The sequence below is a fragment of the Methylobacterium sp. R2-1 genome (genome assembly GCF_014191355.1).
Lineage (GTDB): Bacteria > Pseudomonadota > Alphaproteobacteria > Rhizobiales > Beijerinckiaceae > Methylobacterium.
Map to the genome: position 1 here is coordinate 170,315 of NZ_JACHWM010000010.1, position 57,077 is coordinate 227,391.

Here is a 57,077-nt window from a genome sequence, read left to right on the forward strand (position 1 = left end):
CGCCAGATCGATCATCCGCACCGGCTGGGCGCCGAGCACGAAGGGATAGTAGCGCTCGCACTCGGCATAGAGCTGTGCCTCCAGCGCGATGTCGCAGACCCGCTGCAGGCTGTCGGGCGCCTTCGCTGCGATGCCGCCCTGGAGCAGGCGGGCGGTGACAAGGTTCTTCGAGAATTCGAGACCGCGCCGGATCGTCGTCGCGCCGGAGCCGCCCCCATCGTAGTTCTTTGGGGACCATGAATCACCAGTTCCGCCGATCGGCGGCAGGGTCACCGCGGAGTCCATCACCAGGGTATTGGGCTGGAGCCCCGCATTCAGCGCGGCGAGATAGGTCAAGGGCTTCAGGGTCGAGCCCGGCTGGCGCACGGTCTGCGTCACCCGGTTGAGCTGGCTCAAGGGGTAGGAGAATCCCCCGCTCATCGCCAAAATCTTGCCGGTGCGGTTCTCCAGCACGATGGCGGCGCCCTGCACGGTGGGGCGCACCCGCAGGTCGGCGCGGGGGCTGCCCTTGCCCTCGCGCAGTCGCACCCTGACCGCGTCGTAGAGCTGGAGTTTTCCACGTGCCGGTCCGGGCTCCAGGCTCGCGACCCGGCCGTCGGGAAGGCCGACCCGCGTGCCGTTCTTGCCGGTCTGAAGCACCACCGCGAGCGGCCAGCGCACGTCGTAGAGCTGCGGCCGGGCGGAGACGAGCGCGCGCTGCCAAGCTGGTTGCACGGCGGGCTTGGCCGGTGCCTTCGCCGCAGCCGCCTTCCGGGCACCCTTCTTCGTCTCAGGGGGAGGCGAAGGCTCGGCCGCGGGCTCCGGCGCGGGCGCGGCGGCTTCGATCCGCTTCACGGCCTCGGCGAGGTTCAGCTCCGGCCCTTCGAAGCGGGCGCGGCCGGTGCCGCGCTCGTAGGTCGCGAGTCCCTCCTGCAGCGCGCCCTCCAGCGCGCTCTGCAGGCCGGCATTCACCGTGGCGCGCACGGTGTAGCTCGCGTTGGTGAGCGACTCGAGCCCGGCGAAGGTGCGCGCCTCGCGGGCCACGTGATCGACGAGGTAGAAGCCGGATTCTTGGCGTGTAGCGTCCGGCGGCTTGATGCCGAGGTCGGAGGCCATCGCCGTCGTCATCTGCGCCTCGGTGATCGTGCCCTCTTCCTTCATTCGGCTGAGCACGTAGGCGCGGCGCTCCCGCGCCCGCTCGGGGTACTTGTCGGGGCTGTAGTAGTTCGGGCCCTTCGGCAGGCCGGCGAGCAGGGCGGCCTCGGGCAGCGTGAGCGCGCCCACCGACTTCCCGAACCAGGAGCGTGTGGCCATCTCGATGCCGTAGGCGCCGCGGCCGAGATAGATCCCGTTGAGGTAGAGCCCGAGGATTTGCGGCTTGGTTTGGAGCCGTTCCAGGCGCGAGGCGACGATCATCTCACGGATCTTGCGCTCGTAGGTGACGTCGTCGCCGACCGAGAGGTTCTTCACCACCTGCTGCGTGATCGTGGAGCCGCCGGCGGGCCGCCCCGGCGAGGCGAGGTTGCCGATGAAGGCGCGGATCACCCCGCGCTCGTCGATACCGTGATGCTGATAGAAGCGTTTGTCCTCGGCTGCGACGAAGGCCTTTTGCACGAGGTCCGGCACCGCGCTGATCGGCACCACGAGGCGCCGACCGCGGGCCTCGAAGGTCTCGGAGAACGGCTTGCCCGCCCCGTCGAGGATCACGCTGGCGCTGGGAAGCTTGATGTCGCGCAGGGCCTCGGCCGAGGGCAGGTCCTTCACGGCGTTGTTGTAGAAGGCGATCACCGCCCCCGCCTCGAAGGGAGAATTGGCCGGGCTCTCGCCCTTGCAGAACTGCTTGTAGCTCGTGTTCAGCTCAGTGATGTCGAGCCCGTGCAGGATCTTGGGCGCGTTGTCGCCGGCCACCGCGCTCGGATCCTCCATGGCGGTGGAGATCAACTCGTCGAGGTTGATATCCTCGATGTCGAAGGACTTGCGCATGTGGGCGCAGCCGTCGCGCAGGATCGCCACGACCTCCGGGCCGTCTTTGGCAGGGTCGAACTGGGTCCGCACTGCGTCGGGCCGCGTCGTGACCTGAGACAGGGTCAGCGCGGTCGCGAACAGCTTGATCAGGATGGCGTTCATCGCGCGTGTGAGGACCCTGGCCGGCACGCGACGGACAGCGTGTCGGCACCGATAGAGCCGTGCACAACGCGGCTGATTTATGGACGCGCTCGCGCGGACGCGACGGGACGGGGATGCGCCGCGGGCGGGTGCGGACGGCGGGCCCGACGACGAAAAGAGGCGACCGCGTCGTGCGATCGCCCCCGAAGCCTGCCGTCGCGGCCGGCCCTCACATTCAGCCTGCCTCAGCGCAGGAGCTGGAGGATACCCTGCTGCGCCTGATTGGCGAGCGACAGCGCCGAGATGCCCAGCGACTGGCGGGTCGAGAGCGCCTGCGAGTTGGCTGCCTCCTCGTTGAGGTCGGCGTTGGTCAGGTTCGACGCGCCGGTATCGAGGATGTTGACGAGCCGCTTGGTGAAGTCCTGCCGGTTCTGCACGACGGAGAGGTTCGAGCCGAAGGTCGAACTCGCCGTGCGCAGGGTGTCGGAGGCGCCGGTGAGGCCGGCGAGCGTGCCCTTGATGTCGGCGTCGAGCAGGAAGTTGCCCTTGCCATCCGCGGTCGCACCGGAATTGCCGGTGATGGGATCGAGATCGAGGCCATCCGCCGTCAGATCCTGGCCCTGGACGTCGAGGTTGGCCGTGTCCCGCTCGTTGAAGGCGATGTGCAGCTTGTTCGACGGATCGCCGTTGCTGATCAGGTTCACGCCGTTGAAGCTCGAATCCTTGGCGAGCTGCGTGATCTGGATCAGCAGGCTGTTGTACTGTTCAGCCAGCTTGTTGCGTGTCTCTACGCCAGAAGTGGTCAGATTGGAGCTGGCGCTCGCTACGTCGTTACCGGTACCGTACTTGGCTGTCGAGGCGGTCCCCGTCCCGGCGGCGAAGCCCAATGCGGTCTGGCCGCCCGTCGTGGCGAACTCGACCGCCGAGCTCGCATTCAGCACGATCTTCTTGCCGGTCGTGTCCTTCGAGAACATCGTCGAACCGGCCTGCGTATTGAGTGCGGTGATGGCCGCATCGATCGTGGAGCTGGTGGCGATGGTCGCCGTCTTGCTCGTGCCGTTGACGTAGAAGACGACAGTGGTCGCGGCAGAGGTGTTGGCGGCGAAATCGTTGGCCGCAGTGCCGGTCGTCGTGATCTGCGTCGACAGCGCTTGGTTGGCGGTGGATTTCGCCGAATCGATCAGCTTCTGGATCGAGGTGATGCCCTGGTTGGCCGCCTGGATCGTCTGGATGCCGTTCGAGATCGAGTCGAGCAGCGAATTGAGATCGCCCGAACGGCTGTTGAAGGACTGCGCAGTGAAGAAGTTGACCGGATTGTCGAGGGCGGACGAAACCTTCAGTCCCGTCGCCAGCCGGTTCTGGGTAGTGGCCGTCAGCGCCGAGGTGTCCTGCAGCGAGAGCAGGTTCTGACGGGTGGCGGCGGAAAGCGTGACGCTGGAAGACATGGGTAACAACCCCGTTCAGATCGATACTGATCCGGCATTACGGTTAATTCACCATGTCTCGGGTTTCTTTAGCGTTAACGACCCCTTCCCGACGCGAGATTTCTTGATCCCGGAACGAAAAACGGTCGGAGCGTGAGCCCCGACCGTGCTTTTCCTTGGCGTTCCGCCTGCTGCCTGCAGATCAGCGCAGGAGCTGGAGGATGCTCTGCTGTGCCTGGTTGGCGAGCGAGAGTGCCGAGATGCCCAGCGACTGGCGGGTCGAGAGCGCCTGAGAGTTGGCGGCCTCCAGGTTGAGGTCGGCGTTGGTCAGGTTCGCCGCGCCGGTATCGAGCACGTTGATCAGGTTCTTCGAGAAGCTCTGCCGGTTCTGCACGACGGAGAGGTTCGAGCCGAAGGTCGAGCTTGCCGTGCGCAGGGTGTCGGAACCCGCCGTCAGGCTGGTCAGCGTTCCCTTAATGTCGTCATCGAGCAGGAAGTTGCCCTTGCCATCCGCGGTCGCACCGGAATTGCCGGTGATCGAGTCGAGGTCGAGGCCGTCGGCCGTCAGGTCCTGGCCCTGAACGTCGAGGTTCGACGTATCCTTCTCGTTGAAGGCGATGTGCAGCTTGTTCGACGGATCGCCGTTGCTGATCAGGTTGGTGCCGTTGAAGCTCGAATCCTTGGCGAGCTGCGTGATCTGGGTCAGCAGGCTGTTGTACTGCTCGGCCAGCTTCTTGCGGGTGTCTACGCCCGCGATGGTCAGGTTAGAGCCCGAAGTCACGACATCATTGCCACTGCCGTACTTAGCGGTCGTGGCGGCGCTGGTTGAACCGGCAGCGAAGCCGAGCGCCGTCTGACCGGCCGTGGAGGCGAACTCGACCGCTGCGCTGGCGTTCAGCACGATCTTCTTGCCGGTCGTATCCTTCGAGAACATCGTCGAGCCGGCCTGCGTGTTGAGCGTGGAGATGGCCGTGTCGATCGTGTCGGTGCTGGCGATGCTCGCCGTCTTGCTCGTGCCGTTGACGAAGAAGGTCACGCTGGTGGTGGCGGTAGGAGCAGTGAAGTCGGTGCCCGCGGTGCCGGTCGTCGTGATCTGCGTCGACAGCGCCTGATTGGCGGTGGATTTCGCCGAGTCGATCAGCTTCTGGATCGAGGTGATGCCCTGGTTGGCAGCCTGGATCGCCTGGACGCCGTTCGAGATACCGTCGAGCAGGCCGCCCAGATCGGTCGAGCGGTTCGACAGGTTCTGCGCGGTGAAGAAGTTGACGGGGCTATCGAGGGCGGAGGAAACCTTGAGGCCGGTGGCGAGGCGGTTCTGGGTGGTCGCCGTCAGCGACGAGGTGTCCTGCAGCGAGAGCAGGTTCTGACGGGTGGCGGACGAAAGCGTGATGCCGGAGGACATGGGGGCGATCCTTGTGGGTCTTGATGCCGCCCTTTTGGCGACACACGGACCCTCCACCCCGCGCCTTGCCGAGACCTTAATCCGACCACCGGATTCATGGGCTTTCGCCCATCAAACGCAAGCAGAGCGAAAAGCCCTGCGATCATGGTTAAGAGAAATTCGCGGCCTTTGCTTCGTTTTGCCCACGCAAGGATTTATTCACCATGGCTCTGCGCATCGAACTGAAGCCTCAGGAGCGGCTGATCATCAACGGCGCGTTGATCCGCAACGGCGACCGGCGATCGACCTTCGTGATCGAGAACCAGTGCAAGTTCCTGCGCGAGAGCGAAATCATCACCGAGACCGAGGCCGACACCGCCGCCAAGCGGCTCTGCGTCACGCTCCAGTTCATCTACCTCGCCGATAACCCGCCGGAGGCCGAGGATCTGTTCGTGCGCCAAGCCACGGAGATCATGAAGGCGTCGCCGAGCATGGCGACCTACATCCTCGCGATCCAGGACGAACTCTCGGCGCAGCAATATCACCGCGCGATCAAGCGCGGGCGTGAGCTGATCGCCTACGAGCGCCAGCTCCTCGACCATCTGGAGGCGAGCCTCGATGCGGGCGCGCCGCAGGGCTGAGCAGCGCTCTTCGCGACGGCTTTTCAGACGATGCCGCTCTTCTCGTAGGGCCAGGGCTTGCCGAGATGGGCGGCAACTCGGGCCGCGTCGGAGCCGACCGCCTCGACCGCCGCCTGCACCTGCTCGACCGAGACCTCGAACCGGCGTGCCCAGTAGGCACGGTCGCGCGGCGCGTCGAGCACCACCTGGGCGGGATCGCCGCTCGCTGCGTGCCCCTCGGCATGTCCCTCGTCGGACGCTTCCTGCACCATCTTCCGGTCCCTTCCGATCGCGCCCGCAACGGCAAGCGGGTCAACACGGACAAACCGGCGAGTGGGGCGGGATGGTTCCGGAAGCCGGGCCCTTCGGTTCACGCCTCGCGCGGGGCCACCGGCCCGGACCGCAGGCGCGGTGGGGAGGCCGGGGCGGGCGCGATGTGGAAGGCGGCCGGGCGCCGGAACAGGAAATCCAGGCGCGTGCCGCGCACCAGCCGCTCGAAGGCGAGCGGCACCGTGACCGCGGCGGCGGTGACGACGAGGCTCGCGAGCCCCACCTCGAGGGCGAGATCGGGCTGAACCCCGTTGAACTTGACGATCAGGGTGCGGGTGAGCGCCATCGGCAGGAAGAAGCCGAGATAGATCACGATGGAGCGCTCGCCGCAGGCGCGCAGGGCGGCGGTCACCGGCCCGCCCGCGCGGGTCATCAGCGCGGCGAAGGCGACGATGGCAAGTGCACCGACCGTGCCGAGCCCGAGGCTGACCACCGGCAGGCGCGCAAGCGTCGGCAATCCCTCGATGCCCGTGGGCGTGAACACGAACACCGCCTCCATCACCGCCCACACGGCAAGACCCGCGAGCGCCAAGCCCGCGCGCTCGCGCACCCGGTCGGCGAAGCGGAAGATCCACTCGGCGAAGAGGTAGCCGCCCAGGAAGTAAACGTAGCGCTCGCAGAACTCGTCCAGGAGTTCGGGCAGGCCGCTCGTCGGCAGGATCTGCAGCAGGGCTGCCGCGACGAGCAGCAGGGCCGGCGGCACCCGGCGGTGGAGCAGCTTCGTCATCACCGAGAACACGGCGAGCAGGTAGACGAACCACAGCGTCGAGTAGGGCACCACGAGCGCCTCGGCGAAGTGCCAGCCGAAGGCGGCGAGCTGCGCCGATAGGCCCTCCGCACCGGCGACGATCGACCCGGCCTTGAACAGCGACTGGATCACCACCCAGAGCGCGTAGAAATAAGCGAAGTGGACCACGCGCCGATCCGCGAACAGACGCCAATCGCGATCGATCACCCGTCCGAGGAAGAGCCCCGAGAGCAGGAAGAAGTCGGGGATCCGGAACGGCCTGGCGAATTCGACGACCTCGTGCAGGAAGCCTTCGCCGCCCAGGGCCTCGCCGGTGCCGAGCGTCGAATGCATCATCACGACGAGGATGATGCACAGGCCCTTGGCGACATCGACCCAAGCGAGCCGGGCGGCTTCCTCGGGAAGCGGGCGTAGGGGGCGGGTTGCCGCTTTGGACGCTGCGGTCATGGCGGGCGGGCCTCGTGCGGACGGGATCGAGCCTCGACTTTGGCACCCGAGGGTTAAGCGCCCGCGAGCGTCGCCCGGCGTTCGCGCCGCGCGGTTAACAGCTCGGCAAGACGGCCGGAACATTTCCCAATATTGGCCGTCGGCTCGCCTGAAACAGGCGGTACGCCGGGATGACGCCGCGCTCGCCTTGATCGTGCGAGACGTTGCTCTCGCCTCAAGAGCTTTCGGACGCTGCCGCGCACGAAGTCCGTTCACCATTCGGTTACGTCGGCGCTGGAACGCGCTATCGCGAGGCTCGACAAGGAATTGGCACAGGTGGCCGCGTCGGCCGTGGCCGCGAACCGCCCTCCCCTGGCCTCATCAAGCCGATCGGGTCTCGCTCCTATCGCCGCAGACTCCCATCGCCGCGTCGTGCCCGGGTCATGCGCGTGGGAGCGTGGAAGTCGTCGGGCTTACCGCGCACCCACTCCAGGAAGCGGGCGATCTCGGGATCGTCGCGCAGGGCTTCGACCTCGGCCAGCCTGCGGGCGATCTCGGCCTCGCTGTAGCGCGCATGGATCGCCGAGTGGCAGATCTGATGGAGCCGGACGGTCGCTCCGTGGGTGCCGCCCTTCAGCTTCGGCGTGAGGTGGTGCAGGCTCTGGCGGGCATGCGCCGGAATCGGGCGCTCGCAGAGCGGACAGACCGGCATGCCCGCCGGCTTCGGTCCGTGCGTCTCCGGATCCGCGTCGCGCCAACGACGGGAGCGCCGCCCCACCACCCCGTCTCTCCGTTCAACGCTCCGGCTTCTCCGGGCGCCAAAGAAACGGCCGGAGTGACTGCGCGGCTCCCGCCTTTGCCCTGCGTCACGTGCGCCTCCGACGCTCCACCGGCTCGAAGCCCCAAGGATCACACCGCGTCCTGCCCCAGAGGTCCTGCCGCGCCTGCGCCTTGTTGCGGCGAAGGGGGCAGGTTACCCCTGAGGGCACGGTGCACCACAGGCCAGCGGCACCAGGGGCGAGCGGCATGAAGCGGACGACCATCGACTCCAAGCTCACCGTCGCGCATCAGCCGAGCCTCGCGGAGATCGAGGCGCTGGGGGCTGAGGGTGTGAGCCTCCTCATCAACAACCGCCCCGATGGCGAGGAGCCGGGCCAACCCGGCGCGGCGGCCGAGCGCGCGGCAGCGGAGGCGGCGGGCCTGCGCTACCTCGACCTGCCGGTGACGGGCCCCACCCTCAGCCGCGAGGCGGTGGAGCGCTTCCACGCGGCGGTCGAGGCGGCGCCGGGCCCGGTCGTCGCCCATTGCCGCAGCGGCACGCGCTCGCTGACGCTCTGGGCAATCGGCGAAGTGCTCGCCGGACGCCTCCGGCGCGACGAGGTGGCGGCCTACGGCGCCCGCCACGGCTACGACCTCACCGGCGCCGAGCGCTGGCTCGATGCGAATGCGGGCTGAGCGGAACGGCCGCTACTGCCCCGGCACGGTGAGGATCAGCGGCCCGTTGCGGGTGGCGACGACGGTGTGCTCGTATTGCACCGTGAGGGCGTTCGGCCGGCTGTAGAGCGTCCAGGGATCGTCGCCGTCCTCGGCGAAGTCGGCGCCCAGCGACAGGAACGGCTCGACCGTCAGCACCATGCCGTCCTGCATGATCCGGCGCTCGGACGGATCGGGCCAAGTCGCGATCTCGGTCGGCTCCTCGTGCAGCGACAGGCCGACCCCGTGGCTCGCGAGGTTGCGCACCAGCGTGTAGCCGTTCTTTTGGGCGAAGGTGCCCACCGCCCGGCCGATGCCCGAGAGAGGCTTGCCGGCGCCGACCTGACGCAGGCCCGTCCACATCGCCCGGCGCCCATCCTTGCACAGCCGCTCGACCGCGCGCGTCACCGGCGGCACGGCGAAGGAGGCGCCCGTATCGGAGAAGTAGCCGTCCTTCTCGGCCGACACGTCGATATTGACCAAGTCGCCCGGTTCGATCCGGCGCTCGCCCGGGATGCCGTGGGCGATCTCCTCGTTGATGCTGATGCAGGTCGCGCCGGGGAAGGCGTAGACCGTCTCCGGCGCCGAGCGCGCGCCGGCCGCCTCCAGGAAGGCCCGTCCGACGCGATCGAGCTCGCGCGTGGTCATGCCGGGCTCGATCGCCCTCCCCATGACCGCCAGCGTGTCGGCCACGATGCGCCCGATCCGCTTCAGGCCAGCCAACTCGTCGTCGTTCGACACCGTCATGTCGCGTCCCCTCGCACGGCCGGAGCGGCTCTGGCCGGGCGCTTGTGCCATCTTTGCCGAGCTTGGCGAAACCGCGGCGCGGCCAGCGTCTCGGTGCGGCTACCTGTGCCGCCGTCGCGCCGCCGTGCTTCACCTTCTTCAGGATGAGCGCCAGCGGCACGAGTCAGGCGGTGAGCACGGCCAGCACCCAGAACACGTCGATATAGGCCCAGCAGGCGACCTGCGTCGCGAGTTGCCGGCCGATCCAGGCGATCGCTTGGTTCTGCGCGTCGGGGCCGGCGAAGCCGTGCTACTCGAAGCAGCACGTCGCCTGGGATAGGGCCTGCTGGTAGGCCGGCCTGCGCGGCCCGCACCGTCGTGTAGCCGAGGTTGAGCCGGGCTTGATCGCGCTGGGCCTCGGCCTGGGCACGCTGCGCCTCGGTGCTGGCGCGCTCGGCCTGGAGCAAGTCGATCTGCTTCTGGGCGGCGACCACGTTCGCTCGGGCGCTGGCCGGCGAGGCTTGGCGCTGTTCCAGGGTCGAGGTCGAGGATTGCGACGGCTGGATCGAGGCCTGCGCCGCCTGAACTCGTAGGGATGCAGGTGGATCAACCAGTAGAGCCAGTAGAGATAGCCGGCAACGCCCAGGGCCAGCACGGCCACATCGCCGAGGACGAACCACCGGGGGTGTCGCCGCAGGACGCCCAGGCGGCTGTCGTCGTCCTCCTGGTCCGGCCCGTAGGAAGCTTGGCCCTCATCGCCGGATCTGCCTCGATCGGGGCCGCCCCCACGGGCCTGAGTCGGACGATTGAATCCATCGCCCGGCTTGGCCTGCCGCTGATCGTCAAGCATCGAGGGAAAGCGCCGAAAGAGGACCGATCCAACGGAGCCAAGCCTCGGGTGTACCCGCCTCGGCTGCAGAAGACCCGAACGGGATTGAAGTTCCATCCCGCGCGCCGCGAGCGTGGCGACAACCAGCGACCTAGGAGGGCACGCAACAGCGCCGGCACAACTTCAGACACAACTTCTGGAACGTAAGGTTCTGGAACGTGAGGCGCGACGCTGCGTTGCGGCAGAGATGGGGTGTTCGCTTGCGGGCGAGGCGGCCCGGCTGCACCATCGGCCGGCCCGTGCTCGGTGCCCGTCCTCGGCGCCGATAACCTGACGCCCGAACTTGGCGCCCGAACTTGGCGGAGGAGTGTGGTCGATGGCTGGATCATCCAACGTGTCCGGGGCGACGAGTCCGTCCGGCGTGCCACCGACCGGACCCGCGCACCTCGATGCGATGAGCGCCGTGCTGGCCCGCAACTGGTGGCTCGTGGCCCTGCGCGGCCTCCTCGCCATCCTGTTCGGAGTCATCGCCTTCGTGGCGCCGGGCGCCTTCGTGCTCTCGCTGGTGCTTTTCTTCTCGGCCTACATGCTGGTCGACGGCATCTTCGGCATCGTTGCCGCGGTGCGGGCGGCGCAGCGCCACGAGCGCTGGGGCTTCCTGTTGCTCGAAGGCCTGCTCGACATCGTGGTGGGCGTCGCGGCCTTCCTCGTGCCGGCGGCGGCGGTCTGGGCCTTCGTGCTGCTCGTCGCGGCCTGGGCCCTCCTCTCCGGCGGACTGATGATCGCGGCGGCCTTCCGCCTCCACCCGCATTACGGACGCTGGTGGCTGGGCCTCGGCGGCATCGTCTCGGTGCTGTTCGGGATCGTGCTCCTGATCAATCCCGGCATGTCGGCGCTGGTGCTGACGTGGTGGCTCGGCGCCTACGCCTTGGCCTTCGGCGTGATGCTGTTGATCCTCGGCTTCCGACTGCGCTCCCGACACGCGGCGACGGGGCGTCCTTGACCCCTCCCGCCACCGTGCCCGACCCACGATCGGGCATGCCTCGGGCTGCCCTCAGTGTCTCTCACAGCCGGCACACAGCGCAGGGGAGCTCGGAAACGGTCAGGCCATCATCGCCCGCGCGGTGTCGGCGTCGGCAAGCGGGCGTCCGAGCAGGCATGCGCCCTCGGCGACGCGGCGGATCTGGGCGGCGTTGCTCTCGGCCGAGCGGCCGTCAGGGGCGAGCAGACTGTTCTCGAAGCCGACGCGCACATGGCCGCCCAGACCCGCCGCGACGAGAGCGCAGGCATTTTCGCGAGGGCCGAAGGCGCAGATCGCCCAGAGCGGCGGCCCCTCGCCGGCCACGGCGAGGAAGGGCAGCAGGTCGGCGGGCCGCGAGACCTGACCGGGGGTGTAGCGGCCCAGCACGAAGAGCGGGAAATCCCCGCCCTCCCCGAATACGCCGCGGCGTTTGAGCGCGACGTAGCGGGTCACTTCGGCGGCCTCGTAGAGGATGATCTGGAGGAGGACGTGCTCGCGCCGCGCCCACGAAAAGAACTCGGCCGCTGCGGGCTCGGCCCCCGCGTCCGGCACGATCTCGCGTAGCGCCAGCGACACCGCTTCGGGGCGCGTCGCGCGCACCACCGCCATCTGCTCCGGCGCCTCGTAGCGTCCCGCGGCTTCCGAGGTGATCTGCACCACGAGGCGCTCACCCACCTCGGCGCGGATCGCCGCGGTGACCGCACGGTAGGCCTCGGCGTCGAGCAGGTGGCGGCCCTGCACATCGCGGACATGGACGTGGATCAGGGCGGCACCAGCCTCCGCGATCTCGGCGGCGGTGCGGGCGATCTCGCTTTCCGTGATCGGCAGAGCCGGATGGTCGGCCTTGGTGCGGGTGGCGCCGTTGGGGGCGTTGGCGAGGATGAGCGGCGGCCAGCCGGCGTCTTGCGTCACAGGTTCGGTCTCTTGTTCGAGAGGAAATCTACTCGCCCGCGCTCAGGCCCAGACGCCGCATGCGATCGGAGAGCGTCTTGCGCGGCAGGCCCAGTGCGCGAGCGGCCTCGGCGATGCGCTGGCCGGAGGCCTTGAGCGCGTCCTCGATGACGAGGCGCTCCACCCGATCGAGCAGGGCGTCGAGCCCCGGGGCCGCGTCGGCGCCGCCGGCCAGATCTGGGCTGAGGAAGCCGAGAACGGCCCGCTCGGCGGCGTTCTTGAGTTCGCGCACGTTGCCCGGCCAATCGGCCAGCATCAGCGAGCGGCGCAAGGAGGGCGGCACCTCGATCACCGGGCGCTGGTACTTCACCGCCGCCTGGACGAGGAACAGCTCGAACAGGAGCGGGATATCCTCGCGCCGCTCGCGCAGGGGCGGCAGGGTCAGCGTCACCACGTTGAGGCGAAAGTACAGGTCGCGGCGGAAATGGCCGGCGTCCGAGAGCGCGTCGAGATCCTCCTTGGTGGCGGCGACCACCCGCAGGTCCACCGGCACGCTGGTGTTGGAGCCGAGCCGCTCCACGCGCCGCTCCTGGAGCACGCGCAGGAGCTTCACCTGCAGCGCCAGCGGCATGCTCTCGACCTCGTCGAGGAACAGCGTGCCGCCGCTGGCATGCTCGACCTTGCCGATGCGGCGCTTGCCCGCTCCCGTGAAGGCGCCGGCCTCGTGGCCGAACATCTCGCTCTCGAACATGCTCTCGGGGATGGCGCCGCAATTGATCGCCACGAAGGGCTTGGCCGCCCGCGCCCCGCCCTCGTGCAGGGCGCGGGCGACCTGCTCCTTGCCGGCTCCGGTCTCGCCGAGCACGAGCACGTCGGCGGCGGCGGAGCTGAGCGCGGCGACGTCCTCGCGCAGGCGGCGCATCGCCGGCGAGGGGCCGACGAGGCAGCGCTCCACCGCCCCCTCGCGCGCGTCGCCGCGGCCGAGGGCGTCGCGCAGGCGACGGTTCTCCATCACCAGCGCCCGCTTCTCCAGGGCGCGCCGGACCACCTCAACGAAGGCATCGTTGACGAAGGGTTTTTCGATGAAGTGATAGGCACCCTCGCGCATGGCGGCGACGGCCATGGCGATGTCGCCGTGGCCGGTGACCAGCACCACCGGCAGCTCGGCGTCGCGGCGGCGGATGTCGGCGAGCAGGGCGAGCCCGTCGCTGCCCGGCAGGCGCACGTCGCTGACAACCACCCCGGAAAAATCGCGGCCGATCGCCGGCAGGGCTGCCTCGGCGCTTCCGAAGGCCTCGACGGCGAAGCCGGCGAGCTGGAGCGCCTGCTCCATGGCGAGGCGGACCATCTCCTCGTCGTCGATCAGCACGACCCGCGGGGCGGAGGTCGGCTCGGCTTCAGGAAGCATGGTGTCTCCTCCGGCGCATCCTCTCCGGAAGCGTCCCGGCCGTCTCCTCTACCTTCTCCCCCGCCACGTCCATCACGAGATCGAAGGCGAGGCCGCCGCCGGCCATCGGCCGGGGCTGGAGCGTCGCGCCGAATTCGCGGGCGATGGCGAGCGAGATCGGCAGGCCGAGGCCGAGCCCCTCCCCCGCCGGCTTGGTGGTGAAGAACGGATCGAAGATGCGGTTGAGCTCCGCCGCGTCGAGGCCCGGCCCGTTATCCTCGACGCTGAGCACGACGTGTCCCTCTCCGGCCCAGGCGCGCACCGCGACCTCCGCGCCCGGGCGGCCCTTGACCGCGTCGAGGGCGTTGCCGACGAGGTTGATCAGCACCTGCGACAGGCGGATCGGCTCGAACACCACCCACTGCGCCGCCGGATCGAGATCGGTCGTGACCCGCGCCCCCGCGTCGCGGATGCGGGAGGACAGGATCGCGAGGCTCTCCGAGACGGCCATGCCGACATCGACCGCGACGCGCTCGGTCCCCGAGCGGCGGGAGAAGCTGCGCAATTGGCCGGTGATCTTGCCGAGCCGGTCCACCAGGGAGACGATGCGGGTCAGGTTGGCGGCAACCTCCGCCTCCCGCCCCTGCCGCAGGAAGGCTGAGGCATTGTCGGCCAAGCCCCGCAGGGCGGCGAGCGGCTGGTTCAGCTCGTGGGTGATGCCGGCCGCCATCTGCCCGAGCGTAGCCATCTTGGCGGCCTGGACCAGTTCGCCCTGCATCTCCCGGAGGTCGCTCTCGGCGCGGCTGCGCTCCTCGATCTCGCCTGCGAGCCTGAGATTCGCGGCGCTCAGATCGGCGGTGCGGGCCGCAACCTTAGCCTCCAGCTCGCGCTGCGCCGCGCGGTTCTCGCGCACGCGCCGCAGGTGCTGGCTCCCGTAGAGACCGATCAGGCCAAGCACGACCAATGCCAGGATCGCGCCGATCCGCGCGCTGCGCCCGGCAAGAGCCACCGGCGCGGCGTCGGCGAAGAGCAGCAGGGTCCAGCCATAGGCCGGCAAAGCCTGCTGCTCGAACAGCGCGCGGCCCTGCGGCGCCGCCTCCGACCGGCTGACCAGCGGCACCCCGCCCACCCGTTCCGTCCGGCCGAGATCGATCTGGGCGTAGTCGTCGCGCCCGTACTGGCGCGTCCGCTCCATGCGCGCGCGGGCGGCGGTCTCGAGCGGCTTCGTCGCGCGGAACTTGAGGGCGGGATCGGAGGCGAGGAAGACGATGCCGTTCTCGTCGGCCACAAGCACGCGGTCGGTGCCTTCGCGCCAGATCGTCTCCATCGAATCGAGGCTGACCTTGGTCGCCACCACGCCGCGCACCGCGCCGTCGATGACCACGGGGGCGCTGATGAAGTAGCCGGGCACGCCGGTGAGCGTGCCGATGGCGTAGAACCGCCCGACCCGCCCGCCGCGCGCTTCCGTGAAGTAGGGCCGGTAGGAAAAATCCTGGCCGACATAGGTCTGGGGCGTGTCCCAGTTCGAGGCGGCGATGGTCAGGCCGGAGGGGATCAGCAGGTAGACGACACCGGCTCCCGCCTCGCCGCTCAGGGTCTTGAGATAGGCGTTGACGGTGGCGACCTGCGCCGGATCGTTCGGCGCGGCCAGCAACGCCCGCACCCGTGGGTCGAGCGCCGCCGCCGCGGGCAAGAAACCGAAGCGCTCGATGGCGCCCTCCAGGCTCTGCGCGTAGATCTCCGCCCGCTGGCGGGCATCGCCGGCGAGGCTCTCCGCCACGCGGGCCTCCGTCACGTCACCCGCTTTCAGAACGGCGAAGACGGCGGCGACTGCCAGCGCGGCGAGGACGAGGGCACGCGCGACCGCGGCGCGAGGGAAGGGCATGGTGATTCGGTTCGTGCCGACCTGCTCAAACGGGTCTCAGGGAAGGCCGATCCCATTCCCCCTCCTCATCCTGAGATGTGGGAGCGAAGCGGAGACCGCGAAGGGTGTTCGAGGGATCGCGCGGGATCTGGAGGATCCGTCAAAGCCCGCTGACGCGGGCACCTCAGGATGAGGAGTTGAACGGGATTACGGCGGTGGAAAGAAGCCGCCAACGCGGCGGCCCCGTCCGAAAGGACTCAATCCGTCGTCAGCCCCTTCATCTCCACCTGCTCGAAGCGGTGCTGCTCGGCAGTGACGAGGGCGGAGAGGTCGCGCTTCAGGGCGTTGAAGGCGGCCGAGGCGCTGTCGCGCGGGCGCGGCAGCTCGACCCGAATGTCGCGCTTGATCGTGCCCGGACGGTAGGTCAGCACCACGATGCGGTCGGCCAGATAGATCGATTCCTCGATCGAGTGGGTGACGAACACGATGGTCTTGCCCGTCGCCGCCCAGATGCGGAGAAGCTCGTCCTGAAGCGACCGGCGGGTCAGGGCGTCGAGCGCACCGAAGGGCTCGTCCATCAGCATCACCGGGCTGTCCAGCGCCAGCACGCGGGCGATGGCCACCCGCTGGCGCATGCCACCGGACAGGTCCTTGGGGAAGCGGTCGCGGAACTCGGCGAGCTTGAGCATGTCGAGGAGTTCGGCCACCCGCGCGTCGATCGCGGCGCGGCCCATGCCCTTGATCTCGAGACCGAAGGCGATGTTCTGCGCCACGCTCATCCAGGGAAACAGCGCGTATTCCTGGAACACCATGCCCCGGTCGGGACCGGGCTCGGCAACCGTGCGGCCCTCAACGGTGATACCGCCGCGGGTCGGGTGGGAGAAGCCGGCGATGGCGTTGAGCAGGGTCGACTTCCCGCAGCCGGAGGGGCCGAGGAGGCAGACGAACTCGCCGCGGTTGATGGTGAGGTCGATGTCCTTCAGGGCGACGACCTCGCCGCCGGGGACGGGGAAGACCTTGTCAACGCCGGTGACGACGATGTGCGAAGAGGCGTGAGACGGGGCGGCGGCCAGAGACGGGGCGGCCGGCCCGGTGACCGGGACGGCGTCCTGCGTGACGGCGTCGATGGGATGCGGCTGCACGGACATGGGGGACCTCACGATTCCAGGCCGCGATGCCAGCGGAGCAGGTGGTTGTTCAGGCGGCTCACGCCCATGTCGATCAGCAGGCCGAGGGCGCCGATAGTCAGCATCCCGGCGATGATCTTGTCGGACCAGAAATACTCGCGTGCCTCCAGGATGCGGAAGCCGAGACCGTTATTGACCGCGATCATTTCGGCCACGATCACCACGATGAAGGCAGTGCCGATGCCGATGCGAGCCCCCGACAGGATGTAGGGGGTGGCCGCCGGCAGGATGACCCGCCGGAAGATCGTCATCCGGCGGGCCCCTAAGCTGCGGGCGGCGCGGATGTAGATGCCGTCCACGTGCCGCACGCCCGCGATGGTGTTCATCAGCACGGGAAAGAACGCGCCGATGGCGATGAGGAACACGGCCGGCGCGTTGCCGAGCCCGAACCACAGGATCGAGAGCGGGATATAGGCGATCGGCGGAATCGGCCGCAGCACCTGCATCAACGGGTTGATGTGGCGGTAGATCAGGTCGCTCGTCCCCATGAACAGGCCGAGCGGCAGGGCCAGCCCGGCGCCTACGAGGAAGCCGACGACGACGCGGTAGAGCGAGGCGAGCGCGTCGTGCAGCATCTCACCGGAGAACAGCCACGCGAACCAGGAGCCATGCGCCGGGTCATAGGCTTCGAGCGGCGCGAGATAGGCCCACCAGCGCACCGCGACCGCGGCGGGCGAGGGCAGCACCATCGGGTTGACGAGCCCGGCCATGCAGGCGAGCTGCCAGATCACGAGGACGGCGATGGGAACCGCGAGGCCCTCGGTCAGAGGCTTGAGACGGGAGGCGTTCATCGGAGCCCCTCCTCAGTTCGTGCCGACGGCCGCCTTGGCCGCCTCCAGCAGGTCGAGCTTCACCCAATCGACGGCCTTGGCGGGCTTCGACATCTTGCCGATGCCGTGCTCGGCCATCACGTCGGTCGTCTTCTGGATGTGGTCGGCGCTCATCTCCAGGGTGTAGGGCGAGTTGGCGAGCGCATCCTGGAACTCAGGTCCCGTGAGCTGGCCCTTGAACACGTCCTGCGTGACGAAGGTCTCCGCGGCCTTCGGATCGTCCATGAACGTCTTCTGGGCCTTGACGAAGCACTCCATGAACTTGGCCGCGGCCGGCTTCTTCTCGTTGTAGAATTTTTCCGTCATCACCAGCGTGCGGATCGGCGAGCCGACCGGGGTGTCGTAGGGCTTGATCACCTCGACGCCGAAGCCCCGGGCGATGGCCTGGGCCGATTGCGGCTCGGTCTGCATGATCGCGTCGACCTGCTTCTGCAGCAGCGCCTGGTTCAGGTCCGGATAGCCGAGATAGATCAGGTTGACGTCGCGGGCCTTGAGGCCGTGCTTGGCCATCTCGGCGCCGAGCAGCACCTCCTGGATCGAGCCGCGGGTGACGCCGACCTTCTTGCCCTTGAGGTCGGCCGCCGACTTGATGCCGGATTCCGGGGTCGCCAGCAGCCGGGCTCCGCCCTTGGCGAAGCCGCCGACGATGTAGACGGGCGCGCCGTTGCCGCGGGCCGAAATCACCGCCTCGGAGGCGGTGGCGCCGACATCGAGTTCGCCGGCGAGCATCGCCTGCATGATGTCCGGGCCCTTGGCGAAGATCTTGAGATCGACGGTGATGCCGCAGTTCTTGGCGATCTCCTTGACGTAGGAGACGCCGGCGAAGTGGGCGAGCTTGAGGTTGCCGACGCGGACCACCTCCTGCGCGGAGAGCGGGAGCGGCGCGAGCAAGGCAGCGCTCGCGGCGGCGAGCACGGCGAAACGGCGACGCGTGAGATGAAGGCGTTCGAGCAAGGGGCTTCTCCCGGATGGCCCGGCTCTGCGGCCGGTGCGGATGGCCCCATCGCCTTTGCAGAGCGCATGCCAGGCATGCAGGACGCGCCCGCCTTCCTACAATCGATTGTAGCGAAAGAGTTTTTAACGATCGGCCGGACCATGACCAGCTCGGAAGGTGGCGGTTTTCCGCCGCTTCGACCGATGGGCCGGCGAAGAATCGCCGCCGGCCCGGGCTCATGATGGAAGGAATCACGGGGGCCGTGCCCGCCGAAACGACGCCGTCAGTCGAGCGGCACGAGGACGATCGCATCCCCTTCGAGCCGGGCCTGCACCGTCTGGCCCCAGCGTGTTCCGCCGAGATCGTCGGCGGTCTTGTAAAGACCGTCGATGGCGATGAGTTCCGGCTCGAATTTTCGGGTGAGGATGCGCGCGCCGGGATCGCCTACCGCGCCGGCGATCGCCCGGCCGCGCAGGGCGCCGTAGACGTGGATCGAGCCGCCCGCGATCACCTCCGCGCCGGAGGCGACCGAGCCGAGCACGGTCACGTCGCCTTCGAGGTGCTGGATCACCTGCCCCGAGCGCACCGGTGCGTCGAGGACGAAGGAGCGCGGCCGGGGCGGGCTCGCGGGCACGACCAGTGCCGGGGCGGAAGCCTGGGCCGCAGGCGCCTCGGCGAGAGCGGCTGACGCGGTACCGGGTTCAGGGGGAGTGATGTCCTCGACCGGCTTGCCGCCCACCAGCGGCGGCGGGAAGCCGGGACCGAGCGAGGTCGGGCCGATCCCCTCGATGCCGAGGATGGTGATCGAACGCCGGTTCAGCTCCTCGCAGAGATGGGCGAGGTCCGAGCGCTCGAAGCGCAGGCCGGTCACGTCGAGGATGATCGCCCGCACCGAGAAGAAGGCGGGCGCGCGCTGCTTCAGGGCGTCGAGTTCGGCGAGCCACTGGTCGACCGGCGGCACGGGGGCCAGCACCATCGCCAGGAAGGAGCGGCCGCGGAAGCGGATCGGGGGACGGTCGGTCACGGGCGGGTTCGCGCTAAGGGGATCATGCCGGACAGCTTATGGCAGATCGCGGGCCACGCCGCATGCAAGCGCGCCCTCCTCAACAACAAAGGCGTCCGGCCCGCTCGGAATGCTGCGCGCCGCCCGCCCGAATCCGACGCTCCCGGACGAGGCTCGGTCGTGCGTCCCGTGGGATGGCGGCATCACCCGGGCCCGACGCGGACGGCTCCGACACGGCCGACCCGGAGTGAGAGCGGAAAGGACACGCGCTTGGCCGCACTCGGATCCCCCCACGCCGCGGCCAAAGCCGCGTGGAAGGTCTCGATCGGGCCGCGGCCGACGACCTTCGCCGCCGCCCGCACCGCCGACCACGTTTCGATGTAGCCGATCAGGTCCGCCAGTTGCCAATCCACCGTGATGCTGAGCCTGGGCGCGTCCAAGACCGCGAAGGGGAAGGGCAGAGAACGGTACCCGTCCTCGACATGTCGGCGCTCCGGCGGCCAGAACGGGCCGATCACCGCGTCGTAGAAGTGCCGGACGACGCGGTCGGCGGCCGCGTCCGCGACATCGTCCGCGACATGCAGCACGCCGTAGGTGATCAGGGCCAGCACCGCCCCGGGCCGGGCGACGCGGCGCACCTCGCCGTAGAACGAATCGAGGTCGAGCCAATGCGCGGCCTGCGCGACGGTGACGAGGTCGACGCTCGCATCCGGCAGGCCGGACCGTTCGGCCGGAGTTGCACGGTATCGCACGCGGTCATGCGGCGTCGCCGCCGCGATCTGCCCGGCGCTCGCATCGGTGGCGACCACCTGCGCGAATCGCTCGGCCAGACGCGTCGAGAGCTGACCGGTCCCGCAGCCCACATCCAGCGCGAGGTCGCGTCCCGGCGCCGCATCCGTCAGAAAATCCACGAGGGCCGCGGGGTAGGTCGGCCGGTGCGCGGCGTAACCGGCGCTGTTGGCCGAGAAGTGATCCTTGAACGCGCTCATGCGAATGGTCCTCTTCTCCGCCCTGGCCGAGCCCTGAAGCACCAGACATGTCCCTCCGTCGGGGGTGACCTTGTTCTGGGGCGGTCAGCCCGCACTTGCCGGATCGACCGCCAGCTTATATTGCGACGCGATACCGCCCGAATCCGTACACTGGCGTCACGACCGTCGAAGCACGGCCCGCGACACGCCGCTTTATGGCCGGGCTCCACGTTTCCGAACGTTTTCGAGACCCCGATGAAGCTGCGCAACATCGCCATCATCGCCCACGTCGACCACGGCAAGACGACGCTGGTCGACAAGCTGCTCCAGCAGTCCGGCACCTTCCGCGAGAATCAGCGGGTCGAGGAGCGGGCAATGGACTCGAACGACCTCGAGAAGGAGCGCGGCATCACCATCCTGGCCAAGGCGACCTCGGTCGTCTGGCAGGACACCCGCGTCAACATCGTCGACACTCCCGGCCACGCCGATTTCGGCGGCGAGGTCGAGCGCATCCTGTCGATGGTCGACGGTGTGATCGTGCTGGTCGATGCGGCCGAGGGCCCGATGCCGCAGACCAAGTTCGTGGTCGGCAAGGCGCTCAAGATCGGCCTCCGGCCCATCGTCGCCATCAACAAGGTCGACCGGCCGGACGCGCGCATCAACGAGGTCGTCAACGAGGTGTTCGACCTGTTCGCGGCGCTCGACGCCACCGACGAGCAGCTCGACTTCCCGATCCTCTACGGCTCGGGCCGCAACGGCTGGATGGCCGATTCGCCGGAGGCTTCGCCGGAGGTCGGCCTCGCGCCGCTGTTCGACCTCGTGCTCAAGCACGTGCCGCAGGCCCGCGTCGAAGAGGGTCCGTTCCGGATGCTCGGCACGCTGCTGGAAGCCAATCCGTTCCTCGGCCGCATCATCACCGGGCGCATCGCCTCGGGCACGGTGAAGCCGAACCAGTCGATCAAGGTTCTCGACCGCACCGGCAAGGTCGTGGAGACCGGCCGCGTCTCGAAGATCCTCGCCTTCCGCGGCCTGGAGCGCACGCCGATCGACGTCGGCGAGGCCGGCGACATCGTCTCCATTGCCGGTCTGGTGAAGGGCACCGTCGCCGACACCTTCTGCGACCCGCAGGTCGAGACGCCGATCCAGGCCCAGCCGATCGATCCGCCGACCGTCACCATGTCCTTCATCGTCAACGATTCGCCGCTCGCCGGCACCGAGGGCGACAAGGTCACGAGCCGCATGATCCGCGACCGCCTGTTCAAGGAGGCCGAGGGCAACGTCACGCTCAAGATCGAGGAAGCCGCCGACAAGGATTCGTTCTACGTCTCCGGCCGCGGCGAGCTGCAACTCTCGATCCTGATCGAGACCATGCGCCGCGAGGGCTTCGAGGTGGCCGTGTCGCGTCCGCGCGTCGTCCTGGAGAAGGACGAGAACGGCGACGTGCTGGAGCCGGTCGAGGAGGTCGTGATCGACGTCGACGAGGAGTATTCGGGCGTCGTCGTGCAGAAGATGTCCGAGCGCAAGGCCGAGATGATCGAGATGCGGCCCTCAGGCGGCAACCGGCTCCGGCTCGTCTTCCACGCTCCGACCCGCGGCCTCATCGGCTACCAGGGCGAGCTGATGACCGACACTCGCGGCACCGCGATCATGAACCGCCTGTTCAAGGCCTACGAGCCCTTCAAGGGCGAGATCGCCGGCCGCCGTAACGGCGTGCTGATCTCGAACGACAAGGGTGAGGCCGTGGCCTACGCCATGTGGAACCTCGAGGACCGCGGCCCGATGATGATCGAGCCCGGCGCCAAGGTCTATCAGGGCATGATCGTCGGCGAGCACAACCGCGAGAACGACCTCGAGGTGAACGTTCTCAAGGGCAAGAAGCTCACCAACATCCGCACCACCTCGAAGGATGAGGCCGTGCGCCTGACGCCGCCGATCCGGATGACGCTGGAGAAGTCGCTGGCCTGGATCCAGGACGACGAGCTGATGGAAGTCACGCCGAAGTCGATCCGCCTGCGCAAGATCCATCTCGATCCGAACGACCGCAAGCGATTCGAGCGTTCGAAGGAAGCGCTGACGGGCTAAAAGACCCGCTTCGTCAGCCGAAACGAAAAGGCCCCGATGCGTTGAGCGCATCGGGGCCTTTTTCATTCGACGCCACTGGAGTGCCTCACGAAACTCCCGGCCAACCGATGTGATGTGGAGTTCGTCGCTCGCCTCAAGCCGCCCGGATCGTTTCGAGGAAGTGGCGGACCTGGCCGTTGAGATGCTCGGACTGGCGCGACAGTTCGGAGGCCGAAGTCAGCACCTGGCTCGCCGCCGCGCCAGTCTCCTCGGCCGCCGCCGCGACGCTGGCGACGTTGCCCGTTACCGCGCCGGTGCCGGCGGACGCCTCGGAGACGTTACGCACGATCTCCTAGGTCGCCGCCCCCTGCTCCTCGACTGCTGCGGCGATGCTGCCAGCGAGCCCATCGATCTCGCGGATGCGGGCCGCGATGTCGCCGATTGCTGAGACAGCCTGTCCGGTGATGGTCTGGACCTGCCCGATCTGGCCGGAAATCTCCTCCGTTGCCCGCGCGGTCTGGGTGGCGAGCTCCTTCACTTCCGCCGCGACCACTGCGAAGCCGCGGCCCGCTTCGCCGGCACGCGCCGCCTCGATCGTGGCATTGAGCGCCAGAAGGTTGGTCTGGCCGGCGATGGTGGAGATCAGGCCCACCACGTCGCCGATCTTGGCAGCCGCGACGCTCAGATCCTGCACCAGCTGGGCAGTTCCCTCGGCCTCGACCACGGCCTTCTGCGCCAGCGTGGTCGAGCCGGTGACCTGCCGGGCGATCTCCTGCACCGAGGCGCCGAGTTCCTCGGCCGCCGCGGCGACCGTGCCGACATTCGCCGCCGCCTCTTCCGCTGCAACCGCGGCGGCGTTCGACTGGGAGGCCGTCTGCGAGGCGGTGCCTTCCATGCTCCGGGCGGTCGCCTGCAACTCGGTGGTGGCGGCGGAGACGGTGCCGACGATGCCGCTCACCGCCCGCTCGAAGCTGTCGGCCATCGCGCGCATCGCCGCCTTGCGCTGTGCCTCGGCACCGGCCCGCGCCAGGGCCGTCTCCTCCTCCTGGGCCCGGGTGCGGATCAGGTCGTCCTTGAACACCTGAACCGCGCTCGCCATGGCCCCGACCTCCTCGCGGCGCTCACGGAAGGGGATCTCGACGCTCGCATCGCCTTGCGCGAGGCGGCTCATCAGGTCGGTCATCCGGCGGATCGGGCGTGCGACGAAACCGTTCAGCAGCAGAATGCCGAGGCCGGCGACCAGCAGCAACGCCGCCAGGCCCGCGCCCACTGCGAAGCGGGACGCGGTCGCTGCCTCCTCCGAAATCCGGCCGCGCGTGACCAGCAGGGCCGACTCGGCCTCGGCCATCGCGGCGGCGACCTCGCGAACCGTGTCCATGACCTTCTTGCCGCCACCCGACGCCTCGATCCGGCGCGCCTGTTCCCGGGTCGCCTCCTCGCGCATCAGCGCGATCTCACGCTCGGCGACGCCGCGGGTCCATTGGCTGGCGGCCGTATCGAGGGCATCGAGGCGGCGCAGTTGCTCGGCGTTGTCGGCGACGAGCGTGCGCAGCCGCCCCAGCGCCTCGCTATAGGTCTTGGTTCCAGCGTGGAATGGCCCGAGGAAAGCGGGGTCCGCCGAGACGAGGTAGCCGCGCAGGGCCGTTTCCCGGTCCACCATGCTGGCCGTCAATCGGTTGAGATCCAGCAGAACTTGGTAGGTGTGGTCGCGCCAGCGGTTGGTTTCCTCGATCGTGCTGAGGCTACGCCAACTGATGAACGTGGAATCGCAGACGGCGAGGATGACGAGTGCGAAGACGGCGCCGAGCTTGGCGACGATGGAGAGGTTGGCAATGGCACGCATAACGCTGATCCAATGGGACAAACGCTGCCCTGCGGCAGATAAACAAATGATCGCTTTTGCGCACCTGAGGGCTCGTTAATCCTGGCTCGTATGAGAAGATTTGTCCGCTTCTGTCGCGATGTCGCGGGGCCTGATTGCCTGATTCGCGCCGATCACAGGATCCGGCGATCCGACACACACAGGCCGACTTAAGGAATGTTTCCGACGGCACATTCCGGCCAAGCGGCTGTCAGGGTGAGGTTTTTTCGTACAGGGAGGGTGTAGCGGAAACATATTGCCCGGCAATTCTTGCCCGGTACGCTTAAAAATTAACCCCCCGGTAACCATCCAAGCGGTCAATGGGCGCGTCGGTAAGGAAACGTCAACGCCCGTGACCAGCCCCGCTCCCACCCGCCCCTCACTGCCCCTGCGAGGCCGCGTGTTCCGCGCCGTTTCGCTGGCGCCGGAAGCCCCCCTCGCCGATTGGCTCGTCCTGCTGGACGCTGCCCTGAAGCGATCGGCCACGCTGTTCGACGACAAGGCCGTGATCCTCGACGTCGCCGGCCTCAAGCCCGCACCGTCCGAGTTGGAGAGCCTGATCGCCGAGCTGTCGGCGCGCAAGCTTCGCATTCTCGGCATCGAGGGTGCGGACGCCTCGCTGCCCTCGAACCTCCCGCCGCGGCTCGCCGACGGACGTCCCGTCGGCGACGTCTTCGAAGCGCCGGCCTTCGAGGAAGAGAAGCCGGGCGTGTCGTCCCTCACCATCGAGGGCTCGGTGCGCTCAGGCCAAAGCATCGTCCACCGCGAAGGGGACGTGACCGTGATGGGCTCGGTGTCCTCGGGCGCCGAAATCCTCGCGGGCGGCTCCATCCACGTCTACGGCGCCCTGCGCGGGCGGGCCATCGCGGGCGCCGCCCGCAACCCCCGCGCACGCATCTACTGCCGCAAGTTCGAGCCCGAGCTTCTCGGCATCGACCGCCTCGTCCGCACGGCCGAGGACATGGGCACTCACCTGCGCGGCCAAGCGGTCCAGATCTGGTCCGACGGCGGCGCGATCAAGATTGCAGCCTTGGGTTAAGGGGAAACGAGAATGGCCAAGGTTCTTTGTGTCACGTCCGGTAAGGGCGGCGTCGGCAAGACCACCACGACGGCAGCGCTCGGTGCGGCGCTGGCGCAGGCCGGCGAGAAGGTCTGCGTGGTCGATTTCGACGTCGGCCTGCGCAACCTCGACCTGATCATGGGCGCCGAGCGTCGTGTCGTCTACGACCTGATCAACGTCACCAACGGCGACGCCAAGCTGCCGCAGGCGCTGATCCGCGATAAGCGCCTCGAAAACCTCTCCCTGCTGCCCGCCTCGCAGACCCGCGACAAGGACGCGCTCACCGACGAGGGCGTCGAGCGGGTGATGGGCGAGCTTCGCGAGAAGTTCGACTGGATTGTCTGCGACAGCCCCGCCGGCATCGAGCGCGGCGCCCAGCTCGCCATGCGCCACGCGGATGTCGCCGTGGTGGTCACGAACCCCGAGGTCTCCTCGGTGCGCGACTCGGACCGGATCATCGGTCTGCTCGACTCCAAGACCGTGCGCGCCGAGCGCGGCGACACGATCGAGAAGCACCTGATCCTGACCCGTTTCGACCCGGCCCGCGCCGACCGTGGCGACATGCTCAAGGTCGACGACGTTCTCGAGATCCTCTCGATCCCGCTGCTCGCCATCATCCCGGAGAGCCTCGAAGTCCTGCGCGCCTCGAATGTCGGCTGCCCGGTGACGCTCAACAACCCGCTCTGCGCGCCCTCTCGCGCCTACATCGACGCCGTGCGCCGCCTGAAGGGCGAGACCGTGCCGATGGCAATCCCGTCCGACCGCAAATCCCTGATCAACAAGCTGTTCACACGGAGGGCCGCATGAGTGTCCTGACCTTCCTCAAGCCGCGCGGCTCCGGTTCGGTCGCCCGCGAACGCCTTCAGCTCATCCTCGCGCACGAGCGCGTGGAGAACGGACGGCCCGACCTGATCATCACGTTGCGCGAAGAGATCCTGAACGTGATCGCCAAGCACGTCACGGTCGAGCGCGACAAGGTGCAGATCAAGCTGGAGCGCGGCGAGGGCGTCTCGACGCTCGGCGTCGACATCGAGTTCCCCGTCGATGCGGTTCTCAAGCCGAAGGCAAAGGCGAAGCGCGCCATCGCCTGAACTTGGATCTCGAAGCCTCACGAAGCTCGCGGCATCGGCTCGATGTCGCGGGCTTTTTTCGTCCCGCTGCGATCCCAGGTCCAAGTCGCGAAGCGCGGAAGGACCGGCCCACCGTTGCCCGAGGGCAACAGATATCGTCTTTAAGGACCCGTCCAAATGGGTCGCAATAGAACCATCGGCCCTTCGGCGATCGATTCCGACAAGGCCTTCAACGGCTTGTTTTGATCTGGGCCAATACTCTAGAACACATACAAACTACTCCCCCAGACTTGCTCAATGCGAATTTTGCGCTTCCGGTAGCCGTCAGAAACGGTGCCGTCGCGCGCGTTCGTAGGTCTCGGGGTTCGTGGGATGTCGGCGGGGTTGATCGAGGCTCTGCATCGGTGTGAGGGCGTCAGGTTGCAGCGCTTCCTGATGCGCCTGCTGGGCAATCCGTCCGACGCGGCCGATGCGGCTCAGGAGACCTATCTGCGCCTCGTGAAGGCACTCGGCCGAGAGGAGATCGAGCAGCCCCGCGTCTTCCTGTTCTTCGTGGCGCGCAATGTCGCGCTCAACCTCGGGGCGCGGCGCCGTCTCGAGACGGGGCTGTTTTCCTCCCTGACGGATTTGAACTCGGCAGAGGTGGCGGACGGGCAGGCGCGGCCCGAGCAGCAAGTCATCGCGCGCCAGCAATTGCGCCTCGTCGCGGCCGCCATCGACCGGCTGCCGCCGCGCTGCCGTGAGGTGTTCCTGCTCAGCACCCTCGACGGCCTGCCCAACGGCGTCATCGCGGCCCGGCTGGGGATCAGCCGCAACATGGTCGAGAAGCACCTGATGAAGGCGTTTCTCCATACCCGCCGCACCTGCCGCGATTATTTCTGAATCGACGTCAGGGTTTTCCGGCCTCGCCGGTCTCTATGAGAGGGATGGCGTGCCTGCCCGGCACGGGCATGCGAGACGAACGGCGGGAAGAGCGGCAAGAAGACCCGGATGAACGAGCGCGAGCCCCCGGACGCATCGGAGGAGACAGAAGACGATCCGGTCTACGAGGAGGCTGCCCTCTGGGTCGCACGCCTCTCCTCAGCGGACGCGACGGAGGCCGACCGCACTGCGTTCGAGGCGTGGCGCGCGGCCGATCCCGCCCACGCCGAAGCCTTCGCCGAGATGGATGCGTGGCGCCGCACGATGAAGCGGGCGCCCGATCCGCGGCAGCGCCGCGTGCCGAAGGGCCTCACCGCGCTTGCCGCCGCCATCGGTCTGGCCGGCCTGCTGGGCGATCCGCTCGGCTGGGTGGACCGGATGCGGGCCGATGCCTGGACCGATCGCGGCCGCATCGAGATGACCACCCTCCCCGATGGAAGCCGGGTCGATCTCAACACCGACACGGCCCTGGCGCTGCGGTTCACGCCAGGCGAGCGCGGCGTCGCGCTGCTGCGCGGCGAGGCGGTGTTCGATGTCGTGCCCGATGCCGGGCGCCCCTTCATCGTGCGCGGGAACGGAGTGAGAGCCCGCGCGGTCGGGACGCGTTTCTTCGTCCGAGTCGATGGGTCTGCCGTCCCCGTCGGGGTGGCCGAGGGCCGCGTCGATGTCGCGACCGAAGCCGGCGAGACCCGGCTCCAGGCCGGTGAGGTCGCGGTTCGGGGTGAGGACGGCCAGCCCGTCGCCCGGACGAGCGACGTGGCGCGGGCGCTCGCATGGCGCGAGGGGAAGCTGACCGTCTCGGGTCAGCCGCTCTCCCATATCTTGAACGAGCTGGAACGCTACCGGCGCGGCCGCATCCTGCTGGTGGATTACTCGCTCGGCAGCCGCCGCTTCAGCGGCACGCTCGACCTGCGCGACACCGACGCCGCGCTTGACGTACTCGCCGCCGCGATGGAGCTCCGGCTCACTCGCCTGACACCGCTGCTCGTCCTCGTCCGGCCGGCCTCCTGAGAAACATCGAAAGAATCTTCGCGCCGAAGGTCAGGAGTTTCCCGGTTCGCCGGTCTACCGCTGCAGGGGATGGGAGAACGCGAAACGCGCCGCCCCGTGAACGGACAGGCGGGTATGACGACGATGCAGGATCGAGGTGTTGGGCCACGATGCTACCAAGCCCTGGCGGGCGTGCCGCTGATTCTGATGGCGCATGCCGCAACGGCTCAGGAACGGGTCTCCGCCGGCCGGCCACCGCACGCCTCGGAGCCCGTGAGCCTCGCCCGTGGTCCGATCCGGGCACCCGAACGACTTTCCGAGAACGCTGCCGCGCGCATCAGGGTCTCGGTCGAGCGAGGACCGCTCGAGCCGGCGCTGGCCGTCCTGTCCGAGCAGGTTCCCCTGAAGCTGGCCTATCGCACGGCGCTCACCGAGAATCTGTTCACGGGTGGCGTCGATGGCGAGTTCCAGCCCCTCGAGGCCCTCGCCAAGCTCTTGGAGGGGACCGGCCTGACCTACCGCGCCGTGGACACCTCGACGATCACGCTCGTGACCCCGCGCTACGTTCAGCTCGGAGCCCCCGCCGGCGCATCGGACGGCGTCGTACTGGATGAACTCTCGGTCGAGGGACGGCCGACGAGCCCGGCCGTCCCGGGTCCTTCGCAGGTTCCCGCTCCTTACGCCGGCGGCCAAGTGGCCCAGGGCGGACGGGTCGGCCTGCTCGGCAACGTTGCGACGGCCAAGACGCCATTCAACGTCACGAGCTACACCGACACCTTCATTCGCAACCGGCAGGCGAGCACGGTGTCGGAGGCGCTGCTCCTCGACCCGTCCGTGCGCGCCACGCAGACGACGGGCGCACCGTTCGACTCGTTCTACATCCGCGGCTTCCCCATCAACGAGAATACCAGCGGCGAATTCGCCTTCGAGGGTGTCTACGGCGTCGCCCCGAGCTTCCGCGTCTTCACCGACTACGTCGAGCGCATCGAGGTTCTGAAGGGACCGGCGGCCGCGCTGTCCGGCATCTCGCCCAACGGCGGAATCGGCGGTGTCATCAACATCGTGCCGAAGCGAGCCAACGAAGACGTGACGCGCCTCACGCTCGACTACGGCTCGGCTGCGCGCGGAGGGGGGCAGTTGGACGTCGCGCGGCGCTACGGTGCGGGCCGGGAATGGGGCGCTCGATTCATCGGTAGTCTGCGCGGCGGAAGCACACCCTTCGACCGGCAGACCGAGACAACGGGTGTCGGGGCGCTGGCCCTCGACTATCAGGGCGATCGATTCCGGGCCTGGCTCTACCTGCTGGCGCAGACCGATCGGTTCAATGCCCCGTTGCGTCCGTTCATTCTCCAGGCCGGCGTTCCCGTGCCGAGGGCACCGGACGGCCGCCGGAACCTGACGCAGCCCTGGGAATACGCGGACATCGACGATCGCGGCGGGCTGCTACGCCTGGAATACGATCTCACGGATCAGGTCACGCTGTTCGGCGACGTCGGCGGTTCACGCAGCGAGGTCGAGCGCTACTTCGCGTCCGCCCCGACCATCACCAACGCCCGCGGCGACACCACGACGACCCCGCAATTCTACAATCTCGGCGTCGGCCGCACCACGTTCGACGGCGGGGTGCGGGCCCAATTCGAGACCGGCTTCGTTCATCACGCCTTCGCCGTACAGGCGTCCCGGTACAGCGAGGACACGGCCCGCCGCTTCCCGGCCGGGCGAGGCAGCTACCTGTCGAACATCTACAACCCCGTTCTGGCGCCTTACATCGCGCCCACCGTGATCGAATCCCGGCCGCCTCTGTCCGACAGCACGCTGACGGGACTCTCGATTGCCGACACCCTGTCAGTCTTCGACGAGCGCATCCTCCTGACCCTCGGCGTGCGCCGGCAGGGCATCGAGGCCCACAACTATGTCTCGAATGTCGGGACGCTGGCCTCCTCCTACGACAGGAGTGCGACGAGTCCCTTCGTCGGCCTCGTGGTGCGGCCGTGGGAGACCGTCTCGTTCTACGGCAACTACATCGAGGGCCTGAGCCGTGGCGACGTAGCCCCGGCTGCAGCCGCCAATGCCGGCGAAATCCTCGCGCCCTACGTGGCGCATCAGGTCGAGGTCGGGGTGAAGCTGGATTTCGGCCGGCTCGGCACGACTTTCAGCGCTTTCGAGATCACGAGGCCGATCGGCGAACTCGGCCCGCAGAACCGCTTCGCCCAGACCGGGGAGCAGCGTGTCAGCGGCCTGGAATTCAGCATCTACGGCGAACTTGCGCCGGACATCCGGGTACTCGGCGGCCTCACATTGCTCGACGGGGTCCTGACGAAGACGGCGGTGACGGCCAATGTCGGAAATACGCCGATCGGCGTCCCCGGACTGCAACTCAATCTCGGCGCCGAGTGGGATCTGCCCGGGATGCCGGGTCTCAGCCTCAACGGCGCCGTGATCTATACGGGGCGTCAGTTCATCGACACGGCCAACACCCAGGCCCTGCCGGATTGGACGCGTCTCGATCTCGGCCTGCGTTACACCACCCTCTGGGACGGGCGGCGGGTGACCCTTCGTGCCAACGTGCTGAACGTCACCGGAGCGCGATACTGGACCGGCGTGGCCTCGTTCGGCACGTTCTTCCAGGGCGCTCCCCGCACCTACCTGCTGTCGATGGCACTCGACCTATGATGCCGCAGGACTTGATCGCGCACCGCTAGGCGGCACGTGCGGCGGGGTCTGCGGGCCTATCCCGAACCGTCCCGTGGCACCCACACGGGCACACCTCTCCCTGGCGCCTTCCTCGATGCGGTCACCTCTTGGAGAAAGTTCAGTTCTGGAGGTCAGGAGTTTCGCGGCTCGCCGGTCTACCGAAACAGAAGTGGGCAGAGAGGCCGCTTCGGACCGGGGATGCGGGGCGCGGGACATGGTAGTGGCGGATCGACGCGAAGTGGCGCGGCGCGCACGGGATCTCGCTTTGGCGGGCGCATCGCTGATCGCCATGACGACCGTCGCGGGCGCCGGGGATGCGGCGGCGCTCCCCTCGGATCGGATCAGCCTCATTCCCATCACCGCCGACGCGCCGCCCGGTTCGGGCGACACCGGTGCGACGCGGATCCCGATCACGGTCCCGGCCGGACCGCTCGAACCGGCCCTGACGGCCCTGGCCGGACAGGCCGGCTTGACCCTCGCCTACCGAACCGCCCTGACCGAAGGACTGACCACCCGTGGGGTCGAGGGCACGTTCCGGCCCCTCGAAGCGCTCGGCGAATTGCTGGCGGGCACCGGCCTGACCTACCGGGCGGCCGGCCCCTCGACGATCACGCTCGTCAATCCGCGCTACGTCCAGCTCAGCAATGAACCGGCGCCTTCCGTCACGCTGGAGGAACTGGCGGTCGAGGGTCAGGCCCGCGGTTCCGCCCGCGCGGTGGGCCTGCCACCGCCGACCGGGACGATCGGGCAGCCGCCCGACCCTTACGCCGGAGGGCAGGTGGGGTCCGGTTCGCGCCTCGGCCTGCTCGGCAACCGCAACACCTTCGACCAGCCGTTCAACGCGACGAGCTACACCGAGAAGCTGATCCGCGACCAGCAGGCGCGCAACGTCCAGGACGTCGTCAACAACGACCCCTCGATCCGCACCAACGTGCCGGCCTTCTCCGGCATCCTCGGCTTCTTCATCCGCGGCTTCCCGGTCTTTGCTCAGGACATCGCCTTCAACGGCCTGTTCGGCGTCGCCGACGCGTTCAACCCGGCGATCGAGCCGATCGAGCGCGTCGAGGTGCTGCGCGGCCCCTCGACCCTGCTCTCGGGCGTCCCGCCCTTCGGCAATATCGGCGGCGTCATCAACCTGATCCCCAAGCGGGCGCTCGAGGAGCCGCTCAACCGGGTCACCCTCGGCTACGCCTCCGACGCGCAGGTCTATAAGGCGGTCGATGTCAGCCGCCGCTTCGGGCACGCCAAGGAGTGGGGCATCCGCTTCAATGGCGCGTTCAACAACGGCGCCACACCGATCGACAACCAGAGCCTCCATTTCGGCACCGCCGCGCTCGCTCTCGACTATCGCGGCGAGCGGCTGCGGGCGGCACTCGACCTCGGCTACCAGGAACTCGACTTCCGGTCCCCGCTGCGCAATCGCAACGTGGCCGCCGGCGTGCGCATCCCCCGCGCGCCCGACCTCACCCTGAACCAGCACCAGCCCTGGGAGTACCGCGACAGCGCCAACCGGCAGCTCGCCACCCGGATCGAGTACGACCTGACGCCGGACCTGACCCTTTACGGCGCCTACGGCCGTTCGAACTTCCGGCAGGAATATTTCGGCGGCCTGCTGTCGATCTTCAACGCGCGCGGCGACTACCGCGACGCGATCCAGTTCATCCCCTCGCGCACCTTCGGCGAGACGGGCGAGGTGGGCCTGCGCGCCGCCTTCGAGACGGGACCGGTCAAGCACAATCTCGGCCTCGCCGCCGTGGGCTTCTGGTACGAGAATGCCCAGCAGCCGGCGGTGAATGTCGGCCCGACCATCGTCTCGAACCTCTACGATCCAGTCACTGTCGCGCCGCGCTCGGCCTTCGGGCAGTCGCGCCTGACGCCGCGGACCTCGACCCGCATCAACCGCAGCGTCGCGATCGCCGATACCCTGTCGGTCCTCGACGACCGCCTCCTCCTCACGATCGGCGGCCGCTGGCAGAGCATCGATGTCGGCTCCTACAGCCCCGTCACGGGGCTGCGCACCGGTGCCAGCGAGAGCGGCGCCTTCTCGCCCGGCGTCGGCGTCGTGGTGAAGCCGTGGGAGCGGCTCTCGCTCTACGCCAACTATGTCGAGGGCCTGACCTCGCCGGCCCCGCCGGTGAATGCCGTCAACGCCAGCGCCGCCTTCCCGGCCGCGGTCTCGCGGCAGACCGAGGTCGGCGCGAAGCTCGATCTCGGCACCGTCGGTCTCGGCTTTGCCGCCTTCGAGATCGAGCAGCCCTTCGGCTTCCTCGATGCCCGCACCCTGGTCTTCTCGGTCGATGGGCGCCAGCGCAACAGCGGCGTCGAGCTCACCGTGTTCGGCGAGCCGGTGCCCGGAATCCGCGTGCTGGGCGGCATCAGCCTGCTCGACGGGATACAGGTGCAGGCGCAGGATCCGCGCAATGTCGGCCGGGTCGCGATCGGCGTGCCGGAGGTGCAGCTCAACCTCTACGGCGAGTACGACCTGCCGCCGAGCCTCTTGCCCGGCCTGAGCCTGACGGGCCGGGTGATCTACACCGCGGCGCAGTACTACGATCTGGCCAACAGCCAGAAGATCCCCGATTGGGCGACGCTGGATCTCGGCCTGCGCTATTCCACGCTGTTCCAGGAGAGACCGCTGACGCTCCGGGCGAACGTCGTCAACGTGACGGGCAATGATTACTGGGCGACGACCGGGCGCGGCATCCTCGCCCAAGGAACGCCGCGGACGGTGCTGATCTCCGCCTCGGTGGATTTCTGAAGGCTCGAGCCGCACGCCGCGGCACGCGGTACGGATGGCACTCCTCCCTCCTTCACATCCGTCGCGTCAGCCGGAAGGCGGGGGCATGGTCGGGCTGGGTCGTCACGACAGCGGCGGGCAGCACCGGGCGCGCATCGGCCCGCTCGATCCGGAAATGCCCGACGATCCGGCTGAGTGCGAGGGTTGCCTCGGTGAGCGCGAAGGCCGCGCCGATGCAGACCCGCGGGCCGGCGCCGAAGGGAAGGTAGGCGAAGCGCGGCACGGGCGGCGCGCCGGGGAGGAAGCGGGCGGGATCGAAGGCGTCGGGGTCGCGCCACAGCCCACGGTGCCGGTGCAGCAGCCAGGGCGAGATCGTCACGCTGTCGCCGGGCCGGACCGTCTCGCCGGCGAGCCTGTCCGATCCTAGGGCGCGGCGGGCCAGCACGAAGGCGGGGGGATAGAGCCGCATCGTCTCCTCGATCACCGCGCGGGTGAACGGTTTTTCCACGTGGCCGGACTCGGCTGCCACGGCGGCCTGCGTCTCCGGCGCGAGCGCGAGCAGGGTGCAGGCCCAGAGCAGGGTCACTGCCGTGGTCTCGTGCCCGGCCAGGATCATGGTGGCGACCTGATCGCGCAGCTCCTCGTGCGAGAAGCCCCGACCGGTCTCCGGATCGCGGGCGGCGCGCAAGAGGTCGAGCAGGTCGCGGGCCTCTCCTTGATGCCGCCCGTCCTGTCCCTGATCCCGGTCGGCGATGACCTGATCGAGGAAGGCGACCCAGTCTCGGCGGAAGCGGGCGCGGGCCCGGTCGAGCGGTGTGGCGAAGCGCAGGGGCACGAGCAGGTCGGTCAGGTGCGGGCGCCCGAGCCGCGCAGCGTAGGCTTCGAGGAAGCTGCGCAGACGGTCGCCGTGGCGCGCCATGCCGACGGAGAACATGGTGCGTCCGGCGATCTCCAGGGCGAGCCGCTGGAGCGCGGCGAACAGATCGACCGGACCCCGTGCCGCCGGACCTTCGAGGGCGGCGGCCGCCTCGTCGCTCGCCGAGAGGATGTGGGGCACGAGCGTCTCCACCGCTCGCGGGGTGAAGGCGGGCGCGAGCGTGCGCCGCTGGTGGCGCCACGCCGTCCCCTCGCTGATGAGCAGGCCGTCGCCGAGCATCGGCCGCAGCAGGCGGATGGTGATCGGGGTGCGGGCATAGTTGGCGGCGTTGTCCACCAGCACGTGCCGCACCAGGTCCGGGTCGCTGACGGTGAAGCGGGTACGCCCGAACAGCCGGCGGCGGCGCAAGGGCGCGTCGTAGGCGGAGGCCGGCCAGCAGAGGATTCCGTTGACCCGCATCGCCGCGATGAAGCGCAGGGTCGGCAGCTCCTGCTCCGGCGGCGCCGGCACCGGCGGCACCAGACGCGCCGACCCGTGTCCGGGCGGAGCCTGCATGTCCATTCCGTCAGTCCCTCTCACGCCCGTGAGCGGGCGGTCGCGAAGCGTTCTAGGCGCAGACGCCCGCCGGAGCGAGCGCAACAACGGAAGAACACGGCGGATGACGGCAAGGCCGGCGACGGGAAAGGTTCGCGGCAGGGCAAGGCTCACCGGTCGACTCAGACCCGCACGATGACGGTCAGCCGGTGGCATCGACGCCGTGCTGGCCGCGATCGAGCGAGTCCATCACGAGGACGCGTGAGGCAAGACCAAAGCTCCGCCTCACGTATTACAGCAGCGGCATCTCCGGTACCGGCACGGCCTCGGCCCGGATCGACACGGGGTCGGCGTAGCGGCGCACCATCGTGGCGCAGAACTCCGAGAACTCCTCGCGCACCAGCGGCGCGCTGGTGTGGTGGGGAGCGATGCCGCGGTGCTCGGGCGTGAAGCAGAAGGTCGCCGTCACCTTGAAGTCGGCCAGCGCCTCCATCTGCCGGTCGAACCAGTCGAGGGCGTTGGGGCGGAAGCTGTCGGCCCAGGAGAGACCCGTGCGCAGATGGGTGACGCCGAGGCGCCTCATCCAAGTGACCGCCTCGTCGAGGCGGTGATCCTCGAAGTGGAACCACTGGCACAGGCCGAATTCCGGAGTGCAGCGGGCGAACTCTTCGAGCGCGAGCTTCGGCGTGCCGTCCTGGCGCAGCAGCCCCATGTGGAAGTGGCGGTAATAGGAGGATCCCTCCGCCTCCTTGTGGCGGGTGGTGGCGCCCCATTCGAGCGGCAGGTCGTAGAGGCTGTACCAATGGATGCGGGGCGCTTGCCCCTTCAGCAGCTCGGCGGTGCGGCGGCAGCCCCAGGCCTGGACCTCCTCGGCACCGAAGCTCGACACCCCGACCTCCGAGACCCAGACCGGCAGATGCGTCACCGCGCGGATCTCGGCGACCTTGGCTGGCCATTCGTGGATCTGCCAGAGGTTCCAGTCGAGGGGGAAGCCGTGCACCGCCACGGCGTCGAGCCCGTCGAGCACCCCTTGCGCCTGCATCCGCCGGATGAAGCCCGGATCGATCGGCGAGATGCCGCCGAGCACCTGCGGCAGGCACGGCGCCTCGGCCCGGATCGCGCGGGAGGCGTCCTTCACCATCTCGCCGAACAGGAACCAGTCCGGATCGATCTCGGGGTCCCAGTGCGACTTGTTGTTGGGCTCGTTCCAGAGCATCACCGCTTCAAGCATCACGTCTCCCGTTGCCTGCCCGGACGCGCCGCATAGGCCGCTTCGGCCCCATAGGGCGCCTCGATCCGCCGACAGAGATAGACCTCCGCCTCCGGCCGGCCTTGAATGGCAAAGCCGCTCGAGCGCAGCATCGCCTCGATCCCGGCGCGGTTCGGAATCCACCAATTGGTGCAGTCGTGGGCGTAGGAATGCTCGACGAAGTGCATCCGCGGGTAGCCCGGCCGCTCGAACGCGTCCATGTCGAAGAAATCGTAATCCTGCGCCACCGGCTCGACCTGGGGCGAGCCGCGCAGCATCGACTGGAACACGAGGAGGTCGTCCGCGACGTGCTCGTGGATCAGATCGAGGGCGAGCAGCGGGTGGCGCAGGTGGTAGAACACCCCCATGAAGATCACCACGTCGAAGCGCTCAGCCAGGGCGCCGACGTCGTAGACCGAGAGGCTACGGAACTCGATGTCGTAATCCAGCCGCTCGGCGACGAAGCGCGCTTGCGCGAGGTAGTGCTCGTCGGAATCGAGGCCGAGCACGCGGGCGGCGCCGCGCCGCTTCATCTCGACGCTGTAGAAGCCGGCATTGCAGCCGATATCGAGCACCGACTTGCCGGTGAGGTCCGCCGGCAGGGCGTGAGCGAAGCGCCGCCACTTGAAGCCGGGATAATCGCCGAGGAAGTGACCGGGCGCGGTCCAGACCCCCTCCCCCAGATCGATGTTGTGGAACCACGGCCCGAGGGCCTCCGCCTGTCGGCGCAAGTCGGCCTGTTTCATCAAGTCGGCCTGCTTCATCCTGCCAACCGCTCGTTGATGGAGACGACCCGGCCGCCGCCGGGCCAGAGGTCGAGTTCGCTGCACGAGGCCGGAGCGACGACGATGCGGTCGTAGGCATCGAGCGGCAGCCCAAGCACGCCGAGCAGCGCGGCACGGATCGGATCGCCGTGGCTCACGAGGATGACCGGCGCGCCCTCCTCTGCCGCGAGGCGGTCGAGCAGACCGCCGACCCGCGCCTGCACCGCGCCCATGCTCTCGCCGCCCGGCGGACACGCCGAGCCGCGCTGTCTGTTCCAAGCGGTCCAGACGGGATCGCCCTCGAGCTCGGCGAACGGTTTTCCGGTCCAGTCACCGAAGGCGATCTCGTCGAGATCGGGGACGATCTCGGCGCTCAGGCCGAGCGCCTTCTCCAGCGGTGCGGCGGTCTCGCGCGTACGCGGCTGCGGGCTCGACAGGAGACGCAAGCCCCGCTCGCCCGCGAAGCGCCGGGCGAGGGCCTCGGCGACAGCCCGCGCCTCCACATGGCCGGCCTCGCTCAGGGAAACGCCGGGCATCCGCCCGCACAGGATGCGCCCGAGCCGGTCGTGGCTGCCGTGGCGCAGGAACAGGACGCGCCTCATGCGGGCTCGCCGGCGACGAAGCGCAGGGTGCGCGCGTGCGCCTCGGCATCGGTGTACTGCACCGGCGGCGACTTCATGAACCACGCGGACGGTCCGTCGAGCGCCCCGCCGAGGCCGCGGTCGAGGGCGATCCGGGCGCAGCGCACGGCGTCGACGACGATGCCCGCCGAGTTCGGCGAGTCCCAGACTTCGAGCTTCAGCTCCATGTTGAGCGGCACCCCGCCGAAGCCGGTCCCTTCCAGGCGGATCTGCGCCCATTTGCGGTCCTCAAGCCACGGCACGTGGTCGCTCGGGCCGACATGGATGTCGCCCGGCGGCAGCGGCGCATCGAGCTGGCTCGTCACGGCGCGCGTCTTGGACAGCTTCTTCGATTCGAGCCGTTCCCGTTCCAGCATGTTGAGGAAGTCGGCATTGCCGCCGAAATTGAGCTGGTAGGTCCGCTCCAGTTTGACCCCGCGCTCGCGGAGCAGATTCGCCAGCACCCGGTGGACGATGGTGGCGCCGACCTGGCTCTTGATGTCGTCGCCGACGATGGGCAGGCCCCGCGCCTCGAAGTGGGCCCGCCACGCGTCGTCGGAGGCGATGAAGACGGGGATGCAGTTGACCAGGGCGCAGCCGGCGTCGAGGGCGCAGCGGGCGTAGAACTCGGTGGCGCGCTGCGCGCCGACCGGCAAGTAGTTGACGAGCACCTGCGTGCGGCTGCGCTTCAGGGCCTCCACTACATCGACGACCGGCTCGGGGGATTCGGCGATCACCCCTTCGAGGTAGCGACCGATCCCGTCGAAGGTCGGCCCGCGCTGGACGGTGACGCCGGTCGGCGGCACCTCGGCGAAGACGTGGGTGTTGTTCGGCGCCGCATGGATCGCCCGCGCCACGTCCTGCCCGACCTTCTCGGCCGATACGTCGAAGGCACTGGCGATTTCGATGTCGCCGATCCGGTAGCCGCCGAGGTCTGGCGAGATCAGTCCCGGCACCGCCTCGTTCGTGGGCGCGTCACGGTAATGATGCAGGCCCTGCACGAAGGACGAGGCGCAGTTGCCGACGCCCACCAGCCCGACCCGGATCGGCGCGGCGTTGATGGCTGCCATCACGTTGGCCCTTGAGCGAGATCGCCGAGCGCCGGCTCGGCCGGCGGGAATGGGCGGCTTCCGACGAAGCGTCCCAGGCTCGGCCGCGCCGCCAGTTCAGGCGAACGGATTTCCTGCGAGAACCACGCGATGGTGGCCTCGAGCCCCTGTTCGAGCGGCACAAGCGGCGACCAGCCGAGCAGGGTTTGCGCGCGGGTGATGTCGGGTCGGCGGCGCTGCGGGTCGTCCACGGGGAGCGGGCGGCGCACCACCGCCGAGCGGGTGCCGGTCATCCGGGTGACGAGTTCAACCAGCTCCGCTACCGTCATCTCGCGCGGGTTACCGAGATTGACCGGGCCGCCGGGCGAGGTCTCGCGGTCCATCAGCCGCATCAGCCCCTCGACGAGGTCGGCAGCGTAGCAGAACGAGCGGGTCTGCTCGCCGTTGCCGTAGACGGTGATCGGCTCGCCCGCGAGCGCTTGGCAGACGACGTTGGAGACGACGCGTCCGTCATCGGCCCGCATCCGGGGGCCGTAGGTGTTGAAGATGCGCGCCACCCGCACGTCGAGCCGGTGTACCCGCTCGAAGTCGAAGACCAGGGTCTCGGCCGCGCGCTTGCCCTCGTCGTAGCAGGCGCGCGGCCCCGTCGGGTTGACGTTGCCCCAGTAGGATTCGGTCTGCGGATGTACCTCGGGGTCGCCGTAGACCTCGCTGGTGGAGGCCTGCAGGAAGCGCGCCCCGTCCGCCTTCGCCCGCTCCAACAGGTGGTTGGTGCCGACGACGCTCGTCATCATCGTGTGCATCGGGTCCGCCTGGTAGTGCGGCGGCGAGGCGGCGCAGGCGAGATTGAAGATGCGGTCGAACCGCGGCATCGGCGGCAGCGGCCGGGTCACGTCCGCCTCGACGAACTCGAACCGGGGCTCTTGAGCCAGATGGGCGAGGTTGTCGTGACGCCCGGTCAGAAGGCTGTCGAGGGCGACGACGCGAGCGCCCCGCGCCAGAAGCGCATCGACGAGGTGAGAGCCGATGAAGCCCGCGCCTCCGGCCACGAGCACGTGCCTGCCGTCCTGACCGTCCACCGCTCCACTCCTCATGGACTTCAACTCCTCAGGCCTAAAGCACTTCGAGATCGCGTTCGGGCGCCGTGGCACCGGCGCCGCGTCGGGCCGCCGCCTCGCGCAGAAACGTTTCGAGTTCCGCAGCGCGGTGCGCGGCGCTGTGGCGGGCGAGCACCGCTGCACGGGACGCAGCACCGATCGCGCGACGCTCGGCGTCCGGCTGGTCGCGCAAGATGGCGAGCACGGCCTCGGGGCTGTCCGGGCAGAGGATCTCGCGGTCGGGCGCCAGGATCGCGTCGAGCCCGTCCCACCTGTCGCTCAGCAGCGGCGTGCCGATGCTTGCCGCCTCGAACAGGCGCACGCTGGGGCTCCAGCCAGCGGCGATCATGTCGGCGCGGGTGACGTTCAGGGTGTAGCGGCTCGACGCGTAGAATTCGGGATGAGCGTCCGGCGGCAAATGGTCGATACGGATGACGTTCGCGGGCCAGTCGATCTCCACCGGGTATTGCGGTCCGGCCACCGCGAAGCGCAGATCCGGCGCGCGCCGAGCCGGCTCGATCAGCAGGCGCTCCAGGGTCGGCTGCCGGTCGGAGCTGTAGGTGCCGAGATAGCTCAGATCGTAGACCGGCTCGCGTTCCAGCGCAGGATAGGCCTGCGGATCAACCGAGCAGTACAGCGCACGGGCAGCCGGCGAGCCGTAGGCGCGCTCCAGGCGTTCGAGCGTCGGGCCGCCGGTGAAGGAAAGATAAAGGTCGTAGTCGCGGATCTGCGCCCTGCCGAGATAGGCGCAGGTACCGGCCTCCAGCGCCGCCAGGGTCACCGGCGTGTCGATGTCGTAGAAGGCGCGCGCGCCCCGCGCCCAGGCCAGCGCGCGGTTTCCCACGGCGATGCCGTCGGGCACGTAGGAGCCGACGATGACGGCGTCTGCCTCTTGAATCGCCGCGCGGTGCGCCTGCAACTCCGCCAAATCGGAGTAGAGGACAAGCCGGCAGAAATCCGGATCGGGCAGGTCGCGGTGGGCGGCGTACCAGGGCACGTCGCGCTCCAGGAAGGTCACGTCGTGGCCACGCGCGGCGAAGGCCTTGAGCAGGGCACGGAAGGTGGTGGCGTGGCCGTTCCCCCAGGACGAGGACAGGCTGAGGCCCAGCACCACGAGGCGCAGAGGCTCGCCCGTCATGCGACGCTCCGCTCGACGAGCCGGCTCTCGCGCTTGCGCGCCGCCTCTTGGCGGAAGATCGCATCGACCTGCGCGCCGCGCCGCGCATAGGTGTGCTCGGCGAGAATCCGCTGGCGGGCGGCCTCGCCGATGGCGCGGGCGCGCTCCGGCGTCAGCGCCGCGACGTGCTCGGCAACGTCGCGGCCGTCGCGGGCGACGAGCACCTCCTCGCCCTCCTTCAGGAACAGGTCGAGGCCGACCCAGGCATCCGTGATGAGGCAGCCGCCGGCACCCGCCGCCTCGAACACGCGGGTGGCGGGAGAGTAGCCCACCGCCGCCATGCTCTCGCGGGCGATGTTGAGGACGGCGAGCGGCGTGACGTTGAAGGCGTTGTGGTCACGGGTCGAGACGTGGCCGAGATGGCGCACGTTCACCGGCAGACCGCGGCTCTCCCAGCCGCTGCCCCCGAGCAGGAACTTGCGCTCCGGCAGACGCGCCGCCGCGACGAGGAAGAATTTCTGCACGCGCTCCTCGCGGTCCGGCAGGCGGTTGCCGAGGAAGGCGAGGTCGGCCGTGAAGCGCGGGTCCGGCGGAACCGGGTGGTGGGTCTCCGGATCGAGAGCGTTGTAGACCGGGATGCAGGCCCGCGCGCCGAAGCCCTCATAGGCCGAGATCACCGGCGGGCCGCCGCCATAGGTGAGAACGAGGTCGAGATGGGGCATCGCCCGGTGCAGGGTGTGGTCCGGATTGCTGCGCATCTCGGCCAGCGTCGCCGGCGCGTCCACGTCCCAGAAGATGCGGATCGCATCCGGCCGCGCGGCGGCGGTCACACCCTCCAGCAATTCGTCGTCGAACACGCCGACGCCGCTCGTCTTGACGACGATGTCGGCCTCGGCCGCCTCGGCCACGGCGGCGCGCATCGCCTCTTGCGTCGCCGGATAGACCCGTACCTCGGCCCAATCCGGCGGGTCGATGTCGCGGTGGCTCTGCCGGTCGAAGGCGTCGGGCTCGTAGAAGGTGACGTGGTAGCCGCGCCCGGCGAGGTCGCGCAGCAGGCCGCGGTAATAGGTGGCCGCGCCGTTCCAGTAGGAGGACAGCAGCGAGGAGCCGTAGAACGCGATTCGTTTCATGCGCGCCTCCAGGTGCGGGGGGCTGCGACGGGTAGGGCGAGGGAGGCCGCGATGGCCAGAAGCTCGTCCGCGCGGTGGCGGCAGGTGTGGCGGGCGCGGATCGTGGCGAGGCCGCGGGCGGCGAGCACCTGCCGCAGGTCCGGATCGTGGGCCAGCGCCCGCAGGTGGCGCTCCATCTCGGCACCGTCGCGGGCGACGAGATAGTCCTCGCCCGGCGTAAACAGTCCCTCCGCATCCTCCCAAGGCGCGCTGGCGAGCGGGATGCCGCAGGCGAGCGCCTCGAACACGCGGATCGTCGGGATGCCGGGCAAAGCCTCGACGTAGAAGCGGCGCGGCACGTGAACCGTGGCGATGGCGCGGGCGAACAGCGACGGCGCGACGGCGTTCGGCGCCCAGCCGTGATAGCGCGCACTGTGACGGGCGAGCGTCGCCAGCGCGTCGTCTGGGTAGCGCACGCCGTAAACATCGAGAGGCAAGCCGGCGGACTGCGCCGGGCGGAACAGGAAGGTTTCGAGTTCGCGCGTGCGCTCGCCGTCGCCCCAATTGCCGATCCAGAGGAGGCCGGCGCGCTCGGTCTCCACCACTGGCGGGCGGAACAGCCTTGTGTCGGCCGCCTCGTGCCAGACGAAGGTCCGGCCGTCCCATCCTTGCGCCCGGTAGACGCGCGCCAGCGCTTCGCCGAAGGCGAGGACGCCGTCATAGCCGGAGAGGTCGAAGGCGGCCATCTCCTCGGGCGCGCTGACCGCGCGGTGATGGGTGTCGTGGAACAGCAGCGTGCCGAACCGGCCGCTTTTGCGGGCGCGTCCGAGACCGGCGATCAGGTCGGGGGCGTTCCACTCGTGGGCGATGACGAGGTCGGCGCCCTCCGCTCGCTCGACCGCTTCCTCCCCCTGCCGGTAGGTCTGCGAGGACAACTCGGGATAGGCCGCACGATAGGCGTCGAGCCCGGCCGGCCCCCGGTCGCGCAGGAGGTTTTCGAGGCTCCAGGCGCGCTCGGGCTCGTAAGCATCGACCGCGTGGCCCTCGGCGATCAATTCGCGCAGGACGCCGCGCAGGAAATGGGCGTTGCCGTGATTCCAGCACGAGGCGAGGGAGTGGGTGAAGTAGACGATCCTCATGCGGCAGCCCCTGCCGCGGTTCGGTCGAGTGCGCGGCTGCCGGTCTCGCTCAGCAGGTCGCGAACGACGCCGAGCACGCCGCCGGCCATAGCGTCGGTGCCGTAGCGTGCGGCGCGGATGCGAGCGGCGTCAGCGAGCGAACCCCGTCGCTCGGGATCGACGAGGAGTCTCCGGACGGCCTCGGCCGCGGCGGCATCGTCCTCGGCCGGAACGAGGATCGCCGCGTCCTCCCACAATTCGGAAAAACTCGGAATGTCGGACAGCACCAGGGCGCAGCCGGATCCGGCCGCCTCCAGCACCGCGAGCCCGAACGGCTCGTAGCGGGCGAGCGAGACGAAGACCGGGCGCTGCCCGAGTTCGCGCTCCATGCGCGCCGCGTCGAGCCGGCCGAGCAGACGCAGATGGTCGGCCGCGAAGCGCTCGCCGTTCGGCCCCTCGACCGGCCCGGCGGCGAGGAGTGGCGCAGCGAGGCGGGCGGCCAGTCGGTCGAGGGCGGCGGCGTTCTTGGCGCGGTCCCAGAGGCGGCCGGCGGTGAAGGCGTGCGAAGCAGGCTCCCCCACGCCTGGCACGTCGGAGAGACGGCGCCCGTTGCGCACCACCTCCGGCGCCCGGGCGAGGCCGTAAGCGGACCGTGTCGCCTCGGCGAAGGCACGGGTCGGGGCGAGCAGCCGGTCGGCGGCGCGGCAGCCCCGCGCGGCAAGGTCGGCGCGCCACGCCAGATCGTCGGGCAGCGGGCCGGATCCGAGCGCGGCCCACCACGTGGCGACGCAGGAATGGCACACCGCCACGACCGGGACGTCGAAGTCGGCCAGCGCCAGGGCCGGGCTGTGGAGATGGACGAGATCCGCGCCCTCGGCGCGGGCGAGCCGGGCGATGGCGGCGGCGGCCCCCGTGACGTCTTCAGGCCGCCCGGCGGTCCAGTCGAGGGGTAAGCCGGTCGGCCGGATGCGGGCGCCGGACGCGGCCTCGGCCCGGGCGAGCGCCGCATCGGAGGGCGCCGGTCCCATCAGGGCTACCGTCACGCTCAGTCCTCGGCGCCCCAACCCTTCGGCGAGTTCGAGGCTGTATTGCCAGACCCCGCCGAGCGCATCGGCGGTCATCAGGATGTGGGCCGGGGCAGGTCTCACCGGCATCCGCAGCCCGCCTCCAGCTCCGCCAGCGGCAGGGGACGCTCCTCCTGGATATCGCTGAAGCGCGCGAACTGCGCGAGGTAATGGGCGTGCGCCCGTTCCCAGGCGCCGTCGTCGGGTTCGCCCCAGAGCCGGCGGTAATCGGGCGAACTCGGATAGGGGTAGAGCGGCACGGGATCGTTGGCCCAGACGCCCTGGCCGCGCAGGCGGTCGCGCCAGTTCGCGACGAGATCGGGATCGTCGCCCGCCACCGCGATGAGGTTCGCCTGGACGAAGGGCACCGAGCGACGGGCGTAGATCAGGCGCTCGGCAAGGTCGTCGGTCGAGTCGCGGCACCGTTTGTCGAGGGCGGCGCGGCCCTCCTCGGTCAGGCTCTCGACCCCGGCCTCGATCGAGACGCAGCCCGCCGCGCCCAGCAGGTCGAGCATGTCGGGCTTCCACAGGTCGATCCGTGTCTGGACCCCGAATTGGATCTTTCGATCGACCAACGCCTCCAGCAGCGGCTTCTGCGGCAGAAAGATCTCGTCGACGAAGTAGAGGTAGGTCGCGCCCTGGGCGATCAGCCCGTCGATCTCGCCGAGAACGATTTCGAGGTCGCGGCGCCGGTACTTGTCGCGAAAATCGATCTTCGCGCAGAAGCTGCAGGTATAGGGGCAGCCGCGCGACGCCTCGACCTCCGCGCCCGGTCCGTCGGGCGTCGTATCGAAGCGGTGGTGATGGTGATGGTGGCGGGCGATCCAGGCGTCCGGCCAGCGCAAAGCCGGCAGATCGGTGAAGCGGCCGGCATGGGGCGGGCCGGTGACGATCGTCTCCGCCCCCTCGCGATAGGCGATCGCGGGCAGTGTTCGCGGGTCTTCCGCGTCGGCGAGGCGGGCGACGATCTCCTCGCACTCGCCGCGCACGACCAGATCGCAACCGAGCTTTTCCAGCGTCGGGCGGGGCGTCGCCGAGCCGTGCGGGCCGACCGCGACCGTGCGACCGCCGCGGCCACGAAGCGCGTCGAGGAACAGGCGCGGCACCCGCAGCTCCGGCGGGGCGCAGCGCCAGAACAGGTAGGTCGGCGCGGTGGTCACCACGGTCATGCCCGGCGCGAAGGCGGCGACGCGGTCGGCGGCCTCGTCCGTGGTCAGCCCTTCGAGATGCGCGTCGATGATCAGCGCCTCGTGGCCGGCGGCCCGGAGCAGGGCGGCCGCGTAACCGAGTTCGAGCGGCAGGTGCGGCTCGCGGCAGCCGAAATAGATGCTGTTGCGGAAGTCCCAGGCGGGGTTGACCAGCGCGACCCTCACAGCACCGCCTCCGGTTGGCGCCGCGGGAGCGGTTCGGTGGACGGGGCTACTTCGACCCATTCTCGGAGCCAACCGGCGAGCTGCGCCACGCCCTCGCGCCACGACAGCGGCCGCTCAAGTCCGAGCGCCTCGATGACGCGGCTCGGGTCGGAGACATAGTAGCGCTGATCGCCCGGCCGCCACGGGCCGGTCTCGATCACGATTTCCCGGCCGAGCAATTGCCCGGCATGGGCGATCAGCCCGCGCAGCGAGACGGCGTTGGACGGTCCGCCGCCGAGGTTGAAAGCCCGGCCCGCGACGCGGTCGATCCGGGCGAGCGCCGCCCTGTAGGCCGCGACGCAGTCGTCGACGTGGAGGATGTCGCGCACCTGCCGGCCGTCGCCGTAGAGGGTGATGGGTTCGCCCCGCAGCGCCCGGATCAGGAAATGAGCGACCCAGCCCTGGTCCTCGTTGCCCATCTGCCGGGGGCCGTAGATGCAGCTCATCCGCATCACGACGGTCGGCAGGCCGTAGGTCCGGGCGTAGTCGAGCACGTAGGCGTCGGCGGCGCCCTTCGAGCAGCCATAGGGGGTATGGAAGTCGAGCGGCCGGTCCTCACCGATGCCGCGCTCGCGCAGGCGCGCATCTTCCGGCAGGTACGCGTCGCCCGCGAGCGTCAGGGCCACGTCGGGCAGGCCGCCATAGACCTTGTTGGTCGAGGCGAAGAGCAGCGGCACCGCCTCGCCCCGCGCGCGGAGCGCCTCCAGCAGGTTCAGCGTGCCGCCGAGATTGACCTCCATATCCTCCCGCGGCGCGGTGAGGCTCGTCGTCACCGCCACCTGGGCGGCGAAGTGGAACACGGCGCCCGCCTCGCGCACGGTGCGGGTGAGTTCATCGCGGTCGCGGATGTCGGCGATCACCGGCACGATCCGCTCCCCATGGCGCTCGGTCAGCCACGCGAGGTTGCGCTCGACGCCGGGACGCGCCAGCGCGTCGTAGACGATGACCGTGCGTCCCTCGGCTGCGAAACGATCGGCGAGGTTGGCGCCGACGAAGCCGGCGCCGCCGGTGACGAGGATCGGACGGCTGTCGGGGGCCGGAGCCATGCCGGCGGCGCTCACGCGACGAGCCCGCGCGCTTCGAGTTCGCGGCGCGCCTCGGCCACGCGGTCCACCGCCTGCTGCTCGGCGACCCAGACGGCGAGTTCGGCCAAGCCCTCCTCGAAGTCGCGTTTGGGCGCATAGCCGAGTTCGCGTGTAATTTTTCCGATGTCGGCGATGCAGTGGCGGATGTCACCGAGGCGGGCCTGCCCCGTGGCCTGAGGGGCGATGTCCTCGCGGCCCATGGCGTGGGCGAGGAGGCGGGCGACCTCGTTCACCGTGCGATCCTGGCCCGAGCCGACATTGTAGACCTGACCCACGGCGGCCGGATGTTCGAGCGCCAGGACGAAGGCCTGGGCCACGTCCTCGACATGGACGAAGTCGCGCCGCTGCTCGCCATCTTCGAAAATCATCGGCGGCTGGCCGTTGAGGAGCCGCGCGGCGAAGATCGCGAGCACGCCGGTATAGGGGTTCGAGAGCGCTTGGCCGGGGCCGTAGGCGTTCCATAGCCGCAGGGCCACGCCCTCCATGCCGTAGGCCGGCGCCAGCGTCAGCGTCAGGCGCTCCTGCATGTACTTCGTCAGCGCGTAGACCGAGGCCAGAGCCGGGCGCTTCGTCTCCGGCGTCGGCACCGGCCGCATCGGGCACCCATCCACGTCGAGCGGATCCCAGGGCTCGCCGGGCTTGCGCGGCTTGCGCACCGCGTCCTCGATCGTGGCCCCGCCTTCCGTGCGGTAGAGCCCTTCGCCGTAGATGCTCATGGAGGAGGCGACGACGACGCGCTTGACCGGCGCCTCGATCAGCGTCTGGAACAGCGTCGCGGTGCCGCAATCGTTGACCGAGACGTAGCGCTCGACGGCGTACATGCTCTGGCCGACGCCGACTTCCGCAGCGAGATGGACCACATGGCTCGCCCCGACGAGCGCGCGCGCCACGGCGCCGCCGTCCCGGACATCGCCCTCCACGAATTCCACGGCGGGATCGAGCCCTTGGGGAGCGGGTCCAGCGCCGTGCACCTGTTCGATCAGGCTGTCGAGAACCCGGACCCGGTATCCGCGGGCCAGCAGCGCGCTCGCGAGATGCCGCCCGATGAAGCCGGCACCCCCCGTGATGAGGGCAAGATCTTTCATGAGCAGCCGCGCAACTCCGTCGATTTCTACCGAACCAACAAATCTTTATTCAAATGAGGGATGAAACCTCGGCCTCAACCTATGTTGCGGTCACGGAAAATTCATCGAAAGCCGCCCTGAGACCGGCTCAGCTATTAGGATATCTCCGGCCGAGGATCTTTGTTCCTGGGTTTTAATCCGCGCATCTCGAACGCTCATCCTGGGCCTAGCCGCAACGGACAGGCGCGTCCGCACGGAGCGTACCCGGCCGGATTCAGAGCGGCACCGACCGATTCTGCCAGGCGAGGCCCGCACGGGCTGCACTCGCCTCCCAGGCCTCATCCGGATCGGCACCGGACAGCTCGGCCGCCGTCACCGGGACGGCGTCGAGAAGCAGAGCCGAGCCGAACGGCAGATCCGGGATCGCTGCGTCATCCGCCGCCTCGGCGAGAATCATGCTCTCGAACGGCGGGCACTCGGCGGGGAGACGGCAGAACAGGATCGCGCGGCGTGCCGGCCATACCGCGTCCTCCTCTCATCCCACCTGTCGGGCCACCTGTCGGGCACAGCGCTCCGGCGCCCCCCGGACCGGGTCTTCGGCCGGGCGCGTCGGGGGTAGGCTCTCGGAACACCGCTCAATCCGGGGGGACGACGAGGGAGCGGATGATCCCCGCTACGGCATCCTCGGTAACGGGGTTGGTCATCGGTGCCTGCCTATCCCCCGAGCGCCGTGCCGATCATGGCGATCAGCGCGAAGTAAGGGCCGATGAAGGCGATGGCGCCGCCCCACAACAGGACCAGCCAGCCCCAGCCGCTCATGCGGCCCCCGGCCTTGCGAAGACGCGTCGCCCGTTCAGTGGGCGCGTACACGCCCTTGCGTCCGGCGCGGCGCGCGGCGCGGGCAGCCGCCGCGATCTGGATACGGTCCGCCCGAAACGCCGTCGCGGCGGCGGTGCCGGCCCAGAGGAGGAGCGCGAGGACGCCACAGGCGATGGCCTTGTTGCCGCTCTCCTCCATGGCGGTGCCCGAGAGGAGGAAGGACAGCCACAGCCCCGCCAGGGCCGCGAGCGCCACCCCCCAGCGGCGGTGCGCCACCGCCCAGACGTGGGGCGCCAGCAGCGCGTAGACGGAAAGGCGCCGGGGCGGCGGAGCCTGCCGCCGCATCGCCTCGTAGGCCTTGAGGGCGTGCGGCGCGGATTCGAGGAAGGCGCGGGCATCGACGGCCTGGAGCGGCAGGCGTCCGCGGAAGAGAACCGGCACCGCCACGACGGCCGGATCGCCGGGCTCGGGCGGGATGACGTCGCGCAGGATCTGGGCGGCGACCGCCGCGTCCCGCGGATCGAAGCGCGCGGCGAGCACCGCATCCTCCCGCGGCCAGCCGAAGACCGGGGCGGCTTGCAGGATCGCCGGGCGGGTCGCCTCGATGCGCTTCGCCGTCATCCGCCCGTCCGGGCTGCGCCAGAGGCCGAACAGCGCCCGCAGCAGCGCCGCCTCCGCCAGGGCGCGCGGCGCGGCGGGCAGCCGACGCGCCCGTGCCAGCCACTCGGTCAGGCTGTCCGCACCGTCGCGGAGAAACGGCGGCAGATCGGACTCCAGCGCGCGTGCCTCCTGCCATTCCGCCGGCCCGGCTTCGAGCGGCGCGATATCGATCACCAGGGGAGTCGGCGTGCCCGGCGCGGGGTCGGTGGGCACGGGCGGAGGGTCGAGGTCACGCACGAGGAGGGCCGGCACGTCGGGCGCGGATGCCGGGGCCGGGACATCGAGATCGCGCAGCAAGGGCGGAGGCGGAACGGGACCGCCGGCCGAGGCCTGGCCCGGATCCGGCGATCCGCTCTCCACGACGCCCGCGCCACCGCCGGGCCCCGCCGCACCGGCCTCCGCCTCCTCGACGGCCTCGCCCGCCGGTTCGTCCTCCTCGCTTTCCGGCCCCGCCTCGGGCAGGGGCCGGCGCGCCTCCGCGAGGGCGCGCTCGCGGGCGGCCAGAAGAGCCTGGAAGCCCTCGGCATCCTCGTCCGGCCGGGTGAGCTTGAGGCGGCGGGCATAGGCGCGGCGGATCGCCGACGCGTCCCGCGTCGGTTCGAGGCCGAGCAGGCGCCAGGCGCTGTCCGTCATGGCAGGTCCATGGCAGCTCTCAGAACCGGAAGCGGTGGTCTTCGAGGGCGTCGAGATCGGCGGCGAAGACCGCCCGCAGCGCCTCGGGTTCGTTGCCGGAGGCCTCGGCGATTTCACGCTCGAAGCGGGCGATCCGGCCGGCGACGTGCTGGCGCAGGTCGCCCCGGAGCTCCGCGTAGAGCGCGTCGGCGCGGGCCAGCAGCGCCCGATTCTCGGCCTGCTCCCGCGGCGCGAGCTTGATCGCGGCGAGCGCGGCGAAGCGCGCCTCGATCTCCGCCTCGTCGAGATTGGCGCCGTTGCGGAAGACCTGCCGGCGGCGCAGGCCAGTAGAGACCACCGCGACCTCGACCTCCAGGGCGCCGTTGATGTCGTAGGTGAAGCGCACCTCGGCGGTCTCGCTGCCCGCGGGCCCCTTCGGCAGCGTCACCGGGACTTGGCCCAGCGGGATGTTGTCGTCCGGGCGCAGGCTCTCGCCCTGGAACACCTTCACCTCGATATGGTCCTGGCCGTCGTGGACCGTGGTGACGCGGTGGGCCCGGCTCACCGGCACGGCGGCGTTGCGCTCGATGATCGGCAGCATCACCTGCGTCGCCCCGGCGGTGCGGGCGTTCTCGGTGATGGCGATGCCGAGGGTGAAGGGGCAGACATCGGTCATCACCACCTCCTCCAAGGCGGCGTGGCGCGCCTTGAGCCCGGCCTGCACCGCCGCCCCCTGCGCCACCGCGGTGTCGGGATCGACGTGGACCAGCGGCAGCCGCCCGAACAGCCGGGCGACGAGGCTGCGGATCACCGGCATCCGGGTCGCACCGCCGACGAGGATCACACCATCGAGATCGGCGAGCCGCTTGCCAGAATCCGACAGCGCCCGCTCCAGCGGCGCGCGCAGGCGGTGCAGGAGCGGGGCGGCGGCGGCTTCCAGCCGGGTGCGGTCGAGCTGACCCCTCCGCACCTCTTCGCCAAGCCGGATCTCGTAGACCGCCTCCGGTGCGGCGGTGAGTCCGCGCTTGACCGCCTCGGCGACCCGCAGCAGGCGGGCGCGGTCTCCCGGCGAGAGGCCGTCGAGGGCGACCCGCTGGTCCTCGGCGATCGCCGCCGCCAGAATCGCCGAGAAATCGTCGCCGCCGAGCGCCACGTCGCCAGCGGTGGCGCGCACCTCCATCACGCCCTCGTAGAGTTCGAGCAGCGAGACATCGAAGGTGCCGCCGCCGAGATCGAACACGAGGACGGTGCCCTCCTGCTTGGACGCGACACCGTAGGCGAGCGCCGCCGCGGTCGGCTCGTTGACGAGCCGCTCCACCGGCAGTCCGGCGAGGCGGGCAGCGTCGAGGGTCGCCTTGCGCTGGATGTCGTTGAAATAGGCCGGCACCGAGATCACCGCCTCGGTCACCTCCGTGCCGAGATGCGCCTGCGCATCAGCCTTGAGGCTCTTCAGCACCAGGGCCGACAGCTCCTCCGGGCGGAAGTTCTGGCCGCGACCGAGCCGGGTGACGTGGCCCGAGCCCATCCAGCGCTTGAAGGAGGCGACCGTGCGCTCGGGCTCGGTGGCCAGCCGCTCCCGCGCCGCGCGGCCGACCAGGACCGTCCCGTCCGCGTCGAGGCCGACGACGGACGGCGTCAGCGGCTCGCCGAGGGCATTGGGGATGAGCCGCGGCCCCTCCGGCGTCCAGACGGCGACCGCCGAGTTCGTGGTGCCGAGATCGATGCCGACGATCGCCATGGAGCCCCCTTCGGTTCCGGCGGACGGCGTCAGCCCCGTGCCGGCCGCTCCGCCGTTATAAGCCACAGCCCGCGGCGGTGGCGAAAGCCCGGATCACGCCGCAGACGGGATGAGAAGCCTGAGCCAAACGTTCGACAAACCGGCTCAAGTCATACTCAACGACTTCGAGAAGAGGCTGGAACTCTCATTTCGACAGACGTCATCGGTCAGATTTCGGAGAAGGCTTCCGATTTGGCCGCAACGCCTCCGCTCCGCGTGGTCGGCTCGTCGCGCTGCCATCCCGCCGAAGGGCCGTGCTACGAGCCGGCGACGGACACCGCGTGGTCGGCCGATATTCTGGCGAACCGCCTGTTCGAACGGCCGCTGAGCAAGGACGCCTTCCCCGCCACAAGGAGACACCTTCCTGCTCTTCGCCTTCCAGCTCGTGGACGCCCTGCTCCGGCTCGCGTGCGAGGCGGCGCGCACGCGCTTCCAGGCGTTGTGCCACGCAGAACGACGCTGGCCTCGACGCCGAGGAAGTGGCGGAGGACGACACCTTCCTCGGGAACTTTCCGCGGGCTTCCAGCCATCTCGGTTTCATCCACAACGCGCCGATGCTCGGCCTCTACGAGCATGGCGGCCGCGCCGAGGTTGGGGGGCACCGACGCCGACCGCTCGTTGCGCGAGACCGAGACGCGCCGGGCGCCCTGTATCGACGGGGCCGAGATGGGAGAGTGAGAACCGGAATGACCCGCATCGGTTACCATGCCTCGCACGAGCAGCACGCCCCCTCCGCCCTCCTGCACCACGTGCGGGCAGCGGACGAAGCGGGGTTCGCCTGCGCCATGTCCTCGGAGCACTTCAAGCCGTGGAGCCGCGCACAGGGGCATTCGGGCCATGCGTGGTCCTGGCTCGGGGCGGCCATGGCGATGACGCGCCTTCCGTTCGGCATCATCACCGCGCCGGGCTACCGCCACCATCCGGCCGTGCTCGCGCAATCTGCGGCGACCCTGTCCGAGATGTTTCCCGAGCGTCTGTGGCTGGCGCTCGGCAGCGGCCAGCGCCTCAACGAGGACATCACCGGCCTGCCCTGGCCTGAGAAGGCCGAGCGCAACGCGCGGCTCTCCGAATGCGCCGCGGTCATCCGGGCGCTGCTGGCCGGCGAGACCGTGACCCATCGCGGCCGCGTCACGGTGATCGACGCGCGGCTCTACTCGCGGCCGAAGACCCCGCCGCTTCTGATCGGCGGGGCCACCACCGCGGCCACCGCCCGCGCCCTCGGCGCCTGGGCGGACGGCCTCGTCACCGTCGGCATCGAGCCGGACAAACTGCGCCCGGTGGTCGAGGCCTTCCGCGAGGGTGGCGGCGCGGGCAAGCCGGTCTTCCTCCAGACCAAGGTCTGCTGGGACCCTGACCCGGCCCGCGCTCTCGCGGAGGCGCACGCGCAGTGGGCGAGCAACGCCATTGAGGGCGAGGTCAATTGGGAGTTGCCCCGTCCGGAGGATTTCGAGACCGCCGCCCGCTTCGTCCGGCCCGAGGACATGCAGGCCTGCGTGCGGATTTCGGACGATCTCGGGCAGCACGCCGCCTGGCTCGCGGAGCTGGCCGAGATGGGCTTTGCGGAGATCTTCGTCCATCAGGTCGGTGCCGGTCAGGAAGCGTTCATCGACGCCTTCGGGCGCAGCGTGCTGCCCCAACTCGGCGACTGACGCACGAAGGTGCGGACGCCGCTCGGGATCAGAACAGCAGGCCGGCAAAGCGCCCGCGGCTGCCAGCTCCGAACACGCTCTCGAGCACGGCCCAGGTCGAAGGGCTGAGACCGTGGTCGCTCCGCAGCCGGCGCGGATCCGCGCGTTCGAGCCGGTCCATCTCGCCGGTGCATTTCTGAAGCGCGAGCCCTGCCTTTGCCGTCATCGGTATGGGCCGCTGCCCCTTCGTCGCGTCGAGTTCGAAGCGCAGGCAGGCCGAGAGATCCTCTTTCAGGTCGTCGAAGGGAGCAGCCTCAACGCCGGCGGAGGGAGCCAAGACGAGGGGAATGAGCAGGGCGGCGGCACGAACGAACATCAAGGCCCTCCGGGCACGGTCGGCTGACGACGACAACGCACGGATCGGCGTTTCGCCGCACGGGGGAGACCGGTTCGGCAGCGGCTCCGCATTCCTACATCGCGTCCGGGGCTCCGCTCGCTTGTCCACGCCGGAACAGGAAGACCTGACGCCCTTCGCCCGCCAGCGCCGCGGCGCCCTGGCGCCCGCAGAGCCAATCGCGCACCATCGCCGCGGCAGCAGGCGAGACCGCCGGCTTCCACAGCCAGATGTCGCGGGCCTCGTCGACCCCGTGTTCACCAAATAAGGCGGCGGGCGCGTCCTCCGCCGCTCCCACCGACCACGCGGAAAAATCGGCGCCGAACTCTTTGACGTAACTGATGAACTCGAACTTGATCTGCTGAACGCTGTAGCCGGTCATCGACGCCCCCTCACGCGGGGATCGGCGCGATGCGGCCGGGCTCGGTGCGGCGGGCCTGCGCCCGGGCGGCGCCCTCGCGCTTCTCCTCTGCCGACATCTCCTTGATGATCTCTTCGAGTGCGTTGAGCGCCGTGCCGACGCCGTGCCCGGCGGCGAGCGAGAGCCAGGCGAAGGCTTCGATCCGGTCGCGCTCGACCCCGATCCCCTGGGCATAGAGATGGCCGAGCCGGGCCTGGGACGGGTAGTGCCCGGCTTCCGCCGCGCTCCGATAGAGGGTGGCGGCGCGGACGGGATCCGCGGGCAGGCCATCGCCCTTCGCCAGCAGGGTAGCGAGGTTGTAGGCGGCCATCACGTCGCCGCTCTCCGCCGCCCGTTCCAGCCAGCGCGCACCCTCGGCCCGGTCCTGCGCCACGCCCTGTCCCATCGCCAGCATCGCGCCAACATTCGTCGCGGCCGGGCCGTGGCCCTGCTCGGCGGCGCGGCGATACCATCCGAAGGCTTCCGTCAGAGAGGCCGGTACGCCGGTCCCGCCGGCATAGAGCGCGCCGAGCCACGCCTGCGCCTCCGGGTCGCCCGCCTCGGCGAGCGGCTCGAAGACGGCGAGTGCCCGGTCGTAGGCGTGGGCCTGGAAGGCGGCGACGCCCTCGGCGAGGGCGGGCGTGGCCAGGGTCTGGGCAGCAAGGCTCATGAGGCATCTCCCAAGGAATCAGCAGCCGCGGCCCTGGGCCGTGGCGAAGAGAGGGTACGTATCCGTGGCTGCGGGCCGCGCCCGCACGCGGGCGGCGATTCTTTGCTGCAGCCACAGGCCCGCGGCGTTGGCCGAACCGGAGAGAGCCGTCTGCGCGGCGATGGCGGGCGCCATCCGGGCGGCGATCTCCGCCTGCCACGCCGCCCAGGAGGCGTCCCGCGAGGCTTCTCGATCGGCCTGCGCAGCACTCTCCGGGCCGAGAAGTCCGATCCGCAGCAGCGTCTGCCCCAGCGCCGTCGGCTGCAGGATCACCGCGCAGGTCTCGCCGCGCGCCTCGATCAGGACGAGGTTGGGAAAGTGGACGGCGATCGCCGCAGTTTCTCCGGTCGCGAGGCGTCCGGTCAGATGCAGGCTGTCCGGCGCTTCCGCGAAACGGTCGCCCTCGGCCAGCGCCTGTGCGGCGAGCTTCCAATTGGCAGCAAACTCCACCCGCCGGGTCTCGGCGGCGAAGGCAACGAGCCCCTCGGGCGGCGCTTCGGGCGGAGCCGCCTCGCGGTCGAGGTTGATCCGCACCAGCGGCCCCCAGGCGTGGGCGGCGACCGGCAGCAGCCGCTCCGGGCGCAGGCCGAGATACTGGTGCATCGCCGGGGTCGGCCCGTCAGCGCCGGCCGGCAGCACGCTTCCGTCGCGGCTGTAGCCGCAGGCAGTGAAGGAGCAACCGGTCTTGGTGCCGGTTCGACATTGCAGCGGCACCGCGCGGCAGCCGCCGTGCTGAGCCTTGTTGAAGCGCCCGACGAGGCCCCCCTCGGCCTCGCGCTGGACGTGGATGCCGTGATGGCCGGCGGTGAAGGGCAGGAGATCGCCGGGCGAGGGAATCTCGGTGCCGAGGCCGATCGCCAGCCACGAGCGGGTCCAGACCGCGTCGTCCTCCAACTCCGCGAAGGCGAGCGCGCGGTAAGCCGCCGGCGGCAGCAGGCGCGGCGCGCTCGGGTCGAGGCTGTCCGCGAAGAAGGCCGGGTCGGCGAGATCGAGCCCCTCGGCGCGATGGCCGAGATCGGGGCGGTCCGGCACGAAGCCGGCGGACGCAATGGCGAGGACCATGAACGCCTCTCACGCTTCTCGAAAAGGGGTCGGTGGCAGCGCAAGGGGGGCTGACGGCGCTGCCACCGGGGCTCCGCCCGAGGTAGGCGAGGACGGAGCGTCTGAGCGGTCCCCGCCGTGGCGGGGACCAACAGGCCCTCAGGCGGGCAGCGGCTCGCCGCGCTCCTTGCGGCTGCGGTGCTCCATCGGCGTCGGGTCGTAATCGGCCCGGCCGCGATGCTTGAAGGCGCTGTCCGGCGGAGCCGGCAGGGGCCCGTCCATGGAGAAGCGGTCGAGCACGTTCTTCGTCAGCCGCGAGATGTTGTTGTCGCAGTTGTTCCACGGCAGCGAGCCGCAATAGGCGATCGAGGAGAAGGCGAAGCAGGCGCCGCCGTTCGGGGTCTCGTGATAGGCGATGTCGCCGCGCACCCGAGGATGGGTCGTGCCGTCGAGGCCCTGCTGGTTGAAGCCGAAATCCTCCATGACGAGGAGGTAGGCCTCCGTGTGCCGCCCGGCCGATGTCGCCACCGTCAGGGTGTGCGGGGGCGAGCCCAGCATCGTGTCGACGATGTCGAGTTCGAGACCCGCCGCGCCACCGCCGACGAGACCGAAATTGCCGAGTTTCTCGTCGTAGTCGATGCCCTCGAAGGCCCAGGCGACGCGCTGGTCCAGGCTGTCCGGCGTGCGCGAAAAATAGCTCGAGACGTCGAAACCCTCGGACGACATGCCGACGCCGGCCACCGAGTGGAGGTAGCGCCCGCGGAAGCGCCACATGCCGCCGAGTTCGCCCGTGCTCTGATGGTAGTACTCGCCCGGATCGGCCCGCCAGGTGCGGATGCCGGATTCACAGCGGCGCATCTCGGTGACGACGCCGCGGCCCTTGTCCTCGTAGCCCGGATGATACGAGTGGACCCAGTACCACGCGTCGGCGCCCATATACATAAGCCGGCCGCCGCGCTGGGTGTAGTTGTGGAGCGCGTCGAGCTGGGTGCCGGAATTGTGCTCCGGATGCGAGCCGGTGATGATGACGTTGTAGTTCTCGATCCTCGCGAGTCCGTCGTAGGTGATGTCCTCGTCGGTGAAGACGTCGTAGTCGTAACCCATCGTCTCCAGCCAGTAGATCAGATGGAGGTCGGCCGGGTATTGCCACGGCGCTTGAGCGAGGAAGTGGTCGTATTTCGGCCGGATCGACAGGATCGGCCGCAGGCGCGACGAGATCGAGATGCCGGTGCCGTCGGTGTGGGTGTCGTAGATCGAGCCGCCGTATTCGCGGTGCTCGGACAGGAACATGTTCTGCTGCTGCATGATCGGCACGCGGTAGACGAACAGCTCCGCGCCGCCCGCGTTGCAGGCCACG

49 protein-coding genes and 1 pseudogene (2 of these 50 running past the window's edge) are annotated in these 57,077 nt (G+C 69.5%); 13 read left to right on the forward strand and 37 right to left on the reverse strand.

The window, feature by feature from the left end:
- The 3 genes from FHU13_RS15525 to FHU13_RS15535 all read right to left on the reverse strand — a co-directional run.
- On the reverse strand, positions 1-2,106 hold the 5' portion of the coding sequence (locus FHU13_RS15525) for a penicillin-binding protein 1A (RefSeq protein ID WP_183436760.1). 933 nt of this gene lie to the left of the window's left edge; 2,106 of the gene's 3,039 nt are visible here — the first part of the coding sequence; its start codon is at positions 2,104-2,106; its stop codon lies beyond the left edge, outside the window.
- A gap of 224 nt (positions 2,107-2,330) precedes the next feature.
- On the reverse strand, positions 2,331-3,530 hold the full coding sequence (locus tag FHU13_RS15530; protein WP_183436761.1) for a flagellin: 1,200 nt from the start codon (positions 3,528-3,530) through the stop codon (positions 2,331-2,333).
- A gap of 181 nt (positions 3,531-3,711) precedes the next feature.
- Positions 3,712-4,911, reverse strand: coding sequence for a flagellin (locus tag FHU13_RS15535; RefSeq protein WP_183436762.1), 1,200 nt, complete (start codon positions 4,909-4,911; stop codon positions 3,712-3,714).
- Between the two features lie 203 nt (positions 4,912-5,114).
- Here FHU13_RS15535 and FHU13_RS15540 point away from each other — a divergent pair, with 203 nt between their 5' ends.
- Positions 5,115-5,531: a flagellar biosynthesis repressor FlbT gene (locus FHU13_RS15540; RefSeq protein ID WP_183436763.1), complete on the forward strand. Its 417-nt coding sequence runs from the start codon at positions 5,115-5,117 to the stop codon at positions 5,529-5,531.
- 23 nt (positions 5,532-5,554) lie between these two features.
- Here the strand turns inward: FHU13_RS15540 and FHU13_RS15545 are convergent, their stop codons facing one another.
- The 3 genes from FHU13_RS15545 to FHU13_RS15555 all read right to left on the reverse strand — a co-directional run bounded on the left by FHU13_RS15545 (position 5,555) and on the right by FHU13_RS15555 (position 7,795).
- Positions 5,555-5,782: a DUF3606 domain-containing protein gene (locus tag FHU13_RS15545; RefSeq protein WP_183436764.1), complete on the reverse strand. Its 228-nt coding sequence runs from the start codon at positions 5,780-5,782 to the stop codon at positions 5,555-5,557.
- 98 nt (positions 5,783-5,880) lie between these two features.
- Positions 5,881-7,035, reverse strand: coding sequence for an acyltransferase family protein (locus FHU13_RS15550; protein ID WP_183436765.1), 1,155 nt, complete (start codon positions 7,033-7,035; stop codon positions 5,881-5,883).
- 382 nt (positions 7,036-7,417) lie between these two features.
- The gene (locus FHU13_RS15555) at positions 7,418-7,795 is read right to left on the reverse strand and encodes a restriction endonuclease (protein ID WP_183436766.1); all 378 of its coding nucleotides are present in this window, start codon (positions 7,793-7,795) and stop codon (positions 7,418-7,420) included.
- Positions 7,796-8,040: 245 nt separating this feature from the next.
- Between FHU13_RS15555 and FHU13_RS15560 the strand changes: the two genes are divergently transcribed.
- A complete protein-coding gene (locus FHU13_RS15560) occupies positions 8,041-8,469 on the forward strand; it encodes a TIGR01244 family sulfur transferase (RefSeq protein WP_183436767.1) in 429 nt (142 codons plus the stop codon).
- Positions 8,470-8,481: 12 nt separating this feature from the next.
- Here FHU13_RS15560 and map read toward each other — a convergent pair whose 3' ends face one another.
- Positions 8,482-9,234 (reverse strand): type I methionyl aminopeptidase, encoded by a 753-nt coding sequence (map, locus tag FHU13_RS15565; protein WP_183436768.1) that lies wholly within the window; start codon positions 9,232-9,234, stop codon positions 8,482-8,484.
- Positions 9,235-9,654: 420 nt separating this feature from the next.
- Here map and FHU13_RS15570 point away from each other — a divergent pair, with 420 nt between their 5' ends.
- Positions 9,655-9,798: a hypothetical protein gene (locus FHU13_RS15570; protein ID WP_183436769.1), complete on the forward strand. Its 144-nt coding sequence runs from the start codon at positions 9,655-9,657 to the stop codon at positions 9,796-9,798.
- A gap of 620 nt (positions 9,799-10,418) precedes the next feature.
- The gene (locus FHU13_RS15575; RefSeq protein WP_183436770.1) at positions 10,419-11,045 is read left to right on the forward strand and encodes an HdeD family acid-resistance protein; all 627 of its coding nucleotides are present in this window, start codon (positions 10,419-10,421) and stop codon (positions 11,043-11,045) included.
- 99 nt (positions 11,046-11,144) lie between these two features.
- On the opposite strand, the gene FHU13_RS15580 is transcribed toward FHU13_RS15575, so the two are convergent.
- From FHU13_RS15580 to FHU13_RS15615, 8 genes are all read right to left on the reverse strand, one after another.
- On the reverse strand, positions 11,145-11,975 hold the full coding sequence (locus tag FHU13_RS15580) for a 3-keto-5-aminohexanoate cleavage protein (RefSeq protein ID WP_183436771.1): 831 nt from the start codon (positions 11,973-11,975) through the stop codon (positions 11,145-11,147).
- Between the two features lie 28 nt (positions 11,976-12,003).
- Positions 12,004-13,362: a sigma-54-dependent transcriptional regulator gene (locus FHU13_RS15585; protein ID WP_183436772.1), complete on the reverse strand. Its 1,359-nt coding sequence runs from the start codon at positions 13,360-13,362 to the stop codon at positions 12,004-12,006.
- The gene (locus FHU13_RS15590; protein WP_183436773.1) at positions 13,352-15,226 is read right to left on the reverse strand and encodes an ATP-binding protein; all 1,875 of its coding nucleotides are present in this window, start codon (positions 15,224-15,226) and stop codon (positions 13,352-13,354) included. The genes FHU13_RS15585 and FHU13_RS15590 overlap by 11 nt, the downstream gene beginning before the upstream one ends.
- 236 nt (positions 15,227-15,462) lie before the next feature.
- Positions 15,463-16,353, reverse strand: coding sequence for an ABC transporter ATP-binding protein (locus FHU13_RS15595; protein ID WP_183436774.1), 891 nt, complete (start codon positions 16,351-16,353; stop codon positions 15,463-15,465).
- Between the two features lie 8 nt (positions 16,354-16,361).
- Entirely contained in the window at positions 16,362-17,183 is an 822-nt protein-coding gene (locus FHU13_RS15600) for an ABC transporter permease (RefSeq protein WP_183436775.1), read from the reverse strand.
- 12 nt (positions 17,184-17,195) lie between these two features.
- Positions 17,196-18,176, reverse strand: coding sequence for an ABC transporter substrate-binding protein (locus FHU13_RS15605; protein ID WP_183436776.1), 981 nt, complete (start codon positions 18,174-18,176; stop codon positions 17,196-17,198).
- A 263-nt stretch (positions 18,177-18,439) separates the two neighbouring features.
- Positions 18,440-19,180, reverse strand: coding sequence for a septum site-determining protein MinC (gene minC, locus FHU13_RS15610; RefSeq protein ID WP_183436777.1), 741 nt, complete (start codon positions 19,178-19,180; stop codon positions 18,440-18,442).
- Positions 19,181-19,362: 182 nt separating this feature from the next.
- Positions 19,363-20,148 (reverse strand): class I SAM-dependent methyltransferase, encoded by a 786-nt coding sequence (locus FHU13_RS15615; protein ID WP_183436778.1) that lies wholly within the window; start codon positions 20,146-20,148, stop codon positions 19,363-19,365.
- A gap of 234 nt (positions 20,149-20,382) precedes the next feature.
- On the opposite strand from FHU13_RS15615, the gene typA reads away from it, so the two are divergent.
- Positions 20,383-22,209, forward strand: coding sequence for a translational GTPase TypA (typA, locus tag FHU13_RS15620; RefSeq protein WP_183436779.1), 1,827 nt, complete (start codon positions 20,383-20,385; stop codon positions 22,207-22,209).
- Between the two features lie 133 nt (positions 22,210-22,342).
- Here the strand turns inward: typA and FHU13_RS15625 are convergent.
- Positions 22,343-24,031, reverse strand: a pseudogene (locus tag FHU13_RS15625) (methyl-accepting chemotaxis protein).
- Between the two features lie 418 nt (positions 24,032-24,449).
- Between FHU13_RS15625 and minC (FHU13_RS15630) the strand changes: the two are divergent.
- From minC (FHU13_RS15630) to FHU13_RS15660, 7 genes are all read left to right on the forward strand, one after another.
- Complete coding sequence (gene minC / locus FHU13_RS15630) at positions 24,450-25,088, forward strand: septum site-determining protein MinC (protein ID WP_312889595.1); 639 nt, start codon at positions 24,450-24,452, stop codon at positions 25,086-25,088.
- Positions 25,089-25,100: 12 nt separating this feature from the next.
- Entirely contained in the window at positions 25,101-25,916 is an 816-nt protein-coding gene (gene minD / locus FHU13_RS15635) for a septum site-determining protein MinD (protein ID WP_003602600.1), read from the forward strand.
- Positions 25,913-26,200 carry a cell division topological specificity factor MinE gene (minE, locus tag FHU13_RS15640; RefSeq protein WP_056197183.1) on the forward strand — a complete coding sequence of 96 codons (288 nt, stop codon included), beginning with the start codon at positions 25,913-25,915 and terminating at the stop codon, positions 26,198-26,200. The genes minD and minE overlap by 4 nt, the downstream gene beginning before the upstream one ends.
- Positions 26,201-26,551: 351 nt before the next feature.
- Positions 26,552-27,061 (forward strand): RNA polymerase sigma factor, encoded by a 510-nt coding sequence (locus FHU13_RS15645; protein WP_183436781.1) that lies wholly within the window; start codon positions 26,552-26,554, stop codon positions 27,059-27,061.
- 108 nt (positions 27,062-27,169) lie between these two features.
- Entirely contained in the window at positions 27,170-28,111 is a 942-nt protein-coding gene (locus FHU13_RS15650; protein WP_183436782.1) for a FecR family protein, read from the forward strand.
- Positions 28,112-28,225: 114 nt separating this feature from the next.
- Complete coding sequence (locus tag FHU13_RS15655; protein ID WP_246714683.1) at positions 28,226-30,763, forward strand: TonB-dependent receptor; 2,538 nt, start codon at positions 28,226-28,228, stop codon at positions 30,761-30,763.
- Between the two features lie 241 nt (positions 30,764-31,004).
- Positions 31,005-33,542, forward strand: a complete 2,538-nt coding sequence (locus FHU13_RS15660) for a TonB-dependent siderophore receptor (RefSeq protein WP_409518507.1) — start codon at positions 31,005-31,007, stop codon at positions 33,540-33,542.
- Positions 33,543-33,594: 52 nt separating this feature from the next.
- Here FHU13_RS15660 and FHU13_RS15665 read toward each other — a convergent pair whose 3' ends face one another.
- The 16 genes from FHU13_RS15665 to FHU13_RS15740 form a co-directional block, all read right to left on the reverse strand.
- Entirely contained in the window at positions 33,595-34,959 is a 1,365-nt protein-coding gene (locus FHU13_RS15665) for a cytochrome P450 (protein ID WP_183436783.1), read from the reverse strand.
- A 265-nt stretch (positions 34,960-35,224) separates the two neighbouring features.
- Positions 35,225-36,163: a beta-xylosidase gene (locus FHU13_RS15670; RefSeq protein WP_183436784.1), complete on the reverse strand. Its 939-nt coding sequence runs from the start codon at positions 36,161-36,163 to the stop codon at positions 35,225-35,227.
- Positions 36,163-36,927, reverse strand: coding sequence for a TIGR04290 family methyltransferase (locus FHU13_RS15675; RefSeq protein WP_183436817.1), 765 nt, complete (start codon positions 36,925-36,927; stop codon positions 36,163-36,165). The genes FHU13_RS15670 and FHU13_RS15675 overlap by 1 nt, the downstream gene beginning before the upstream one ends.
- Positions 36,928-36,941: 14 nt before the next feature.
- Positions 36,942-37,547 (reverse strand): histidine phosphatase family protein, encoded by a 606-nt coding sequence (locus tag FHU13_RS15680; protein ID WP_183436785.1) that lies wholly within the window; start codon positions 37,545-37,547, stop codon positions 36,942-36,944.
- On the reverse strand, positions 37,544-38,626 hold the full coding sequence (locus tag FHU13_RS15685) for an inositol-3-phosphate synthase (RefSeq protein WP_183436818.1): 1,083 nt from the start codon (positions 38,624-38,626) through the stop codon (positions 37,544-37,546). Before FHU13_RS15685 ends, FHU13_RS15680 begins: the two co-directional genes overlap by 4 nt.
- A gap of 8 nt (positions 38,627-38,634) precedes the next feature.
- On the reverse strand, positions 38,635-39,708 hold the full coding sequence (locus FHU13_RS15690; RefSeq protein WP_183436786.1) for a UDP-glucuronic acid decarboxylase family protein: 1,074 nt from the start codon (positions 39,706-39,708) through the stop codon (positions 38,635-38,637).
- A 19-nt stretch (positions 39,709-39,727) separates the two neighbouring features.
- Positions 39,728-40,849: a glycosyltransferase gene (locus tag FHU13_RS15695; protein WP_183436787.1), complete on the reverse strand. Its 1,122-nt coding sequence runs from the start codon at positions 40,847-40,849 to the stop codon at positions 39,728-39,730.
- Positions 40,846-41,958 carry a glycosyltransferase gene (locus tag FHU13_RS15700; RefSeq protein WP_183436788.1) on the reverse strand — a complete coding sequence of 371 codons (1,113 nt, stop codon included), beginning with the start codon at positions 41,956-41,958 and terminating at the stop codon, positions 40,846-40,848. Before FHU13_RS15700 ends, FHU13_RS15695 begins: the two co-directional genes overlap by 4 nt.
- Entirely contained in the window at positions 41,955-43,076 is a 1,122-nt protein-coding gene (locus FHU13_RS15705) for a glycosyltransferase (RefSeq protein ID WP_183436789.1), read from the reverse strand. Before FHU13_RS15705 ends, FHU13_RS15700 begins: the two co-directional genes overlap by 4 nt.
- A complete protein-coding gene (locus tag FHU13_RS15710) occupies positions 43,073-44,209 on the reverse strand; it encodes a glycosyltransferase family 4 protein (protein ID WP_183436790.1) in 1,137 nt (378 codons plus the stop codon). Before FHU13_RS15710 ends, FHU13_RS15705 begins: the two co-directional genes overlap by 4 nt.
- Positions 44,200-45,492 carry a TIGR04295 family B12-binding domain-containing radical SAM protein gene (locus tag FHU13_RS15715; RefSeq protein ID WP_183436791.1) on the reverse strand — a complete coding sequence of 431 codons (1,293 nt, stop codon included), beginning with the start codon at positions 45,490-45,492 and terminating at the stop codon, positions 44,200-44,202. Before FHU13_RS15715 ends, FHU13_RS15710 begins: the two co-directional genes overlap by 10 nt.
- Complete coding sequence (locus FHU13_RS15720; protein ID WP_183436792.1) at positions 45,489-46,577, reverse strand: SDR family NAD(P)-dependent oxidoreductase; 1,089 nt, start codon at positions 46,575-46,577, stop codon at positions 45,489-45,491. Before FHU13_RS15720 ends, FHU13_RS15715 begins: the two co-directional genes overlap by 4 nt.
- 11 nt (positions 46,578-46,588) lie before the next feature.
- Entirely contained in the window at positions 46,589-47,701 is a 1,113-nt protein-coding gene (locus tag FHU13_RS15725) for an NAD-dependent epimerase/dehydratase family protein (RefSeq protein ID WP_183436793.1), read from the reverse strand.
- A 253-nt stretch (positions 47,702-47,954) separates the two neighbouring features.
- Positions 47,955-48,137 (reverse strand): hypothetical protein, encoded by a 183-nt coding sequence (locus tag FHU13_RS15730; protein ID WP_183436794.1) that lies wholly within the window; start codon positions 48,135-48,137, stop codon positions 47,955-47,957.
- 257 nt (positions 48,138-48,394) lie between these two features.
- Positions 48,395-49,792, reverse strand: a complete 1,398-nt coding sequence (locus tag FHU13_RS15735; protein ID WP_183436819.1) for a hypothetical protein — start codon at positions 49,790-49,792, stop codon at positions 48,395-48,397.
- Positions 49,793-49,811: 19 nt separating this feature from the next.
- Entirely contained in the window at positions 49,812-51,509 is a 1,698-nt protein-coding gene (locus FHU13_RS15740) for an Hsp70 family protein (protein WP_183436795.1), read from the reverse strand.
- A gap of 725 nt (positions 51,510-52,234) precedes the next feature.
- Here FHU13_RS15740 and FHU13_RS15745 point away from each other — a divergent pair.
- The gene (locus tag FHU13_RS15745; protein WP_183436796.1) at positions 52,235-53,197 is read left to right on the forward strand and encodes a TIGR03885 family FMN-dependent LLM class oxidoreductase; all 963 of its coding nucleotides are present in this window, start codon (positions 52,235-52,237) and stop codon (positions 53,195-53,197) included.
- Positions 53,198-53,225: 28 nt separating this feature from the next.
- On the opposite strand, the gene FHU13_RS15750 is transcribed toward FHU13_RS15745, so the two are convergent.
- The 5 genes from FHU13_RS15750 to FHU13_RS15770 form a co-directional block, all read right to left on the reverse strand.
- On the reverse strand, positions 53,226-53,552 hold the full coding sequence (locus FHU13_RS15750; protein WP_183436797.1) for a hypothetical protein: 327 nt from the start codon (positions 53,550-53,552) through the stop codon (positions 53,226-53,228).
- A gap of 94 nt (positions 53,553-53,646) precedes the next feature.
- Positions 53,647-53,952 carry a hypothetical protein gene (locus FHU13_RS15755; RefSeq protein ID WP_183436798.1) on the reverse strand — a complete coding sequence of 102 codons (306 nt, stop codon included), beginning with the start codon at positions 53,950-53,952 and terminating at the stop codon, positions 53,647-53,649.
- Positions 53,953-53,962: 10 nt separating this feature from the next.
- Positions 53,963-54,640 (reverse strand): tetratricopeptide repeat protein, encoded by a 678-nt coding sequence (locus FHU13_RS15760; RefSeq protein WP_183436799.1) that lies wholly within the window; start codon positions 54,638-54,640, stop codon positions 53,963-53,965.
- Positions 54,641-54,658: 18 nt separating this feature from the next.
- Positions 54,659-55,741: a hypothetical protein gene (locus FHU13_RS15765; protein ID WP_183436800.1), complete on the reverse strand. Its 1,083-nt coding sequence runs from the start codon at positions 55,739-55,741 to the stop codon at positions 54,659-54,661.
- 138 nt (positions 55,742-55,879) lie between these two features.
- On the reverse strand, positions 55,880-57,077 hold the 3' portion of the coding sequence (locus tag FHU13_RS15770) for a N,N-dimethylformamidase beta subunit family domain-containing protein (RefSeq protein WP_183436801.1). Its footprint extends 1,235 nt past the window's final position; 1,198 of the gene's 2,433 nt are visible here — the last part of the coding sequence; its start codon lies beyond the right edge, outside the window — the gene reads right to left on this strand; it ends in the stop codon at positions 55,880-55,882.

Bases quoted from the DNA above. Each gene is read 5' to 3' on its own strand.
- FHU13_RS15755 (WP_183436798.1), bottom strand. From the start codon at position 53,952: ATGACCGGCTACAGCGTTCAGCAGATCAAGTTCGAGTTCATCAGTTAC.
- FHU13_RS15540 (WP_183436763.1), top strand. From the start codon at position 5,115: ATGGCTCTGCGCATCGAACTGAAGCCTCAGGAGCGGCTGATCATCAAC.
- minD (WP_003602600.1), top strand. From the start codon at position 25,101: ATGGCCAAGGTTCTTTGTGTCACGTCCGGTAAGGGCGGCGTCGGCAAG.
- FHU13_RS15765 (WP_183436800.1), bottom strand. From the start codon at position 55,741: ATGGTCCTCGCCATTGCGTCCGCCGGCTTCGTGCCGGACCGCCCCGAT.
- FHU13_RS15530 (WP_183436761.1), bottom strand. From the start codon at position 3,530: ATGTCTTCCAGCGTCACGCTTTCCGCCGCCACCCGTCAGAACCTGCTC.
- FHU13_RS15615 (WP_183436778.1), bottom strand. From the start codon at position 20,148: ATGAGCGCGTTCAAGGATCACTTCTCGGCCAACAGCGCCGGTTACGCC.
- FHU13_RS15545 (WP_183436764.1), bottom strand. From the start codon at position 5,782: ATGGTGCAGGAAGCGTCCGACGAGGGACATGCCGAGGGGCACGCAGCG.
- FHU13_RS15710 (WP_183436790.1), bottom strand. From the start codon at position 44,209: ATGCCGGTGAGACCTGCCCCGGCCCACATCCTGATGACCGCCGATGCG.
- FHU13_RS15745 (WP_183436796.1), top strand. From the start codon at position 52,235: ATGACCCGCATCGGTTACCATGCCTCGCACGAGCAGCACGCCCCCTCC.
- FHU13_RS15720 (WP_183436792.1), bottom strand. From the start codon at position 46,577: ATGGCTCCGGCCCCCGACAGCCGTCCGATCCTCGTCACCGGCGGCGCC.
- FHU13_RS15560 (WP_183436767.1), top strand. From the start codon at position 8,041: ATGAAGCGGACGACCATCGACTCCAAGCTCACCGTCGCGCATCAGCCG.
- FHU13_RS15650 (WP_183436782.1), top strand. From the start codon at position 27,170: ATGAACGAGCGCGAGCCCCCGGACGCATCGGAGGAGACAGAAGACGAT.
- FHU13_RS15575 (WP_183436770.1), top strand. From the start codon at position 10,419: ATGGCTGGATCATCCAACGTGTCCGGGGCGACGAGTCCGTCCGGCGTG.
- FHU13_RS15645 (WP_183436781.1), top strand. From the start codon at position 26,552: ATGTCGGCGGGGTTGATCGAGGCTCTGCATCGGTGTGAGGGCGTCAGG.
- minE (WP_056197183.1), top strand. From the start codon at position 25,913: ATGAGTGTCCTGACCTTCCTCAAGCCGCGCGGCTCCGGTTCGGTCGCC.
- map (WP_183436768.1), bottom strand. From the start codon at position 9,234: ATGACGGTGTCGAACGACGACGAGTTGGCTGGCCTGAAGCGGATCGGG.
- FHU13_RS15535 (WP_183436762.1), bottom strand. From the start codon at position 4,911: ATGTCCTCCGGCATCACGCTTTCGTCCGCCACCCGTCAGAACCTGCTC.
- FHU13_RS15665 (WP_183436783.1), bottom strand. From the start codon at position 34,959: ATGGACATGCAGGCTCCGCCCGGACACGGGTCGGCGCGTCTGGTGCCG.
- FHU13_RS15655 (WP_246714683.1), top strand. From the start codon at position 28,226: ATGACGACGATGCAGGATCGAGGTGTTGGGCCACGATGCTACCAAGCC.
- FHU13_RS15680 (WP_183436785.1), bottom strand. From the start codon at position 37,547: ATGAGGCGCGTCCTGTTCCTGCGCCACGGCAGCCACGACCGGCTCGGG.
- FHU13_RS15595 (WP_183436774.1), bottom strand. From the start codon at position 16,353: ATGTCCGTGCAGCCGCATCCCATCGACGCCGTCACGCAGGACGCCGTC.
- FHU13_RS15590 (WP_183436773.1), bottom strand. From the start codon at position 15,226: ATGCCCTTCCCTCGCGCCGCGGTCGCGCGTGCCCTCGTCCTCGCCGCG.
- FHU13_RS15700 (WP_183436788.1), bottom strand. From the start codon at position 41,958: ATGAAACGAATCGCGTTCTACGGCTCCTCGCTGCTGTCCTCCTACTGG.
- FHU13_RS15730 (WP_183436794.1), bottom strand. From the start codon at position 48,137: ATGATTCTCGCCGAGGCGGCGGATGACGCAGCGATCCCGGATCTGCCG.
- FHU13_RS15760 (WP_183436799.1), bottom strand. From the start codon at position 54,640: ATGAGCCTTGCTGCCCAGACCCTGGCCACGCCCGCCCTCGCCGAGGGC.
- FHU13_RS15750 (WP_183436797.1), bottom strand. From the start codon at position 53,552: ATGTTCGTTCGTGCCGCCGCCCTGCTCATTCCCCTCGTCTTGGCTCCC.
- FHU13_RS15585 (WP_183436772.1), bottom strand. From the start codon at position 13,362: ATGCTTCCTGAAGCCGAGCCGACCTCCGCCCCGCGGGTCGTGCTGATC.
- FHU13_RS15695 (WP_183436787.1), bottom strand. From the start codon at position 40,849: ATGACGGGCGAGCCTCTGCGCCTCGTGGTGCTGGGCCTCAGCCTGTCC.
- typA (WP_183436779.1), top strand. From the start codon at position 20,383: ATGAAGCTGCGCAACATCGCCATCATCGCCCACGTCGACCACGGCAAG.
- FHU13_RS15705 (WP_183436789.1), bottom strand. From the start codon at position 43,076: ATGAGGATCGTCTACTTCACCCACTCCCTCGCCTCGTGCTGGAATCAC.
- FHU13_RS15670 (WP_183436784.1), bottom strand. From the start codon at position 36,163: ATGCTTGAAGCGGTGATGCTCTGGAACGAGCCCAACAACAAGTCGCAC.
- FHU13_RS15725 (WP_183436793.1), bottom strand. From the start codon at position 47,701: ATGAAAGATCTTGCCCTCATCACGGGGGGTGCCGGCTTCATCGGGCGG.
- FHU13_RS15600 (WP_183436775.1), bottom strand. From the start codon at position 17,183: ATGAACGCCTCCCGTCTCAAGCCTCTGACCGAGGGCCTCGCGGTTCCC.
- FHU13_RS15735 (WP_183436819.1), bottom strand. From the start codon at position 49,792: ATGACGGACAGCGCCTGGCGCCTGCTCGGCCTCGAACCGACGCGGGAC.
- FHU13_RS15690 (WP_183436786.1), bottom strand. From the start codon at position 39,708: ATGAGGAGTGGAGCGGTGGACGGTCAGGACGGCAGGCACGTGCTCGTG.
- FHU13_RS15675 (WP_183436817.1), bottom strand. From the start codon at position 36,927: ATGAAACAGGCCGACTTGCGCCGACAGGCGGAGGCCCTCGGGCCGTGG.
- FHU13_RS15550 (WP_183436765.1), bottom strand. From the start codon at position 7,035: ATGACCGCAGCGTCCAAAGCGGCAACCCGCCCCCTACGCCCGCTTCCC.
- FHU13_RS15740 (WP_183436795.1), bottom strand. From the start codon at position 51,509: ATGGCGATCGTCGGCATCGATCTCGGCACCACGAACTCGGCGGTCGCC.